The organism is Sutcliffiella tianshenii (assembly GCF_016908565.1).
In the GTDB taxonomy this organism is placed as follows: domain Bacteria; phylum Bacillota; class Bacilli; order Bacillales; family Bacillaceae_I; genus Sutcliffiella_A; species Sutcliffiella_A tianshenii.
Genome location: NZ_JAFBED010000003.1, coordinates 230,686 through 288,356, shown reverse-complemented (window position 1 = coordinate 288,356; position 57,671 = coordinate 230,686). Strand labels below are relative to the sequence as shown.

Here is a 57,671-nt window from a genome sequence, read left to right as displayed (position 1 = left end):
GATATTCCCCGATCGCAATGGTGTTGACGATCAGCTGCGCCACCCCGAGCACGAATTCCGCCTTCATGACCTGACGGGAGACCACCTGATGCAGGACAAGCGGCTTGAAGCTGCTTTTGGAATACAGGTTATTTGCGACCTCGATATTTTCCACCACAAATAAGCGGTCCCATGGGACGAGCACATTATCAAAGACAATGACGGAATCCATCTCCTCGAAACGGGAGCCGAGAGGATGGTTGAAAGGGGATGGATCGTAGGTAAAGGATTCCCGGCAGATGAATTTAAGCCCTTCCGTATTACTTGGGATGCTGAAGGCGTATGCGTAAGGCTCTTCAAACATCTTCAGGCCGGAGGAGGAAACGATAATCTCATCGGTTATCCCGCCCTGTGTCGCCAGCAGGCGGGCACCCTTGATCACAATTCCCTCCTTGTTTTTATCCACGATCCTTGCAGCGACGATATCATCCTCGGACTCATAGTGCATGGAGGACCGATTAACCTGTGGAGCGATGAAGGTGTGGGTAAAAGAAAGATCTTTCCGTCTGGCAGTCTCATAGAAACGGAGGAGATTCTTGGGGAACTGCGGACCTTGCTCCGCCAGGATATCAGATGCGGCGGCAAGCGCCATGATGTTGGTGTTCTTGTAGTCCGGAGACCTTCCCATCATGCCGAATGAGGCTTTTGCCCACACCTGGATCATCTTCCTCCGCTTTTCAAGATCTTCCTTTTTCACGGGACGGAGAAAGGAGGTGCCGATACGTTCCCCCGTTTTTTCGCACGTATAAGTCATCAAATCTATTCTTTTTTTATCATGCTGCATATCATACAGGGCGGCCTGGCTTTTCATCACGCCGGAAAAGGCAGGATGCTCGGAGATCTTTCCGGTTATCTTTTTGCCATTATGCCAAACATCGGATTGTAATCGGTTGATGCGGTCGATATATTGCTGTCCAGTGCTGATAGCCATCCTTTGTCCTCCTTGCCGGAAATTCTATCTATAATGTATGCAGGGGGCTCTGTCCTTTTGCAAGGAGAGGGCTGAAAAAATGGCATTGTGTGGTATATTGTAAAAAAAGCATCTGGGAAGGAGCATTTTATCCATGAATAGTTTCCATGAGGTGGACACGCCGTCCCTACTTTTAGACTTGCAAAAGTTAAAAACCAATATTAACAGGGTGAGCGGATTTGCGAAGGACCACGGTCTAAAGCTCCGTCCCCATATAAAAACCCATAAGTCGATTAAAATCGCCGAGCTGCAGCTTGAAAGTGGGGCAGTCGGCATTACGACCGCGAAAATCGAAGAAGCGGAAGTTATGGCAAGTGCAGGGATCAAGGATATTCTCATTGCCTATCCGATATCCAGCCCTGAAAAAATCAAGCGGGTCATCGGGCTGTTGAACAGGGGAGTGGATCTGAAGATTTCGGTGGACAGCCTTGAACAGATCAAGCTGCTTCAAAAAGGGCTTGAATCCACTCCCCATTCCTTGGAAGTGTGGATAAAGGTGAACAGTGGGCTGAACCGATGCGGAGTGGAGCCGGGCAAGTCGGCGCTCAAGCTTGCACAAGCCGTCCTTTTTTTATCAAAGCTTAGGGTTGGCGGCATTTTTACACACGCAGGACATGCTTATGGGGCCTCGACCAAAGAGAAGATTGAAGAGATCGCACTTGCTGAAGCAAAGGCGGTTGTGGAAAGCGCAGAAGAATGCGAGAAGGCAGGAATACCGATCCAGGTGAGAAGTGTCGGATCTACGCCAACCTACGAAATCTCCGGCAAAGTGGAAGGGATAACAGAAGTGCGGCCGGGCAATGCCGTCTTTTATGACGCCATTCAAGTAGGACTGGGTGTGGCGAGTCATGATGATTGTGCCCTGACTGTATTGGCGTCTGTTGTTGGTGTGTATGAGGATAGAATCGTGATCGATGCCGGAAGCAAAACACTCTGCCTCGACAAAGGAGCACATGGGCTGGATTCCGTAAAAGGGTACGGCTATATCCTCGGGCATCCAGGTCTGATAATCGAGCGGCTTTCCGAGGAGCACGGGGTGGTCGTTTTTGAAGAAAAGCCAACCTTGAAGTTGAACGATAAAGTCCGGATCATTCCGAACCATGCCTGCACGGTAGTGAACCAGTTTGATGAATATACGCTAGTGGATGGCGAGCGGGTTGTAGGCAACTGGAAGGTTGATGCGAGGGGTAAAAATAAATAAAGATAGAAGACGGGGATGCTAAATGGAATTAAAAGCTTTAGCGGAAAAAATGGCAAAGGTATATGAAGAAAATCCAAAGGTGGAAGCGATTATGATTGCTGGGTCCGTTTCAAGGGATTGGGAGGATTCCTATTCGGACATTGAGCTGCATCTCCTATGGCGTGAAGCACCGGATGACAGTGATAGAATGGGTCCGATTGAAAAGGTGGGAGGAAAGGTAATTGATTTTCATGAATATGAGGACGAGGAGTGGTCGGAAACATACTGGCATGATGGTGTGAAATTTGAGATTAGTAGCTTTTTATCTGAAACTATCACAAGTGTTGTTGGCAAAGTCGTGCTTCATCATGATACATGTCTGGACATGCAATGTTCAGTGGCTTCCTTTCAGGATGGTAAGCCTTTATTTGGGCATAGTCTGCTCTTGGATCTGAAAGAAAAAGTTAGTGTGTATCCAGATACTCTGAGGGAAAAGATGATTCTGGATAATCTCGACTTTGGTAGCCGCTGGGGGAACCGTGAAGCGCTCTTAAACCGTGAGGATTGGCTTATGCTCTATCAGGTGATGGTCAGTGTCCAATCGAAGCTTATGGGTGCAATGTTCGGTTTGAATAGGATGTATGTCCATCATCCAGCCTATAAATGGCAAAGGAAGAGCTTAGGGAGGATGTCTGTACTGCCGGATGGCTTTACAGAGAGGATGGAGGAAGTCTTGGTCCTGCACCCGGTTGAAGGGTTGCGTGTTCTAGAAGGGATTATCAGGGATGTTTTCGCCCTGCTGGAAAGAGAAATACCTTCTATGGAAATGGAAATTCGTACATATAAAGAAAAGAGTGTGTTTGTCAGGTCGATTTAATTTCTATTAATCTCACATTCACCCGCAAAAAAAAACTGTCCGAATGCCTGTAGCAAGGTGTATCGGACAGTTTTTTTCAACTAATAGATCATATCAAAGAACTCCTGCAAGCTCCTCCCAATAATGGCAGAGCGTAAGCAGACCTTTGTCAAAATTCTTCAGTTTGAAGTTCTCGTTTGGAGCATGGACGTTATCCGATGGCAAGCCGAAGCCCATCAGCACGATCGGCGCTTTCAGGATTTCATCCAGATTGGAGACGATTGGCAGGGAGCCTCCGCCGCGTGTGAAAGCGGTCGGTACATCGAATACTTTTTCAAAGGCACGGCTTGCCGCCTGGATGGCCGGGTGGTCAAATGGCGTGACAAATGGTGCGCCTTTATCGAACAGGCTGACAGTCACTTCAACCCCAGGTGGCGTGTTTTCCTTCACATGCTTTTGCAGAAGCTCGAGGATTTCATCCGGGTCCTGATCTGGTACCAGTCGGCACGTGATTTTGGCGTGTGCCTCGGAAGGCAGGACAGTCTTGATGCCTTCGCCCTTGAAGCCGCCATAGATCCCGTTCACTTCAAGTGTCGGGCGGACCCATGTTCTTTCCAAGTGGGTGTAGCCCTTCTCCCCGAACAGCTCTGTGACCCCGACCTCTTTCATGACGCTTTCCTCTGATGCATTCAATGCCTCAAAAGCAGCCTTTTCATCCTCGGTCAACGGTACGACCTTATCATAGAAGCCATCGACCGTAATGACACCATCCTTATCGTGAAAGGATTGCAGAAGCTCGACTACGGCATGGATCGGGTTCTGTACGCTACCTCCATAAAGCCCGGAATGCAGGTCTCGGCGGGGCCCCTTTACGTCAAGCTGAAATCCGCACATACCACGCAGGCCGTAGCAGATGGTAGGCTTGTCCTCTTCGATCATCGCCGTGTCTGAAACGACGATGACATCTGCAGCAAGCATGCTCTTCTTTTCCTCGATGAAAACAGGCAGGTTCGGGCTGCCGACTTCCTCTTCGCCTTCGATGCAAATTTTGAAATTGAATGGAAGGGTGCCGGTCGTCTTCAGGATCGCCTCGAGTGCCTTCAGGTGCATGAAGGTCTGTCCTTTGTCATCACTGGCACCGCGAGCGTATATGCTTTCATCACGGATGTCTGGCTGGAAAGGAGGGGTGTCCCATAAATGAAGCGGATCTACCGGTTGAACGTCGTAATGCCCATAGATGAGGACAGTTGGTTTATTTTTTGCCTTCAGCCATTCTCCATAAACAATCGGATGGCCCTTCGTCGGATACAGCTCGACATTGTCCATGCCAAGATTGCGGAGTGCCGAAGCGAACCATTCCGCTGCACGGTGGGTATCTTCCTTATGGTCGGGAAGGGCGCTGATGCTAGGGATGGAAAGAAGCTCGAAAAGCTCCTCCAAATGCTTGGTCCGCTGGTCTTGTAAATAGGTTTGAAAGGTCATGATTTTACCTCCTTTTTTTGTAGTACAGGTGCTTTTCTGTGTAAGGTTGCCTGCTCATATGCATAGCCGATTTGGATCAAGGTGCTTTCCTCATAAGCTCTGGCGGTGAAGGTCACACCGACCGGCTTGCCCTCTGGCGTGTACCCGCCTGGAACGGTGATGGAAGGGTATCCGGCCTTGGCTGGGAGACTCGCACCGAAATTATTAGGAGTGAGGATGGCATCGAGTTCATACCCGTCCATGCAGGCATCAATTCCGCCCTCCTGTGTGCGAAACAGGTCACGCTCCCTGCTGACGAGGTACTCCTCCTCGGTCAGGGACCCGCTCAGATTCTCGGATTCTATCAAAACGGTCTGGTCGTATTTGAGCATTTTGCCCGAGTCCTTTTTGTTGAAGGCGATCAGGTCCTTCAGGCTTTTGACCGGTACATGAGGGCCGGTCTTGCTTAGATAGGCGTTAAGGCTGGGTTTGAACTCATAGAAAAGGGTATGGTAGTCCCATTTCTCTTTTGAAAAAGGAATGTTGACGTTATCTACAACAATCGCTCCATTTTCCCTGAGACAGGCAATCGCTTCTTCCATGACAAGTGCCTCTTCATCGGACAGATACGTAAAGAATGGGTCTCGCGCAATTCCGATCCGCATGCCGTGCAATCCTTCTTTTAAAAGAAAAGAAGTATAAGATAGGCCTGGGTTTGGGTTGGAAAGGGTAGCGGAATCAGACTTATCTGTTGAAGTGAGAGCACTCAACAGGATCGCCGCGTCTTTTACAGTCCTTGTCATTGGCCCTGCAGTATCCTGGCTGTATGTAATCGGGATGATGCCCCTGCGGCTGATCAATCCTACTGTCGGCTTGATGCCAACGAGGGAATTCATACTCGCAGGACTAAGGATGGAGCCTGAAGTTTCCGTCCCTATTGCAGCAACGGCAAAGTTGGCAGCGATCGCGGCACCCGATCCGCTGCTTGAGCCCCCGACATCAAACTTACCGGGACCATACGGATTCAACACCTGTCCGCCTCGTGAGCTGTATCCGCTCGGCATATTCTTTGTCATGAAGTTGGCCCATTCCGTCATATTCGTTTTTCCGAGGATGATGGCACCGGCATCCCGAAGCTGTTTGGCAACGAAGGAGTCTTCAGCCGCGTTGTGTTCAGCCAAGGCGACCGATCCGGCGCTTGTGTGCATATGGTCTCCAGTATCGATATTATCCTTTACGAGGACAGGGATGCCGTGAAGAGGTCCCCGTGCACCTTTTCTCCATCTTTCCAGGTCAAGTGCTTCGGCAATGAAAACCGCATCAGGATTGATTTCCAGGATCGAATTAAGGGATATTCCCTTTTTATCGTGCTGCCCGATCCGATGGAGGTACATAAGTACCAGTTCCTTCGAGGTGATTTCCCCATTCTCAAGGGCCCCCTGCAATTGCTCGATTGTCGCTTCTGGCAACCACTCATTCACCAGGTCGGCAAGCTTTGGATGATACATAGCCGCTTCCTCCTTTGTTTTTCAACTTTGGTTTTATAAAATAAAAAAATATACCTTTATACTTCATAATAATAATTCAAACTATTTAAAAAACATAGTAAAAAAGGTATGATAGGAAGATAAAAGTAATAATTCAAGATATTCGTTTAGCTAAACGAAGTATTTAGTTGAATATAATATAGAAACATTAGATTCAACATAGACTAAACATAGCAAACAGTTTGGGGGATCAAGACACATGGGGAAAGTTTTTTCTTATTTAAAGCCATATAGGCTTGCGGTCGGCATAGCGTTGCTGCTTATGCTCACAGAGCTTGTCGTGGAGCTGCTGCATCCGCTCTTGATGGCAAAGATCATCGATGACGGCATACTGCAGGAGGACCTTGGAGTGGTCATGAAGTGGGGAGGGATCATGGTCGGAATGTCATTCCTTGCTTTCCTGGCCGGGGTCATCAACTCCTTTTTTGCCGCACATGTTTCACAAAACTTCGGCTATGATATCAGAAAGGGCTTGTATGGGAAAATACAATCCTTCTCCTTTGCAAACTTCAGCCTGTTCCCGACATCGTCGCTTATCACAAGGATGACCAATGACGTGACCCAGGTGCAAAATACTGTATTCATGAGCTTGCGCATCATGATGCGTGCACCGTTATTGATCATTGGCGGCGTAGTCATGGCACTGATCGTCAACTTTCAGCTCGCCCTGTTTTTGGTGGTGGGGGTGCCGATCCTTTTTGTCTTTTTGATGTGGCTGATGAAAAGAGGGGGCGCAATGTTCAAGGCGGTCCAGGAAAAGCTCGATGGCGTAAATAATGTCATGCGGGAAAATCTTGGGGGAATCCGCTTGATCAAGGCATTTTTACGAAAAAATCACGAAATCAAGCGCTTTGACCATGCAAGTGAGGACTTAAAAGACCAGACTGTTTCGGCGCTGCGATTGATGGAAATGACGATGCCGATACTACTGTTGATCATGAATCTTAGCATCCTTGCAGTCCTTTGGTTCGGAAGTGCAGGAGTGAACACGGGCAGCATCCAGGTGGGGGAAGTCGTGGCGATTGTGAACTACGCCACAAGAATTACAGGGGCCCTATCGATCATTAGCTTTATCATCATGGCATTTGCAAGGGCGAAAGCATCGGCACACCGAATTGCAGATGTATTTGAAGAGGAAGTAGACCTTGTCGACAAGCAGGGAATTGAAGAGAAGGGTGCGGTGCTGAAGGGCGAGGTAAGCTTCCGTAACGTTAATTTCCGTTATCCGAATACGGATACCCCCGTGCTCGAGGACATCACGTTTGATGCAGATGCGGGCTCGACCGTTGCCATCATGGGTGCTACCGGTGCTGGGAAGTCATCCCTGTTCCAGCTGCTGCCACGATTATATGATGTCAACGAGGGTGTCATAGCAGTTGATGGAAAGGATATCACCGACCTGCCTTTGAAAAATCTTCGAGGACAGATTGGCTATGTCCCGCAGGAAGCCCTTCTTTTCTCAGGCTCTGTAAAGGACAATCTTGCATGGGGCAAAGAGGATGCCTCCATGGAGGAGATCATCCAGGCGGCAAAGGATGCACAGATACATGAAACAATCGACAGGCTTCCTAATAAATACGATACAGTGCTCGGTCAAAAAGGTGTGAATCTTTCCGGGGGACAAAAGCAGCGTTTATCGATTGCACGCGCTTTGATCAGAAAACCGAAAATCCTGATGCTTGACGACAGTACGAGTGCACTTGATCTGAAAACGGAAGGAAAGCTATTGGCGGCCATGCGGAAGTATGAATGCACCACTTTCATCATCACGCAAAAGGTTAGTACCGCGATGGAAGCAGATAAGATCCTGTTGCTTGAGGATGGAAAGCTTCTTGAAGAAGGCAGTCATGATCATCTCCTGGCACATTCGACCCTCTATCAGAATATCTATCAATCACAGTTTGGAGCGGAGGTGGCTGAGCATGTCGAAGCGTATAAGTAGTAGTGCAGCCGTTCAGAATAAGGCCAATCCAAAGCCGAAAGCAAAGGATTGGAAGGGGACGATCAAACGGGTCTGGATGTATCTTGGCGAGCGGAAAGGCTTGCTGGCCATGGTGCTGTTGATGGTACTTGCAAGTTCCGCCCTCGGATTATTGGGGCCTTTCATTGTAGGAATGGCCATTGACAATTACATCGTGGAAAGAGACAGCTCCGGCCTTATCAATGTGCTGATCGGCCTTGTGTTCATCTATATCTTCTATTCCCTGTCCACTTGGCTGCAGAACTACTGGATGGTCGGTATCGCACAGGATACCGTATATAAAATGAGGACACAGCTTTTTCAGCATCTGCACAAGCTGCCGATTCCGTATTTTGATAAAAGGCAGCATGGGGAGCTCATGAGCAGGGTGACCAATGATATGGAAAATGTGAGCTCTACCTTGAACAGTTCGGTGATTCAGATCTTTTCGAGTATCCTGACATTGGTAGGGACAGTTTCAGTCATGCTCTATTTAAGTCCGATCCTCACGTTGATTACGTTGGTGATCGTGCCTGTCATGTTCTTTGGGTTGAAATGGATCACAAATCGCACAGGCCCACTTTTCAAACAGACACAACGCAACTTGGGTGAACTGAATGGCTATATCGAGGAGACGATTTCCGGTCAGCGCATCGTGAAGACCTTCTCCCAGGAGGATAAGGTCATGGCGGAGTTTCTCGAGAAGAGCGGACGCCTGAAAAAGAGCGCCTATTGGGCACAGACCTATTCCGGTTTCATCCCGAAACTGATGAATATGCTGAACAACCTGAGCTTTGCCGTGATTGCAGGTGTAGGGGGGATCATGGCATTGAATGGCATGGGGATCACCATCGGGGTCATCGTCATCTTCGCCGAGTATTCCCGTCAGTTTACAAGACCGTTGAATGATCTTGCCAATCAATTCAACACCCTGCTTTCGGCTGTTGCCGGAGCGGAGCGCGTATTCGACGTGCTCGATGAAGAGGAAGAGGCAAGTGATGAAAGAGAAGCGATCGAGCTGGAAACGGTCAAAGGGGAAATTGAGTTCATTGACGCTTCATTCTCCTATGACGATGATGATACTACGATAAAAAATATCAGCTTCCATGCATCCGTCGGGGAGACAATCGCGTTTGTCGGCCCAACCGGTGCAGGGAAAACGACGGTGATCAATTTGATATCGCGCTTTTATGACCTGGACAGCGGGACCATACTGCTTGATGGCCATCCGATCAATAGGATCAAGCGCTCGAGTCTGCGGAAGCATATGGCGTTTGTGTTGCAGGATTCCTTCCTTTTTGAAGGGACGATCCGCGAGAATATCCGCTATGGAAAACTGACAGCGACAGACGAGGAAGTGGAAGAGGCGGCAAAGCTTGCCAATGCCCATTCATTTATTAAAAAGCTTCCTGGTCAGTATGACTTTAAACTGAAGCAGGACGGCAGCGGAATCAGTCAAGGTCAGAAGCAGCTGCTTTCCATTGCAAGGGCGGTACTTGCCAACCCGACAATCCTGGTGCTCGATGAAGCGACGAGCAGCATAGACACCATCACGGAAATGAAGATCCAGGAAGCCCTGCAACGCTTGATGGAAGGACGAACAAGCTTTGTCATCGCCCACAGGCTGAACACTATTCAAAAAGCGGATCAAATCCTCGTCCTGAAAGAAGGCGAGATCATTGAAAAAGGTTCACATGAGGAACTCCTCGGTGAGCAAGGTTTTTACTATGAACTGTTCACAAGTCAGTTGAAGAAGGAAGTAGGATGAAAAGAAGTCCGGTATGTCGTCGGTTGGAGGCGAGGTGCTGGGCTTTTTTTTGTATGCTGGAAATGTAATTTTTTGTAAAGTGGATAGATTAATCGTAAGAGTGGATAGATTCAATTTAATTTTGGATAAATTGTTTAAACTTTTGGATAGATTACTTAGTAAAGTGGATAGATTCTCTGCAAAAGTGGATAGATTACTAGGATGTAAGATTAGGTACGCTTCCAGACCCTCTTAGAATCTGTAGTATTACACTGGAAAAAAGAACGAAAGTCCCGACATCGAATCCGAGTTCAACAAAATACTTCAAATTACCCAAAAAACTACAATTTATTTTCAAAATTAAGATTATTTTCGCGAAATTAAGGGAAAAGGACTATGAATAAATTAATAGATTATTCAAAAATCAACAAAAATTCCAGAGACAGGTGGTGAAGAGGTAACAAGTCTGGGAGGATTTGAGCATTGTGTATTAGTACAATTTGCTTTATAATCCAAAAACATAGAAAGAAAATTCTAAAAATTATATGTCGTGAGGGGGATGTCATTTGGATTGGTTTAACAGTTTCTTAGAAAACTGGCAAGAGTGGAAGGTTGAGATCCAAGGTGCAGTTGAAGGAGTGGCAGGGCTTCTCTGGAGCACACCGATGATTGTATTCTGTTTGGGTGTTGGACTTTTATTTACGATTCTTACTAGGGTGGTACAGGTTAGGCTATTCAAGGATATGATCAAGAATATCTTCTCCGGGGAAAAATCAAGCGCCGGGGTATCTTCCTTCCAGGCATTGGCCATCTCATTATCGGGCCGTGTCGGGACGGGTAATATTGCAGGGACTGCTACGGCAATTGCAATGGGTGGACCTGGAGCGGTGTTCTGGATGTGGACGATTGCGTTCATCGGGGCTTCGAGTGCTTTTATCGAATCAACATTGGCGCAGATCTATAAAGTGAAGCAAGACGGTGAATACCGGGGCGGCCCGGCATACTACATAGAAAAAGGAATCGGATGGAGATGGTATGGAATCCTTTTTGCCGGTTCTGCGATTCTAGCGATGAGTCTTCTGATGCCAGGTGTACAGGCCTTCGCTATCGGGGATGGACTGAGCAATGCGTTCGGTGCCAATAAAACATATGTTGGAATCGGATTGGTCTTGGTTATTGCGCTTATCATTTTTGGAGGCGTAAAGCGTATCGCAACGGTGGCACAGTATGTAGTACCGTTCATGGCAGTTGCGTATATACTTGTTTCGCTGTATATCATCGCGGTCAATTTTACAGAACTTCCTGCAGTATTCGGTTTGATTTTCAGAAGTGCATTTGCATTTGATTCCGCGTTCGGCGGGATTATCGGGATGGCTATTGCCTGGGGTGTAAAACGAGGCATCTATTCCAATGAGGCTGGTCAAGGGACAGGACCTCACGCTGCAGCGGCGGCAGAGGTGTCCCATCCGGCAAAGCAAGGACTCGTACAAGCGTTTTCCGTTTATATCGATACGTTGCTTGTATGTTCTGCTACTGCATTCATGATCCTTTTCACGGGTATGTACAATGTGGAAAACCCTGAAGGTGGCTTTATCGCGAATAATCTGGGAGCAAATGTAGAGGCTGGACCTGCCTATACTCAAGCGGCGATTGAATCTGCCATCCCTGGTTTCGGTGCAGGATTTGTTGGGATTGCCTTATTGTTTTTCGCCTTTACAACCATCATGGCATACTATTATATCGCAGAAACGAATGTGGCCTATCTTGTACGTGGACGGAAAAATGCCATACCGATGTTCCTGTTAAAGGTCGTTCTCTTGGCAAGCACATACTATGGTGTGGTTAATAACTCCAAGATTGCATGGGCTTTAGGTGATATCGGACTTGGCATCATGGTCTGGCTGAATCTGGTGGCCATCCTGATCCTTGCAAAACCTGCCTTAAGGGTACTAAAGGATTATGATGAACAGAAAAAGCAGGGACTTGATCCGGTCTTTAACCCAGATAAACTTGGCATCAAAAATGCTGAATTCTGGACAGAGGATTACCAAGAGGAAAAGAAAGAAAGAATATCTTAACGAAAAAACGGCAGGCCCTCATAAAAAAAGGGCCTGCCGTTTTTTGATTATACAGTTTCCAATTGTGGGACTACAGGCTCCGCACTTGGCTTTCCGATAAAATACCCTTGGGCGTAGTCGATTCCGATCGTTCTGCAGAATTCCAATTCCTCCGCCCTTTCAATTCCCTCTGCCAGGACTTTAATTCCAAGCTTCTTGGATATCTCGAGAACATTCTTTAAAAAGAGCTGGTTCCCATAGTTCGTATCGCAGAACGATACATAGGATCGATCCACCTTCACAAAGTCAGGCTGCAGCTTTTGAAGGACATCCAAAGTGGAGTATCCGGCACCTACATCATCCAATGCTACCTGCATCCCCGATTTTTTGTAGGTTGTAAAAATGGACTCAAGATGCTCGATATCGGAGATCTTTTCCGATTCCACCACTTCGAACACAAGCTGGTCGGGAGAAATCTTGTGTTTATTCACGATATGGAAGGTATGCTGCAGGCAATACTCCGGGTTATAGATGGAGGAAGGAAGAAAGTTTATAAAAAACTTCACTTCTGGCGGTACACCGAGCCTGCTGCTTGATATGATCGAGAGTTCCCTAGCTTTTTGATCCAGATAGTTATGCAAATTAGTCTCCCTGGCAAATTCAAAGAGCCTGAAAGGGGATATGGGTTTCCCGGCTGCTACAGGACGCAGCAGGCATTCATAGGCAAAAATTCGGTTCTCGTCTTGAAGGTCGATGATAGGCTGAAAATGGGTGGAAAAGGAATTGCCGGCAATCAGATCGACAAGTTCATGGTTTTGCACCATCAATTCAAAGGCAGAAAGAGAAATGAAGCCATTCATCGAGTCAGTTTTCACTTGTGGTTGTTCAGATGCCCCTTCTTTTTGAAGCATCAATATGTGGTCGGCCAATTCTTTATAGGAAGAATAAGGATACTGCCCATTCTCACCTGCTTGCTTTACTATCAATGTTCCGCTTTCCTCAATGGGACTTGGTACCCCGCAATCGATACAATGCATGGTGTAGATTACCTCCTAGAATAGTTATTAGGATAATTTTACTATTAATCTTGTAAAATAGAGAGATATTATTGCGAAAAGCAGGATTATTGGTCTGTTCAGTGGACTTGGGAGAAAAGTTATCGAAACCTAGAGAATAAACAAGGAATTTCACCAAACCTGTCGAACATAAAAGCTAGTAAGTTATGTTTATATGTTTAGGAATGGAGCCATCCCCATGCTTGCAGAAAAATTACTCTTACATGTATTGATCATTTTAGCACCGGTATTAATCTATTATGTCGTCTCCGAGAATAAAAGAATCAGCGGTTCTCCTTATTTTATCGGCATGCTTCAAGGGGCTTCGGCAAGTCTTTGCCTGCTCTTTGCGCACTATGATTATGGATTGTTCTGGGACTTGCGGTATATCCCGCTTGTTCTGGCTGTCTTGTATGGAGGTCCAAAGGCTGGGCTCATCGTCCTTGGTGCAATTCTTGGGACAAGGACCTATATGGGCGGGGATGCCCTCCTTTTTGGCTATATCAGTGCACTGTTGTCCGCCTTGGTGCCTTTCTTGATGGTGAGGAAATTCAATAAGCTTCGAACGAAAAAGAAACGGATCACCTTATCGGTCCTTGTCGGACTATGGCCGGACATCGTGATGCTCAGCATTCTACTTGCTTTCCTTTTTACTCAGCCTGAATTCAGTGGTGGGGCAAACTTGCTCCTGTATATCCTGCCGTTCGGTCTGATTCAGGTGATCGGGGTCGGATTTGCTTCCATGCTGCATGAAGCAATACTGGAGAGGGATCTAATGAAGCGCGAGATCATGAGGGCGGAAAAATTGAACACCCTCGGAGAGCTCGCAGCCTCCATTGCACATGAAGTCAGAAATCCCTTGACGGTGGTAAAGGGATTCCTCCAGCTTATGCAAAAAGAGGAACAAAAGTATCCTTATATCCCGCTTGTCCTCAGCGAATTGGGAAGGGCGGAATCCATCATCAATGACTATTTGAACTTCGCCAAGCCCGAATTCAAAAAGATAGAGCAGGTCAACCTGGCCGGATTGATCTCAGAGGTGATGATGCTGTTGAACCCCTTGGCGATCAAGAACGGTGTCTCCCTTGACAGCTATCTTGAAAAGAATGTCTATATGGAAACCGATAAAAATCAGCTGAAGCAGGTGCTCGTCAACATCATAAAAAATGCCATCGAGGCCACCCAGCAGGATGGAAGGGTATTTATCAAGCTCCTTGTCAGCAATGACGAAACGGTGATCATCGTCAAGGATAATGGAAAAGGCATGTCGAAGGAACAGCTCGCACGCATCGGGACTCTATTTTACAGTACGAAAGATAAGGGAACCGGACTCGGTACAACCGTCTCGCTCCGCATCATAGAGACGATGGACGGAAAAGTGTCATATGCAAGTGAACTGGGGAAAGGGACCGAGGTCAAGGTTGTGTTTCCAGATTTCACAAGAAGCAAGGAGAAAAAAATGGTGCAGTCCGTATAACCGGATTGCACCATTTTTCATCCTTAAAGTTTTTCAAGCGGCTTATCGGCAGGACCTTCAAGTACATCCCCATGAATCGAGAATCTCGAGCCGTGACAAGGGCAATCCCAGCTTCTGTCGCCGTGATTCCACTCCACCTCACAGCCCAAATGGGTACAGGTCGTATCCACGCAATGAAGTTCTCCTTTATCGTCCTTGTAAACACCGGCACGGCGGCCATTGAGAGAAACCACACCACCCTCGTCCAAGCCGAGTTCATCCGCAGTTTTCGTTGGACGGTCAAGCTTTCCTTCCACCAAGTGACTGGCCACATCCATATTGGTCGTAAAAAATTTCTTCAAGGACGGATCGGCCACAAAGCGGGAAGGGGTAAAAAGATCCTCATACTTATTCTCTTTTTCGTTAACAAGGTCCTGCAGGAGCAGTGCCGCTGCTGTACCATTGGTCATCCCCCATTTACGATATCCGGTTGCAATGAATATATTCGACTTTCCGGATGTGATCCGACCGATATACGGGATCTTATCAAGCGTATAAAGGTCTTGTGCGGACCAGCGATAGGGGATATCTTTTATGCCGAAGACCTCTTCTCCAAAACTTTTAAGCGCCTGATAATGTTTCAAAGTGTCCTGGCCCTGTCCGGTCTTATGTCCATCTCCGCCGATGAGGAGATACTTATCGCCGTTGATCGTGACGGAGCGCAAGGACCTCGTCGGCTGTCCTGCGCTAAGATACATGCCACCCTGTAATGCCTTATCCGTTTTAGCTGCCACGACATAGGAACGCTCGGCATGCATACGTGTAAAGAAAAAGCCTTTTCCATCGTAAAAAGGAAAGTGTGAACATGCAATCACATGCTTACACTTGATCTTGGAGCCGTTCTTTGTCACCACACGTAGCTCTGGGGATTCCTCCACATCTGTAGCAACCGAATGTTCGTAGATTCTTCCTCCTTTTTCTATGATAGTATCCACCAGGTACTTCAAGTATTGAAGAGGATGGTATTGTGCCTGGTTTTTCATTGCCAGCACACTTTTGGTCGGGATGGAAAAAGGGACCTTCTCGTTCAAATCTGCAGTGATACCAAGCTTATGATACGCATCCATCTCCAACAGGACTTTCTTGTTTTCCTGTTCGGTAGTGGCATAGATCATCGCATCCTGGTCGCTGAAGTCGCATTCCATATGCTTTTGGTTTACAAGATCTCGAATGTAATGCAGGGCATCATTGTTGGCTTCATAGTAGAGTTTCGCCTTTTCCTGTCCGATATGATGAATCAGCTCATCGTAGATCAATCCATGCTGAGCTGTCACTTTTGCAGTGGTATGCCCGGTCGTCCCGTTTAAAATTTGGCCGGCGTCAAGCAAGACGATACGATAGCCATCCTGTACAAGCTGATAAGCAGTGGTGATTCCCGTTATACCAGCCCCGACAATACAGACATCCGCCTCTGTATCTTCTTTTAATGTAGAGAAGGACGGAAGTGAAGTGGATTCCCTCCAGTATGGTTCGGGGCCTTTTGGCAACTTTACAAATTGATTTTGTTCAGACATCGTGTATATCCTCCTTGAAAACAAACATGTACATAATTTTTCCAAACACGAAGAAATTCATGTATGTATTCCTTTTTTTCTCTCAAGTAGGGTAGAATGAGAAATAAGATGTGAAAACCCCAATTGAGGGTTATAAAGGAGAAAAATATGTCTACAACTGCAATAACAGCCTTACAACCATTCATCCAGGAAAACTGGAATAAAAGTGAATTCAAGAGTCCGACTCCTATACAAGAAAAAGCCATCCCCGCAATTTTGGATGGCAGGGATGTACTGATAGAATCTCCTACAGGTACAGGAAAAACCTTGGCCTACCTGTTGCCGATCATCGAAAGAATAGAGCTAGGCAGGCAGCATCCGCAGGCCGTCATCATCGCTCCTTCCAAGGAACTTGCCATGCAGATCTTTGAACAAATCCAGAAATGGACAGAAGGAAGCGACATTATCGGAGCTTCCTTCATCGGCGGTGCCAATGTGAAACGTCAGATTGAAAAGCTGAAGAAGAAACCGCAGATCCTTGTCGGGACTCCTGGCAGACTGCAAGAGCTGATTCAGATGAAAAAGATAAAAATGCATGAAGTGACAACCATCGTGATGGATGAGGCGGATCAGCTGTTCATCCCAGAACACACAAAAACAATCCAAAATATCCTTAAGTCGACCATGCAGGAAAGACAGCTGTTGTTATGCTCCGCTACCTTAAAGGACGATACGGAAAAACAGGCCTTGCAGTTTATGAGAGATCCATTTGTAATGAAGGTAACAAAAGATGAAATGGCCCCATCAAAAGTGGACCACATCTATGTAATTGTCGATCAACGTGAAAAAGCGAACGTCCTTGCCAATATCCTGCGTGAGGAAAAGAATATCAAGGCACTCGGCTTTGTCCGGGACATCGGTAATCTCGCCGTACTGACCGAGAAGCTGCTATTCAAGAAATTCAATGTCGGATTCCTCCATTCCGAATCAACCAAACAGGAAAGGGAGACAGCATTGAAGAATTTCCGAAAGGATGAGTATCCTGTCCTGCTTGCAACGGACGTAGCCGCTAGAGGCCTCGACATCAAGGAGCTCAGCCATGTCATCCACTATGACCTGCCAGAAGAAGTGGAAAGCTATGTGCATCGCTCAGGTCGTACAGGAAGACAGGGAGCGGAAGGTACAGTAATCTCCATCGTCTCGGAAAGAGAAGAGCGGAAGCTGAAGCAATTTGCCAAAGACCTCGGCCTGACCCTCCATAAAAGAGTCATGTTCGGCGGCAAGCTGATCAAAGAAGAAGACATGAAGCCCGTCAAAAAAGGCCCATTCAAAAAGAAGCCCTCAGCCGGCAAAACAAAAGTAAAAAGAAAGTAAGAAAAGGAAAAACTGTCTCATCTGAGGCAGTTTTTTGTCATTTAACCAGCTGGTAAATTCCGACATGTTTCATGTGAAACCCCCATTTCCCGAGAAATAATGACAATCCATCATTCGTATATTTGAAGAAAATAATGGGTTTTACAAGCCAATGTTAGATACATAAGTCTTAGGTACATACGGAATGCGACTGGAAGCTGAGTGGTGACACTATATTTTATAGGCCGCCCCTGTTGGTTGAAGTGCAAGGGGTGAGAATCCTGCGGAAGCAGCGTGTCGAGGGAGACCCCACAGGCGCTTTAGCGCCGAGGAGGCTCCCGAGGCCGCCCGCGGAAAGCGAACCCCTGGAACGGAAACCAACAGGGTGTTTAATGAACCAACTCCATTCTCAGAGGTCCACCCTCAATAAAACTTCATAAATGCTACCCCCTATTATTTAACATTTGCCGAAAAATGACGTATGATGGGGAAGAAAACACATACAAGGAAAATGTTACTACTAGAAAGAGAGCCACTTTAAAGGCGAGTTTTCACATTTAGACAAGAAACTATTGTAAAATGGTGAAAGAATAGTAGTTATGGAGGCTAGGTCGACATGTTCTGTCACAACTGTGGATTGAAAGTTTCTTCTGATGCCAAGTTTTGCTCCAATTGCGGCGCAAACCTGAGAGAAGAAGATATACATAAAAATGACAATGAAATAATAGAAGGCAGAGGGATGGATCGAAACAGGAAAAAAAGCGGAGTGATTTTACCCCTTTTGATTCCTGTTCTTGCTTTTTCCCTTCTCGTAGGGGGCCTTGGCTGGTTCTACTTCCATGAAACGAAAGTGAATGGAAAAGTCATTGCACTAAAGGACTCTGCAGAAGAACTCGCGTTAGAAGGGAAATATGAACAATCAAAGTCCAAGCTGTCCTCGGCGATCGATTTGAGGCCGAGGTATTATGTACTTCAGAATAACCTGGAAGTCGTCATGATTGCAGAGGAACTGCAGGCTGAAATGCAAGATACCAACGCTCTGATCAAAGATAAAAAGTTTGAAGACGCGGAAAAGGAACTTAGCCGTCTGAACGAAAAGATTGCCAAACTGAACGGGCCATTGTTTCAGCCAATCAAAAAAGAGCTTGCAGAAAAAGATACGATGATAAAGGTCGGTAAAATCAACAGTGAACTCGATCAACTGAAAACGGTGGATGAATTGGCAAGAAAGCTGGCTGTGTTATCAGCCATTCCTTCAGAGGAAGGTAAAGCGGTGAAAGAACAGATCCTGAACCGGATTGTCCAAATCACGACAACCAATGCGGAAACAGAGCTTGAGCAGAAACAATTTACAAAAGCCATTTCTTTAACGGATAAAGGGCTGCAATATGCGATCAATGACAAACGGCTTTTATCGTTAAAGGAAAAAATTGAACAGACCCGTACAGAGTTTGAGCTGGCGGAACAGGAAAGAATCGAAAAGGCGATGGAAGCTGCAGCGAAAGAGGATCTGAAGAACCGGAACGCTGCACTGGAAGTGGTAGGTCTAAAATATGTAGAAGATGATGCGGGTGGGATGACAATCACCGGTGAAGTGAAGAACATTGTCTCAAAGACCGTTTCCTCCATCACTGTCTATTACAATATATTGAGTAAGGATAAGACTGTACTCGATACAGGATTTACGACCGTATATCCATACAAATTGCCTCCTGGGGAAAAAGCTAAATTCGAAGATTACTATTATGGTGTTTTTGAAGATGTAACAGTCGAGATAGAGAATATGACATGGCTTGTCGAAGAGTAAAGTAGGTGCAGGGATGAACAAAAGATGGATAGTTAGTGTCATTGCAACCTTGGTTCTCCTTGGAGCAGGGACATATGGGTACTTTTTTATCAAACAAGGAGTTCCAAAGCAACTGACAGCACAGTCGAGCTTATATATTGAAACAAAACCAGAAGAAAAAGAGCTGGTGCCTCAGGAATTGAAAGAAATAATATTTGAGTCTCAAAAGCTCGTGGTGAAAATCGAGCTGCCTGACGGTTCCTTTGGCTCCGGCTTCCTTTATAACAACAAAGGGGATGTCATCACGAATGCCCATGTTGTACCGAATGCGAAGGAAGTTAAAGTCGTTACAGCCGACTCCAAAGAGTTGACTGGACAAGTAATCGGAGTCAGTGTTGATACAGATGTTGCCGTCGTCCGGGTCCCGGAACTAGAAGGAACAGAGCCCTTAAGGCTTGCGAGAACGAAGAAAGCGGAGCTTGGTGATGAGGTCATCGCCCTTGGAAGCCCGCTTGGATTTCAAAATACGGTCACGACCGGCATCATCAGTGGTGTTGGACGGAGCTTCGAGATAGATTCCTTCAAATATGAGGATGTCTTCCAGATTTCGGCGCCAATCGCACCTGGAAACAGTGGGGGACCCCTTATCAATACGACTACAGGGGAAGTCGTGGGGATCAACTCTGCTACGATGGATAAGGGAGTCATCGGCTTCAGTATCCCCCTCAGCAACGTGATCACCCTACTGGAGAGCTGGTCGGAATCCCCGATGGAGTCATTGCCGCGGATTGGTGCAGATGCTCCAGGAAACAATAGCGGAACGGAATCTACGAACGAGGATGTCGCGACATATCTTGTAAACTATTTTTATGAAAGCTTGAACTACAGGGACTATGTAACAGCCTACTCTCTGCTTGGAAGCAGCTGGCAGTCCGAAACAGCCTACGAGAAATTCAGGGAAGGGTATCTTGATTTCCTCACCATTGAAACAGAGGATCTCTTAACCAAAAAGGTGGGGGATCAAGTCGAGGTTGTCACCATCATTACCGTGCAGCAGCGTTCGGAAAGAGGCGTAACCTATAAAAAGTATAAGGTGAAATTTGTATTGGGGCTTGAAAACGATCAGATGAAAATCCTTTCCGAAGAGCGGGAAGAAGTGGAATAGGATTTGAGGGACGCATGACTGCATTGACAGCTTGCGTCCATTTTTATGTGATGACTCTCCTCGCACCAACGATCATATGCTCCAAATATGGGGAAAGGATAGTGATGCTCACCTTCCTATCGCTTTGCGAGGTATGCAGGATGGTGTGGTTCCCGAGGTAGATTGCAACATGGCCGATCCGCTCGTGCCACTTTTTCTTTCTCCGCATGGGTGTGGTAAAAAATAGAAGGTCGCCCTCCCTTATGCAGGATAGGGGGATCGGTCGCCCGACCTGGAACTGCTTGCGCGAACTTCGCGGGAGTTTGATACCGTGTTGTCCATAGACGCGCTGGACAAACGAGCTGCAATCAAATATATCCTTTCGATTGGAGGGAGCTCCAAATACATAAGGAGTACCTAAATATTCTTTGCCAGTCTGGATGATTTTATCTGCTAACATACCTTAGCTCCTTTCAGTTTTTTCTCTACTAACTAGTAAATGATGAGAGAGAGGAATTGCTTGGACAAAATGAATCCAATTTAGAAAAGGATTTGATTTCATGGTGGAGAATTCTATTAACAGGAGGAGAGGCTGTTGAATCAGGATACAAAACTAGTAAAGTTTTTGGACTTTTTAGAGGTTGGTGTGGAAGCCCCGACATTAGCTTATCTTAATAAGCTTGTGGAGGCACATCAGAAGAAGGTGAGATGGGAGACCATCACAAAATTCATTGATTTTGAGGAAGGTAAGAGGGAGGACTACTATTTGCCTTCGATCGATTCCTATTTTGATAGAGTGGTGGACCAAGGAACGGGCGGCACCTGCTGGACGTTGGCGCAGGGGTTCCGTTATGTACTGGATGCACTAGGATTTCAGGTTGAATATCTGTATATGGACCCGGGGCATTTATGCTTGCAGGTGATGCTCGATCAACCTTATTACGTAGACATCGGATATTGCGCACCGTTATATAGGGCTTACCCTTTGCTTCATTCATTTACTGCGGAAAATGAATTGGAGGTATTCCGCTATGAGGTCCGTGAAGACGATATTCTCGTGACACGGGAACCTGGACCGACCAAAATCCTTGGGAAGAATCCGGTCCCGTTTGAAGAGTTGATTCCGCATATCCTCAACTCCCACGATTGGCAGGATGGCTTTGCCTTAAGAAGTTTGAAGGTCTTTGGATACATAGATGACAAGCCGTACCAAGTAAAAGAGAATAAGCTCATCACGTTTCATGAAAAGACGACAATCGAAAAAGAGTTGAGTGCTGAAGAGGTCCGCTACTGGATTGAAGAGAAGTTCGGGATCGACTTTAGTCTCTATGAGCGGGCGAAGGAAATCTATGATAAAAGGAAAGGCTGAGGCGCACTGGTGAGTGCTGCCTCAGCCTTTTATTATAATAGGCATTCAGCTTGCCTTTCTTCAGGCTGGGCTGGAAGAGTGATTCTGTCCACTTTGGGGCATATTCTAGCGAAAAGCTCCATTATTCTGTCCACTTCTTGTAGTTTTCTGTCCGGACTGAGCCGTAATCTATCCAAATGTCCCGTTATTCTATCGACTATACAAAATATGGGAAAATCTTCATCTCCACCATGCGCTAAAAGCCGCTTACATTACTTCTTCCCTTTAAACAGTAACGTCATCACGAATATCACTGCTGCCAAGCTAAATGCTACATAAGCGACGTTGGTGTATGCCTCCATATTTTTCACACCGATACCGATGAACGCCCAGACAAATACCAACGGATAGACACGGTCCCGGTTGGCCATATTGAACCAGATTGCGAGAAGGGTCGCCACAACGAGCATGATGATCGTCCAGGTGACATCAGAAAGGCCAAAGCCGTCCCACTCGAGATACACGAGCACATAACTGATATTGGCGATGGTTGCGACACTGACCCAGCCAAGGTATATTGAAAACGGCAGGCGGTCAAACAATCCGGGATCTGATACCTGCACTTTTTTATATAGTGCAATCAACGTGAGCAGTAAACTTAGCATGACGGCGATTGTTGTGACGAAAAATTCGTAATGCCACAACACTACCCAGGTACTATTGAGGATGCAGCTCAGTATGAATAAACCGCTGGTGTTCTGATAGATAGGAAGATTTCGGCGATTCTTAGGGAACTGCCGGATAACCCAGACTCCCAGAAGCAAATAAATAAGACCCCAAATAGAAAATACATATCCTGCAGGGGTAAACAGGACATTCAGTCTATCGGATATTTCGCCAGCTGTCTGGCCATTCAGAGGAAGTGCATTTGATAGATAATTTACAAGGACGACTAATAGAAAAGCAATCACATTAAGCCAAATTCTCATTAGCTGAACACTCCTTTCATCTCTCTTTCTATACTATTCCTTAATAGAGGAAGACATAACCATCGGGATGTTCTAAGCGTTTATTTAAAAGAATAATTCCTCTGAAATCATGTGGCAATATTTATGGACTTGTCTCATATGATGGAGAATGGGTCACATCGGATAAGCCTTTTCCATGAAGAGAGGGGGACGTTCATGAATAAGTTTTTCAAAGCTGTGCTGCTGCTTGCGATTGCTGCTTTCTTAGGGGAAAGCCTAGAATTTGTCGTGAATATGGTATTGGCCAAGGAACTCGGGGAAGTGGGGCTTGGTTTATATATGTCGTTATTGCCGGTTGTATTCCTGGTGGTGGTGATTGCAAGCCTTGAGCTGCCGATCTCGATATCCAAGTTCGTCGCGGCAAAAGAGGAAAAATACCATAAAAGTATGCTGATGCATGCAATGAGGCTGACGATTGTGTTTATGTTTTGTGTCATCGGCTTGTCGGTTGTAGTACTTCCATTCATCCCGGTATTTGATCATTATCATCCGATTGTACGATGGCTAATCATCTTGATGATCCCCATCATCTCTTTCTCTTCCATTGCACGAGGTTACTTTATGGGACTTCATCATATGGGGAAAATCGCGATATCAAACTTTTTAAGAAAAGCGGTGCAGTTGGTGCTGCTTGTCCTTGTTTATCATTTTTTCCATTTTTCGATGGAGCTTGCGATACTCATTGCGATCTGCACACTCGTATTCACCGAGCTGATTGTCTGCTTCTATTTAATGTACATGTACATACTCCAGTTCCGTGAATTGAAAAGAAAACCGGGTGCAGCCCTGAGTGCACAGTCCGTTCGGAAAAGCCTTCTGGAAGTATCGATCCCTACGACAGGAATGCGGATCTTCCATGCGATCACCAGTGCAATCCAGCCTTTTCTCATCAAAATGGCGCTGTTAAAGGCAGGTCTCAGTGAAACGATTGCCTTGGAAGAGTTCGGACTTCTTGCGGGAGTGGCTTTGACCATCGGATTTTTCCCGGGATTCATAGCCCACTCGTTTCTGATTGTCCTGATCCCGACTGTTTCAGCCTCATACGAGAATAGGGATTATCCAAAATTGCAAAAGCTGCTGCAACAGGTGATGGGGCTCACTTTCCTTTACGGGATCCCAGTAGTGCTGGTGTTCTATCATTTTGCGGTGCCGTTGACGAATATCTTTTATGAGTACTCCAAAGCTTCGTCTTATCTCCAGCTCTTATGGCCTTACTTTCTTTTTCATCTGTTTGTAATTCCACTTCAGGCCTATCTAATCGGCCTTGGACTGATCAAGGATGCCTTTTTACATTCCATGTGGTCGACCCTTGTTGCCTTTGCTTTGATTTTCATTCTGGGATCGATGGAATCACTGCGCATGACAGGAGTCATCCTGGGCATGAATACTGGCATTGTGCTGCTGACGATGATGCATTATTTGACGGTCTGTCACAAAATAAAGGTCACCTTATGGTTGAAGCATGCCGGACCGCAGAAAATTGGATAGTTTCGCAGAATAGGAATTTTTAAACGAACGTTGGTTTAAAGAGGATGTAAAATCCTTATGTGCCAAGGCGGAAAAGCTTTTTGGGAAAATTAACTTTTAAAAAAGGATTTCCACAATAATTTACGAAAAAGGGGAGTAATGCCGTGTTTTCGGACGAAACCTCTCTTTTTCTTTTAGTGGAATAGGAATTTTTAAACGAGCGTTTGTTTAAGGAGATTGCAAAACCCTTATGTACCAAGGTGGAAAATTTATAAAAAGAAATTAACTTTTAAAAAAGGTATTTTATTAAAATGATTGAATCAGGTAGCTGGAAATAAAATCGCTTTCAATTGTGCAACTTCTCTTGCAGGTGTTTACAATGCCTAAGAAGGTCTTTATACTCTCCCGTAGACTATCATTGAAAACAGTTGAAGGAGGGTGACCGTTTTGAACAAAAACTTGAAAACATTTTTATTTCTCCATATTGGTCCTCTATTCGTTGCCATACATGTACATTTCTTCCTATCCCCGAACAGCTTGGCTACCGGTGGGGTCAGTGGGCTATCCATCATCCTGAATGACGTTTTTCCAGGCCTTTCTATAGGTGTCCTGATGCTGATTGTGAATGCAGTTCTTTTTGTCGTGGGTTTTATTTTGCTTGGTTTTGCATTTGGGGCAAAAACCATCTATGCGAGCATCATGCTGTCTGTGATGGTATGGCTGTTGGAGTGGCTGTTCCCGATCTCCAATCCGCTTAGTGAGGACATATTGATCCAGTTGATTATCGGGCAGTGCATCGCCGCGCTTGGGATAGCACTTGTATTCAATCAACGCGCTTCCACAGGGGGGACGGACATCATTGCCTTGATACTGAATAAATACCTCTCGATTGATATGGGGCGTGGAGTTTTATTGGCCGATATCTTCATCGCGCTTTCATCCATTCTTGTGTTCGGTCCGGAGGTTGGCATGTATGCGGTGTTCGGTGTCATCCTGAATGGACTTGTGATCGACTATACGTTGCAGCAGGTTAATGAAATGCGCGAAGTGGTGATCATCAGCAGTGAGAGTGCACAGATCCGTTCCTATATCGTCGGGCAGCTTGGTCGCGGTGCCACGATCCATTATGCCAAAGGCGCTTTTACATCTGACGAAAAGGAAGTTATTACAACCGTCTTGAGCCGTAAGGATTTTACACGCTTGAAAAAGTACATCGGTGCAACGGACAAGCAGGCATTCATTACGGTGCATAATATGAAAGAGATCTTGGGTCAGAATTTTAAACAATTGGCTTGAAGTGATGGACAGGCGGGTCGCATGTAGCGGCTCGCTTTTTCAATTGGTGGATTTTGTAAAGTTGTCAGAATGTAGGATCTTTTGGACAGAAAAAGGCGTAAAGTGGACAGAATATGCCTCCATCTCGACAGAATGCCGCAAAAAGTGGACAGAATACCGCTGATTCCCGACAGAATACGAACCTCAGCCGCAAAAATCAAGTCCATAAACACTGAAAAAACTTACCACATACCTAATATTTCTTTTCCAAAACAAATCAGTATACAATAGGGGGCAAGGAATTCAATTTTGAGGTGGACATCTTGACAGAAAAAGAGCAAACTCTCCTTCAGAAGGCAGAGGAATTTATCAGACAGTGCTATTCAGAGCTCGGAAAACCAGCAGAAGAGCTTGCATTCAGGCTGCAGGAAGTAAAAGATGATATACAGTTTTATGGTACATATGAGCATACATATGAAGAGTTGGAGCATGGGGCGAAAATGGCTTGGCGCAACAGCAACCGCTGTATCGGCCGGCTTTTTTGGAATGCGCTTCATGTAATGGATAGAAGAAATTTGGACAGCGAAGATGAGATTGCAAAAGCACTTTTTCATCATATCGATTTTGCCACAAATAAAGGGAAGATCAGGCCGACAATCACTATTTTCAGAGAAAAGAAGGAAGAAAGCGAAATAAGGATCTGGAACCACCAGCTGCTCAGGTATGCGGGCTATGAAACAGAACACGGGACAATCGGTGATCCCGCATCGATTCTCTTCACTAAGGTATGTGAGGAGCTTGGCTGGGAAGGGCAGCGAACGCATTTTGATATTCTGCCGCTCGTCATACAAATCGATGGTGCAGAACCTAAGCTGTATCCGATCCCGGATGACATTGTGTTGGAGGTGCCGATTCATCACCCGGAAATCCCGCAGTTTCAAGACCTCCAACTGAAATGGTATGGAACGCCCCTTATTTCCGATATGAAGCTTGAAATCGGAGGAATACACTATACAGCAGCCCCATTCAATGGTTGGTATATGGAAACGGAGATTGGTGCGCGGAATTTTGCCGATAAAGACAGATACAATATGATTCCAAAGGTCGCAAGCATCATGGGGCTAGACACGACAACGAACGCAACGCTATGGAGGGATAAGGCCTTGATCGAACTGAATGTAGCAGTTCTGCACTCTTTTAAGGAGATGGGGGTCAGTATCGTCGACCATCATACGGCCGCGATGCAATTCCAGCATTTTGAACAGCAGGAAGAGAAGAGCTGCCGTCATGTGACAGGAGAATGGGCGTGGCTGATCCCGCCTGTTTCACCTGCCGCGACCCATATTTTCCACCATTCGTACGAGGATAAGATAGTCTCCCCGAATTACTTTTATCAAAAGAAGCTCTATTAAAGGAGGAACAGGATGAAAATAATCGTGGCACCAGATTCGTTTAAAGGGTCCATGACAAGTGTGGAGGCTGGAAGGCAAATCAAGCGTGCGATTCTCGATGTCATCCCGGCAACGGAAATTGTCGAGCTTCCCATGGCAGATGGCGGGGAAGGGACAGTCGAGGCTGTTCTGCAGGCGGTTAAAGGGGAAATGGTCCTTACACAAGTCCTGGACCCCATTGGACGTGAGATACAGGCAGGCTATGGCTGGCTGCCAGAGCAACATCTGGCTGTCATAGAAACTGCCGCAGCTTCGGGACTGACTTTGTTAAAAGGAAATGAGCTTGATCCTCACTCAGCCTCTACTTTTGGCACAGGGCAACTTATCGGACATGCGCTTTTGATTGGCGCTAAAACGATCATTCTTGGCCTAGGGGGAAGCGCTACGGTCGATGGTGGTGTAGGTATTCTGCAGGCACTTGGCATGAAGGTTTTCGATACACTGGGTAATGAGTTGGACCGAGTAGGCGGAGAACTTTGGAAAATAGGACAGTTGGACTTTACGGGGCTTGATGCGAGATTGGCAGGTGTGAATCTGATCATTGCCTCTGATGTGACAAATCCTTTGCTCGGTGACGAAGGGGCCATCAGGATCTTTGGTCCTCAAAAAGGTGTGCATGCTGAAGAACTTGATCGATTTGAAGCTGGGATGGCTCATTTTGCAAGGTTGGTAGAAGAGGCTACCTGGAGGAATAAAATGTCGGAGCTTCCGGGAAGTGGAGCGGCAGGGGGCATAGGCTTCCTGCTGAGATCTGTCATGAATGCAGAATTCAGAAGTGGATTGGAACTCGTATTGGATCTAGCCAATTTTGAGCGGCATCTTACTGGAACCGACTTGATCATTACAGGGGAAGGCAAGATTGATGCGCAGTCTGCCTATGGGAAAGTGCCTGTTGGCATTGCACGGATCGCTCGGGGGCATCACATACCTGTCATCGCATTTGCGGGAATCGTGGATGAGGGTGCAGACAAACTGGAGCAGGATGGAGTCACTCTGGCACTTCCTATTATTGAAGGTCCGATGACATTGGAAGAGGCGATGGCTGCAGGTCCCGGGCTTTTATATAAAGCGGTAAGACGGTTTCTTCAAATCTATCGATTAGGAAGCTAGCAGAGGGGCATCCAACCGTATGCTACTATTTTAATATTTCTCCCCAAAAAAATCTGATATAATGGATAGTGGAATTAGAGGATTCAAAGTCAGGAAAGAGAGTGAAATATATGGGTCGTAAATGGAATAATATCAAAGAAAAGAAAGCGGCGAAGGATGCCAATACAAGCCGTGTCTATTCAAAATTCGCTTTGGAAATCTACGTAGCGGCAAAGCAGGGCGAGCCGGATCCGGAGTCCAATATGGCGCTGAAATTTGTACTTGAACGTGCGAAAACCTACAACGTACCGAAGAACATCATCGACCGTGCGATTGATAAGGCCAAGGGCGGCGGCGAGGAAAGCTATGATGAGCTTCGCTACGAAGGGTTCGGTCCTAACGGCTCCATGATCATCGTGGATGCTTTGACAAACAACGTGAACCGTACAGCCTCAGAAGTGCGAGCTGCGTTCGGGAAAAACGGCGGAAACATGGGCGTGAGTGGATCCGTTTCCTACATGTTCGATAATACAGCAGTGTTTGGTATCGAAGGTAAAACAGAAGACGACATCATGGAAATCCTGATGGAAGCGGATCTTGATGCACGTGACATTTTTGAAGAGGAAGAGTCTGTCATCATCTACGCGGAGCCGGACCAATTCCATGCCATCCAGGCAGCACTGAAGGAAGCGGGAATCACCGAATTCACCGTTGCGGAATTGACGATGCTTGCCCAGAACGAAGTGGAAATCCCGGAAGATTCCATTGCGCAATTCGAGAAGCTGATTGATGCATTGGAAGACCTCGAGGATGTTCAACGCGTTTATCATAATGTTGATTTAGGCGAATGAAAATAAACGAGTATGTAACCTTACGAGGTTCGTACTCGTTTTTTTGTTGCGATTTAATCAAAAAAGAGCCTATCCCCTCGCAGTCTAAACAACTGACACATGGGATGGGCTCTTTCAATTAAATGATTATGTCGCAGCCTTCTGAAGCTTATGAAGGAACGTCAAGGACTTTCCTGTTCCGATCGCTACGGATTCCAAAGGATTTGGAGCTACATACACAGGAACAACAATCTCGTTGCTCAACCATTCCTGCATGCCATTCAGCAATGCTCCGCCACCAGTGATGATGACACCTCTGTCAACGATGTCTCCACTCAGTTCAGGTGGGCAATCCTCTAATGTTGCACGGATGGCTTCCAGAATGTGCAGAAGGGATTCCCTGATGGATTTTTGAATTTCTGTAGAATGCAATTCAATCGTCTTCGGCAAACCTGTTACAAGGTCACGGCCGCGGATTTCCATTGTCAATTCTTCATGCTCGACAAGTGCATAGCCGATTGTCATCTTGATGTTCTCAGCTGTACGCTCCCCAATTAGAAGGTTGTAGTTCTTACGTACGTGATGAACGATATCTTCGTCAAACTGGTCCCCACCTACACGGATGGAATTACAGGAAACGACGCCACCGTAAGAGATGATCGCTACTTCCGTTGTACCTCCGCCGATATCGACAACCACGTTTGCAACTGGCTCGTCAACAGGAAGATCTGCACCGATTGCAGCTGCTACCGGCTCTTCAATCAGATGTACATGCTTCGCTCCGCAATTTTTCACGGCATCCTGGATCGCTCTGCGTTCCACGGATGTAGAACCGGATGGTGTACAAACCACGACGCTTGGTTTGCGGATGGAGAAGCCCATCGCTTTACCAGCTTGTTTCATGATTTGTTTAAGCATGCTTGTGGTGATATCGAAGTCTGCGATGACACCATCTTTTAAAGGTCGAACGGCAACGATTCTGCCAGGTGTTTTACCAATCATATTCTTTGCTTCTGTTCCTACTGCAAGAACAGCCTTAGTTTCTAGATCAATTGCCACTACGGACGGTTCATTGAACACGATCCCTTTAGATTTACTGTATACCAGCGTATTCGCTGTACCTAAGTCAATACCAATTTCCGTTGTTGAAAACATAGTCACTTCACCCAATCATTCTTTTAGTTTAGGTCTCTTATATACGTTCTAAGAAAAATGTCGTTTTGTGGGGGTAAAAGTAATAGTATAATATGGTAATAAACTACTTGTAAAAATTAAGAAGTTTACTAGGCTTTTCTGTTTACTTGTATCATCTTTAATCCCACTTAGATGTATACCCTTTAGTGGAAAATATAGTCATTTTATGATATGTTGGAAAAAAATCAACGGGGAATCGTGCCTATGTCCAGTAAAAGAAAGATAGAGGAAAATAACGAGGAAGAGTCCTTTTCCTTGGATCGAATGATCACCTACTTCCTAATTGCCTGTACCATCATCATAGGAGTATTAACCTTGCTATTATTTTATGATGGGATTTCTGTAAATAAGGAAAAAAGGATCAGTGATTATATCTCGGCTTCGGATAAGATTCTGAAGGATGCCGAACAGCTAACTGAACCCTTCAAGTTGTACGCGAATGGGGAAAATGACAATTTTACCTTAGCGGAGAAAGATCTCGAAACCATGAAGCAGAAAGTGGCAGAAGCCAAAGCGCTCGATGCGCCGCGGGAATTTCTTGAACATAAGGACAAGGTGAATGCCATATTGACTGAAAGATATGCGGCAGTTTATGGCTACTCTCTTGGAAACCGATCTCGTCAGGTTGCGGGGGAAAAGTTTGAGCAAATTGCTAAACTGGAGGAAGAAGAGAAAGATAGTCTGATAACAGCGATGGATAGAGCCAACATCGACTATGAACAATTAGAGGACGGAACCATCCGTTTTTATTTTAAAACATACTAAAAGCACCCAAAACGCAATAAGTGTTGGGTGCTTTTAGCTTTCTTTAAGCTCTGTGTAGACAACAAGCCGCTCCTCATGGTTTTGGGTGGAACGGTTGTACAAGCCTGTACACGTTATCAGGTTCAACCTGTTATTGTTGCTTGGTCCAAATATTTCTCTTATCGGCGCTTGGTCATAAGGGTACGCCTGTTTATCTTTTACCACAAATGTCAGGGTCTCCCCATTCTCTCCATCAACCAGGATTTCATCCCCGACCTCAAGCTTTTTTAGATTAAAAAAGATGGCGGGTCCTGTGTAATCATCAACATGGCCTACCAGCACGGCGTTGCCCATTCCTCCAGGTTTCGTCCCTGGTTCATACCATCCAATGGTTTCTCCATCATCCGGGACTTCCATTTCCCCGTTTTCCATCAGTCCCTGAGGCTCTATGGGAGCGTCCACGTTTATTGAAGGTATGCGTAATTGAATGGGGGTGACGGCTATATATGCAGGTTTTGGCGTTTTAGAGGAAGTGCCCTCTGAGCTTTTGATTTCTACCTCATGATTTTTTGTGCCTGCCTCAACCTTCTCTACCACCGGAGCCGGCGAAGGTTGCTCCGGCTCCGGTGTAGGGGCACTGGAATTTCCGCTCGGTTGACACCCGATGAGAATTGCCAGTGCAAAGAAGGGAAGAATCAGCTTATTTATGTGCCGCAAAGCGACGGATCCCAATGATGGCAGCTCCCACTAACGCAAGAGCACCGATTGCTGCCCAAGTATTGATGCCTTCAGAAGCAGGAGAGGAAGCTCCACCCATTCCAGTCTGCGGCATTTCGCTTGGCATCATTGTGTTGTCCACCAATACTAATACTTCAATGCTATCCACTGTGTTGATGGCATATACGGAATATACTTTATTGGCTTCAAGTGCAGTTCCGGATAGGTCCAATACTTGTTGTCCGCCTTCTGCAGTGCGGACTTCCAAGTCATAGGAACCGGCATCCAATGCCATATAGTCTGTCACAGCCTTAAATTCAGCTCCAGAGAATACATCATCCCCACCGATCAGACCTACATTCACCGCAGGGGCATCAGGGGAGAAGTGACCAACACGGATCTTGGCCTTTCCTTCCTCTACCATGTTGTTATCCGTTGTAACGGAAAGTTCCAAGTTTGCCACAGTGTTGATCGCAGCCACTGTGTAGGACATCCCTGCATCAACAGTCAAGTCGGTTGCAATGACAGGATCTGCTTCTCCCATTGTCCCAGTCGCATAAATCTCAACTTTGTGAGTACCTGCCGGAAGTTTCATATAATCTGTAGCAGCTTTAAAAGAAGCATTTTCCACGACAGCCTCACCATTTACAAATACGTCTACCGCCGGTGCATCAGGAGAAGCATGGATGATACGTACCATTGCATGATCATCTGCACTTGCAAAACTACTTAACACTGAAAATGCAAAAATACTGGCAATGCTTGCAATCAACAAACGAAACTTTTTCAATAGAATCTCTCCTTTTAAATGTTTTTGTACAGCTTATGTTCATTAACTGTATAACTAATGTATATCATGTAACTGTTTTGAATTCAAACTATTAATGTGTTTGAATGTGCTCGTAGGAGATCTAGTCCCGGAAATTGTTTTATTTCTTAAGGGCAGGGGTAGATATATCGTATAAAGCTTAGGAGGCGATATTCATGGGAAGATTATTTCGTAGAGTGTTCATTGCAGTGTTGCCGATACTGGCAAAGGAAGGCTATAAATATTTCAAAGAAAGAAAAAAGACCCCAAGAACGCAATAACCGATATTCGGAATTGGAATCTGGAGGGAACCAATTATGGAGAAGTATCTATACTATGTCACGATGGAAACCGGTAAGATACACCGTGAACCTTTCGATGACAGGGTGAAATATTATGAGGTCCTTGCAACGAATGATGAAATACGGGAACTCGAAGTGCTGTTTGAAGAGCTGAACCGTTCCGAATATAGCTTTGATGGCTTTCGGGAGCCGATGAATGAGAAAAGCACCCAGGAGCACCGGAACAAGCAACAGCTTATTCTGGACAAAATATTCGTGACCATCTATGAGCTGGGCACTGAAACCACCAAAGAGGAAATCAAAACGATGAACGGGTTGAACCAGCGAGTGTAATGGACACGCTGGTTTTTCCTTTGTTTATAATCGATTATCAGCTCCGTGTTTTATGGGGGTACATATTAAAATGGGGAAGTTTTGACCAGTTAAATGCATATTTTGGAATGTTTCACCTGTCTATATGAACTATTTTTCATCATGGCAAGTAGTTTCCGTTGAAAGTAGAAGGGGACCGCGATAGACTATTGTAAAAACGTTGTGTTAGGAGTATTCCTATGAATAAGCAAAAACCAATCAGTATGTATCCTGCTGTGGCAGTGATAATTTTCGATAAACAAAAGAGAATATTGCTTCAAAAAAGAGCGGATGTCGGCTTATGGACAATCCCTGCCGGACATGTCATGCCTGGTGAAACGGTCGAGGAGGCAGCAGTGCGTGAGGTCTATCAGGACACGGGCCTGATTGTCGATCCATATCGCCTTATCGGGGTATATTCCGATCCCGAATCCCAGACATTCGAGTATCCCGATGGAAGACTCGTGCAATTCGTCACCTCCTACTTCGAAGCGGAAATAACAGGCGGAACGACAGAAAAGAAAAACAAAGCCCTGATCGAAATCGACTACTTTGCACCGAACAGGCTCCCTCACGACCTACTGCCAATGCACCCAAGATGGCTCGTCGACGCATTCTCCGACAGAAGAGAAGCATTCGTGAGATAAGGGGTCTGCATGTGATTATGCAGGTGCTTCGACATAAACGAAAAAATCCCTGCCGGGGTCTGGCCCCTGGCAGGGATTTTTTTCACATATTTAAACGAACAATCTATCATTAGTGCACATTTGTGAGGAATGTCAGGAAGAACAGCGCCGCGATGATATAGAGCGGTGTGGATACTTCTTTTGCTTTGCCTAGTGCCAGTTTAACCAGTGGGTAGGCAATGAATCCGAATGCAATTCCGTCAGCAATAGAGTAAGAGAATGGGATCATTACAATTACAAGAAATGCTGGGAAACCTTCCGTTAGATCTTGGAAGTCGATCTGTTTGACGCTTTGCAGCATAAGCACCCCGATGATGATCAGGATTGGTGCAATCGCGCTTCCAGGTATGATCTTGATGAAAGGAATCGCAAAGATCGAAAGCAAAAATAAGCTTCCTGTCACAATGGCTGTCACACCAGTCCGTCCCCCAGCAGCAATGCCGGCAGCACTTTCCACTGTAGAAACAGTAGGACTTGTGCCGAAGAGTCCGCTCGTAAGAACGGAAATCCCGTTTGCCTGGAAGGAACGCTTGAACTTTTCCGGACGCTTGATCATACTCAGGTGACCATTTATCAGCCCGATGTTCTCAAACAGGAGAACCATCGTTAAAGAGAAGACAGCTACTAAAAAAGTAAACTCTCCAATCTTGGCAAATGAAACGGCACCGAATAAGGAAGCATAAGTATCCAATGGCAACGCATTTCCCCCTACATCGGAAAAGCTCACCACTCCTAAAGCCGCAGCAATACCCGTTCCGACAATCATGCTGATCAAAAAGTTGGCCGGCACATTGCGCATGAACAGAATAACAGCAAGGATGACAGAAAGGATGGTAGCGATCACATATGGACTCGTTACCTCACCGAGTGCCAACAGCGAATTATCGCCCTTGATCACAAGGCCGCCTTTTTCCAATCCGATCAAGGTTAAAAATAATCCCAGACCGACTGTTATTGCGTGCTTCAAAGAGTTTGGAATTGCTTCTAGCAGTAATTGAGAGAGCTTCGTAAACGAAATGACGGTTACGATCACCCCAGAAATCACTACTACGCCCAACGCTTCCTGCCAGGATAATCCCATGGAATGAACCAATGTATAAGTGAACATTGCGTTGATTCCCATCCCTGGAACGAGGATGATCGGGGCATTCGCCCAGAATCCCATCAGCCAGCAACCCACTACACATGTGAGGATCGTGGCGATTATTCCAGCTTCGATCGGGATTCCAGCTTCTGCAAGAATCGTTCCGTTGACAGCAATAATGTACACAATGGTAAAGAATGATATCATGCCTGCCATCATTTCACGCTTAAGCGTCGTTTCATGGCCAGGCAAATCAAAAGAAGACTTTATCCATTGAAGCATAGTTAAAACACCTTATTCAGTTTCCCTCTCCCACCCGGTCTCAGAGGACCCACAAACTAGTATTATAAGTCTATAAGAAGAAAACGACAATAGTAAAGTTTGAAAACATTATGTTTGAATGTTCAGAAAACATTCACAATCAAACTGTAATTCTTCGGGTATACTAGAAGTAACAAGAAGGAAAAGGGTGATGGGATGGACTTTTTTCGAATAACGGAAGAGAAAATTCGCAAAGCTTATGAAGACGGTGAATTTGAAAATTTGCCTGGCCTAGGGAAGCCTTTGGAATTGGAGGACATGTCGCACGTTCCGCCTGAAATGAGAATGGCATATAAAATCATGAAAAACTCAGGCATGATGGAGGAGCAACAATTGAAAACAGAGATTGAATATCTCGAGGACTTGATCAAAGGGGCGCATGATGACCTTGAGGAGTCCCGCCTGAAGGTAAGATTGAATGAAAAGCAGCTCCGCTTCAACCAGCTTATGCAAAAAAAGAAAAAGGACCTGAACTCGGCAGTGTTCAAGAATTATCAAAACAGGATCGATGAAAGGTTAAAGTAAGGACCTGATGCAAATATGTCGGGTCTTTTTTTATGTCCCACCGCATTCTTTTCAGGAAAATTACAATCATTACATTTTTAATTCTCATCAAATTCTCATCCCGTCCTCCCGTGTTTTTAGGTACTATAATTATATAGGAGTTTTGCGATTGAATTTTAAGGTAATAGATTAAACTGTAAGCAAGGTGCCACTTATACTAGGAGGTGGAGAGATGTGTAAAGTACTTATAATAGAAGATGAAAAGAATCTGGCGCGCTTTATTGAGCTGGAACTACAATATGAAGGCTTCACGATCGCCACTGCGTATGATGGAAGAGCGGGCCTTGACTTAGCGATAAATGAAGAATGGGATGTCATCCTTCTGGATTTGATGTTGCCGGGCTTGAGCGGGATGGAAGTGTGCCGCAGGATCCGTGCGGCAAAAGATACGCCGATCATCATGCTGACCGCCAGGGATAGTGTGATGGACAAAGTTTCAGGACTTGATAGCGGGGCTGACGATTATATGTCCAAGCCTTTTGCGATTGAGGAGCTGCTTGCAAGAATACGTGCACTGCTAAGGAGACTCGAAGGGAAAAAATCTGTATCCAATACGAAAAACCTAACCTTTCAGGAGCTGGAAGTGGATCTTGATGCCAGGACGGTACACCGGGACAAGGAGTTGATCGAACTGACGAAAAGGGAGTTCGATCTATTGGTCGTCTTCATGACCAACGTCAACCGGGTCCTGACCAGGGAGCTCCTGCTTGAAAAGGTATGGGAGCTCGGAACGTATGCAGAAACGAATGTGGTGGATGTATATGTGAGATATCTACGGAACAAGATTGATAAACCTGACGGTGAAAGCTATATCCAGACGGTACGCGGGACGGGTTATGTGATGAGAAAATGACTAGAATGACAAACTTCTTTTATCAGCTGCCGATCCGATGGAAAATCACCCTCTGGTCGTCTTTGGTGCTTTTCATCTTATTTGTGACCTATAATTCCATCCAATACTATGTGATGAGATCGTGGATGATCGACCAGGAGGAGCGGAATATACAGGACAAAATGAACGAAGTCCAAGCCTACCTGGCAGACAAGCCTTTTCTGGTCGATCGCACAGAAATCATCTATAGCAGTGGTTTTTTGGAAAAAGTGAATGAAGCCAATGAACTTATCCGGATCATTGACCGTGATGGGAACCTCGTGCTGGCGGTTGCGACAAACCTTCCACAAGAGCTGCTTGTGACCCCGGTTGAAAGCGATAATCTGGAACATGTGAAAGTAAGCGGGAAGCATTATCTCATTCATCGCCAGCCGGTCATTACGAACGGATTCATCGGATACATAGAAATCATCAGGGATCTAAAAAATTACGAGCGGCTCAGGAAACTCATTTTCCTCGTTACCTGGTCGGCTGGAGCCGGAGCCATCCTTTTAAGTGGTGTAGGCGGTATGCTAATAGCACGTAAGCTCCTCAAACCGATTGCAGCGCTGACGGATACGATGAAGCGCATCAAAAAGCGGGGGTTCAAGGAGCGTGTGCCACAAGATAGCAATGAGAAGGATGAGATTGCGGACATCTCCAATATGTTCAATGAGATGATGACTGATGTAGAAACATCCTTTCAAAAGCAGAAGCAATTTGTGGAGGATGCGTCCCACGAGCTGAGAACGCCGATATCTATACTCGAAGGCCACTTGTCGATGCTCAATCGCTGGGGGAAAAATGACCCCGAGGTACTTGAGGAATCATTGAAAGCCTCCCAGCAAGAGGTGGAGCGCCTGAAAATGCTCGTGTTTGAATTGCTGGAGCTGACAAGGCTTGAGTCCGACCGATTCGAGATCGGCGATGATGTCATAAGTCCGGTCCCGGTCATAGAAGAACTCCTAAAGAAATTCACCCTGCTGCATCCTGAGTTTTCATTTGAGTTTGAAAACCGATTAAAAGACGATATAAAGATACAAATGGCAGACCGACACTTAGAACAGTTATTGATCATCCTCCTTGACAATGCCGTGAAATATTCCATGGAATCCAGGAAGGTGGAAATGATGGCAGAGCGAAAAGCGGACAAATTCATCTTTCATATCATGGACTATGGCATCGGCATACCGAAGGAGGACCTGGAAAAAATCTTTAACCGCTTCTACCGGGTGGATAAAGCCCGGAGCAGGGAAAAAGGCGGCCAAGGTTTGGGATTATCAATCGCCAAGCGTATTGTCCACAACTATAACGGGTTGATAGAAGCCGACAGTAAAGAAGGGGAATGGACCCTCATCCACCTGCAATTTGATATTGAAAAACATTCCGAATAATTTCTCATCAAAATCTAATTTTTCTTTAAGGTTGTTTTCATCACAATGCGGTTAAATATAAGTATAGAATATTTCATTGATGATTCTGAAAAATACAAGATGAGGTGAAAAGGAATGGGATATTACGATGAACATGTAAACCAGACACGTTCAAGAAAAGACAAATCTTTCGGTAAAGTGGTAGTCGCTTCCGTATCAGGAGGGATTGTCGGGGCACTTGGGGTCGTTTCCATGCTGCCGGTCCTGATGGATTGGGGATTTTATATCGATAACGAAAGTCAGGGGTCCGAAACTCCTCCATCTGTGGAAACTGCCACATCCAACATTCAGACCGAGCAGGTGGATTTTAAACAGATCCAGACAAATGTAACAAGTTCAGTGGAAAAAGTTTCTGATGCGGTAGTTGGGGTAGTAAATATACAAGAAGGAAGAAATTCACTATTTGATCCCCGTCCTTCCCAATCTTCCAAAGAAGCGGGAACCGGATCGGGTGTCGTATATAAAAAAGAGAACGGTAAAGCATACATTGTCACAAACGCACACGTAATAGACGGAGCCTCTAAAGTGGAGGTCAGCATGGCAGACGGCAGCAGATTGGAAGCAAACGTGGTCGGCAGTGATGCACTGACAGATCTTGCCGTACTCACTGTGGATGGTTCTAAGGTCAGCAAGGTTGCAACCTTCGGAAGTTCAGATTCCATCACTCTCGGTGAACCTGTCATTGCAATCGGTAATCCGCTTGGACTTGAATTCTTCGGATCAGTCACACAGGGCATCATCAGCGGAAAAGAACGGATCATCCCCGTTGACATAAATCAGGACGGCCAGGCAGATTGGGAAGCGGATGTCATCCAGACAGATGCAGCAATCAACCCTGGGAATAGTGGTGGTGCCTTGATCAATCTTCGCGGCGAGGTCATCGGAATCAATTCGATGAAGATTGCGCAGTCTTCGATTGAGGGTCTTGGATTTGCCATTCCGATCTCAGCGGTCAAACCGATCATCGAGGATCTTGAGCAACATGCAGAAGTGCAGCGACCATTTATGGGTGTCGGTCTTGCATCCCTTTCAGACGTACCACTTGAACAGCAGCGTTCCACATTGAAGCTTCCTGAAGAAGTCGAAAACGGAATCGTTGTCACTGGCGTAGAGAAAATGTCTCCGGCTGAGAAGGCAGGACTCAAGGAATACGATGTCATCGTAAAGCTGGATGGCCAGGAAATCAAGGATGCATTAGGGCTTCGCAAATTCCTGTACAATGAAAAGCAAATTGGAGACAAAATGAAAGTATCGTTCTATCGAAATGGTCAATTGCAGGAAGCTGAAATGACGTTAGTAAAACAAATGTTTTAAATTCGACGAATAGAGGCGATCTAAACGATGCAAAAAACGACTGGGAAAGAGAAAAAAGGTATCGATGTACGTAAAATAGTAGAAAAATACAAGAAAAAAGGCATCAAAGTGGAAGTTTGCAAGCCAAGGCTTGACCTGATTAAAGGGTTGAGCCCCCAATAAATTTATGTTTCCTCCCCCCTTAACATAAATGAAAAAAGCGCCAAATCCTCCTTTCCATAAGGAAGATTTGGCGCTTTTGTTTTATCTAAAAAATTTATTATTTGGTGATGAGCTGGTCCACCATGATCTTTTGATATATATGAATAATTTCCTCATCGTCTAAGTTAAGTAAGTTCTGACGCAGGTGACCTTTATCCATTAGCGTTTGCTCTACACTTTCACGTTCCATATCAGTTAAAAAATATCGTTTTGCTACTAGCATGTTCAGCACCTCGTTTAATTTTTTTTGTATTTTCTATAGTAATTCCCAGTTTGCTAGATTTATATACATAAAAAAACTATTTTTCTAAGAAAATTTTTATTTTTTTATAGATTGTATAAAAAAGCTTCCTCAGGTTTCAGCACAACACATCTGCTGAAACCTGAGGAAGCCTTGTGAAATTACACCTTGAAATGCTAAAAAAACAACACATCATTCTTTTTCCAAAAACTCAAACAGAAACGATTGCCCATCCCGGTAAAACCTTGGATCATAGATGCCGAGTCGTTCGTCATCATCCACAATCACGACAAATGGCGACCACTCATACAGGGTTTTCGCTTCCGGTACTTCTGCAAACAACGCTTCGAGGTCTGCATCTTCCGCAGATTCGAGGGAATATTGCAAGGTTGGCTTTGTGAACAGGCTGTCATCGAAAATCATGACAGTATCATCGATCTTACCTATAACTGAGTAATGCCAAGGGATGAAGCTCGCAGAAAGTGCAACCTGATCGTATTTATCCTCATAGCTTTTATAGAGGAGATAGCCTTGGAATGTCTGGATGGTGACGTGGAATAGGATGAGCAGCCACACCACACGATATAGCAGATGGCGCTCCTTTTTCCATAATCGCCGTGCAAAGAATCCTACTGCAATGATGAACCAAATCATAAAATCGACGATCGAAATGGTACCAAAAGTGATTCGCATCGAGGAAAAGGGCTCAAGATAACCGGTACCCCATGCGTTGAATAAATCACTCGTATTATGTATGAAAACAGCGATAAGCGGGACCCATAAAAAACGCCAATCCCTTTTCTTTAAAATAATTATACTCAGCAAAAAAAGCAGGATCGCCCAAACTGGGACCATAAACAAGGAGTGCGTGATGCCGCGGTGCCACATCTGGTACATGCCCTCGGTGTCCCAGAGCTGTGAAATCACATCGCTGTCAGGAATTTGACTTGCGATAATGGATGAGGCAAATAAAGCTATTTTTGTTTTTTTATCATCTTCTCTTTTATCCACCGCTCCATAGATGGTCATACCAAAGAGCGTGTGTGTAATTGTATCCATCTTACTGATTCCCCCTAAAAAAGCACTTACTTTAACAGTTTACCTCAAAAAGGGGGTGCAAACAAAAAAACAACCTGCAATAGGTTGTCCTGAAAAGTTGCTTAATCATCTTTGTGAAGATTATCATCCAAGTCATCCTTATCACGCAATTCTGGAGGTAGAGGATCAATTTCGATGGAATCTTTTTTGTTCAATCCGCTTCTAACCGAATAAATGAAAACACCCATTAATAAGAAAAGTAGAATGGTCAAGCCAATCGTAGTACCATAATAACCAAGCATCGCTATCCCTCCTCTGTAAACATATATGCAGGAGGTGGTAGGTTCATTACTTACGGAGTGAAAAGTTTGTCCATGACAATCAGAAAAAAGAAAAAACCGCCCATGAGTCAATATGTTGACTTTTCGGACGGCTCTTTCTTGCATTATTTATTTTTGCGAAGATTTCCAAGCTCTTCGGCAATTGCCTGCATTTCATTTGGGCTGAAGGAAGGCTTTCTCATGACTAGGTCATATATATCCTTTAGCTCTTCGTACATTTCTTCGTCAAAATGGGACGGCTTGATGGCGCCAAGGTTCAGCACTTTCAGTTTGCCTTTGATTGCTTCGATCATATATTCCACGTTTTCGGTGGACTTTTCTGTTAGATTCATTCGGAACATTCCTTTCGAACAAGCTTGAGTTTTGTTTATTTTAGCATGAAAATCAAAATAAAAGTACCATTCTCGGTAGAAGAGGGTATATCAAAAGTATAGGAATGGGGTAGAGCCCTGAATTATTCGAAGAAACTGTCAAAGATGTATATAATGAAAAGAAGAATGAATGGAAAGGGGTTAGGCATTTGGTACGTGTATTGTTTGTTTGTCTCGGTAACATCTGCCGTTCTCCGATGGCGGAAGCGGTATTTAAGCAGCTCGTGGAAAAAGATGGCCTCGGCGACAGGGTGGAGGTCGATTCTGCAGGAACGGGCGATTGGCATATCGGCCATCCTCCGCATGAAGGCACAAGAAAGCTTTTGGATGAGAAAAAAATCAGCTATCAAGGAATGAAAGCAAGGCAGGTTGTGAAAGAGGACTTGTCGAATTATGATTATATCATTGCCATGGATTCAGAGAATCTTGGGAATCTTAGGAAGATGGCTGGGTATGACAAAACCGGCTATGTCGGAAGGCTCTTGGATTTTGTCCCGGCAAGCAAGATAAATGACGTGCCGGACCCGTATTTCACGGGGAACTTCGATGAGGTATATCAATTGGTCACAGAAGGCTGCGAGAACCTGCTTGAAAAGATCAAAGAAGAGAATTTTTAATAGAAAAAGGAGTGGAGAGAATGGAGAAGAGAAATAAAATGGTGGAAGGAATGCTGATTGGAGCATTAGTCGGAGCTGCGATTTCATTACTCGATAAAGAAACAAGAACGAATTTCATACATAATGGCAAGCAGGTTGGTGGAAAATTAAAGTATGTCATCCAGCATCCTCAGGAGATAGCGGATTCTGTCCGTCAACAGATTGAATCAGTGAAAACTGCCGTTGATGATGTTACAGAAGACCTGGAATATTTAAGAACAAAGGTAAATCAGTTGAAAGAAACAACTCCTCAAGTATTGGAGATTGTAAAAGATACAAAGGAAGTCATTTCTAAACATCTGGATACCAATAAAGGGAAATAAAAACTTGTCCTAGAACAGGATAGGCGTCAATAGAATAAAGAGTAAATGATAAGTGCTGGAGGAAAAAGGATGGAAATCATCATGTTTTTTAAGCATCTATTGCACCGTTTTGAGCGCGATGAGGTATTGGGAAGAGCCGCAGAGTTGGCATACTTTTTCCTATTGTCCTTGTTTCCCTTTCTTATTTTTCTACTTACTTTGATTGCCTATGTCCCTGTTTCGCAGGAAGATGTCCTGGGTGTGATCAGACAATACGCACCAGGTGATACGATGCATATCATCGAAACCAATGTACTAAGGATATTAAGTGAGCAGCGCGGCGAATTGCTTTCCTTTGGTATCATCGCGACAATCTGGTTTGCATCCAATGGGATCAATGCGATTGTCCGTGCTTTCAATCGCGCCTATGATGTATATGAAAACAGATCTTTTTTCATGGCTCGCGGTGTGGCGATCCTACTTACACTTGCCATGGTCTTTGTCATTATCGTGGCTCTGCTGCTGCCTGTTTTCGGAAGGGAGATCGGCTTGTTCATTTTCGCTTCCTACGGCCTGTCGGATGAATTTTTGGATATCTGGAATGCCATCCGCTGGGGTGTCAGCTTTGTCATCCTGTTTTTCGTGTTCAGCTGCCTGTACCTGGCCGCACCGAACATTCGTCTCCGCATACGGGACATCCTTGCAGGATCGCTTTTTGCAACGGTGGGCTGGATAACGGTTTCTTCCCTTTTTTCATATTATGTGAGTAATTTCGGAAACTACACAGCGATGTATGGAAGCTTGGGAGGGATCATTGTACTTTTGGTCTGGTTTTATTTATCTGGCCTCATGATCATCATCGGAGGAGAAATAAATGCCATTGTCCTGCAATCGGGCAAGAATTATGTTTCGTAAAAATTCCCAGTGAAGTTTGCCGGGATTGTGGAGATTCTAATCATGAAAGATACTTCAACTTATCTGGAGGGATTTTTCATGACCAAGCACACGAAAAAAGATGGCGGTACAAAACAAAACGCAAAGCACAAGCCAAAGAACAAGACTTCAGGCAGTGCGAACGGGCAGAACGGTTATCACTAACCGACCCGCATGATCAATGGTCTTTTCACAAAAAAGCAGTGGACCCAAACCGGGATTCCACTGCTTTTCCTTTTATCTTAATAAACGCAAACCATTTAATATCACCAAAATAGTGCTTCCTTCATGACCAATCACACCGAAAGGCAAGTCGATTACTTGAAAGAAGTTGGAACTGATCAAGAGCATGATGACTGTGATGGAAAAGATGACGTTCTGCTTGATTATCTTATTCATGCGCTTGGATAGCTCGATCGCTTCTGAAATTTTCAGCAAATCGTTTTTCATGAGGACGACATCCGCGGTTTCCAACGCAACATCCGTTCCTTCTCCCATTGCGATGCCGACATTGGCCGTTGCGAGGGCAGGAGCATCGTTGATCCCGTCACCGACCATGGCAACCGCACTGTACTCATCTTTTAGTTCTTTGACCGATTCCACCTTCTCTTCAGGCAGGCATTCGGCAATGAATCGATCTATGGCAGCTTCACCAGCGATCGCTTCTGCAGTACTTTGACTGTCACCGGTCAGCATGATCGCCTGGACGTCCAGTGCCTGCAATCGTTTAATCGCTTCAACAGTTTCTTTTCGAATAACATCCTTCAGTGCGATCAAACCGACAATGCCATTTTCGTCCTTCACATATACAACTGTTTTTCCTTCACGTGCGAGAGCTTCCGCAGCACCATTTGAAAAGGAGAGTGCGGCATCTTTCCCGACAAAATCGGCCTTTCCGACCATCCACTTTTTCTGATCGATCGTTCCGGTCACGCCCCAGCCAGCTTTATCATCGAGCTGCTCGGGACGCTGCAATGGCTGTTCGCTATTCTTTCTGGCGTATGCGGTGATGGCTTGTGCCAGCGGGTGATTGGAATAGCTTTCAATCGACCCGACAGAAAAGAGGAAGTCCTTCTTTTCGATATCCTCTCGAACCAGTACGTCTGTCACTTCAGGCTTTCCTTTTGTCAGCGTTCCAGTTTTATCAAACGCAATCGCCTTCAGGTGGGAAAGGTTCTCCAAGTGGACCCCACCCTTGAAAAGGATCCCTTTTCTGGCACCATTTGAGATGGCAGATAGGGTAGCCGGCATGATGGAAGCAACCAGCGCACAAGGAGATGCAACTACAAGTAATATCATGGCACGGTAGAAAGTTTCATTCCAGCTCCATCCGAGTAGGAAGTGAGGCAGTATCATCATCAGCCCCACAACAATCAGGACGATTTTTACATATGGACCTTCAAAACGCTCCATAAACTGCTGGGAAGGGGACTTTTCACTTTGTGCATTTTGGACAAGGTTGATGATTTTCTGAAACAGGGTTTCACTTGCCGGCTTCGTCACCTCAAGCACGATGGAGCCATTCACGTTCATCGTACCGGCGTAGACGGTGTCACCTATATGCTTTTCAAGCGGGATGGATTCGCCTGTGATCGCTGCTTCATCAATGGCTGATTCCCCTTTGACGATGTTTCCGTCGGAAGGGATGCGTTCGCCAGGCTTGACTAACAGATGGTCACCGATCTCAACCTTTGAAATGTGGATGCGTTCCTCGTTGTCTCCTTGTATGCGAACCGCTTCTTCAGGCTGGATTCCCATGAGTGCCGAAATTTCCTTTTGGCTCCGGTTCATCGTGTACGTTTCAAGGGCACCGCTTAGCGCGAAAATGAAGATCAATATGGCGCCCTCCATCCAATAGCCGATGATGGCAGCCCCGATTGCGGCAATGATCATGAGCATTTCCACATTAAGCTCTTTTTCGGCTATCGTATCCTCAAGCCCCTCTTTGGCTTTAAAATAACCGCCGATCAAATAGGCGAGGACGAAGATCGGTGCGGCGATGGTGGTTTCATCAAACTTCAGCAAGAGCCAGCCTGCGAAGATCAATACTCCTGAAAAAATGGCAAAGACCAGTTCGATATGTGTTTTAATCAGCGATACTAAGCTGGTCTCTTTTGGGCTTTCCAGATTCCTTGGTTGTTTTTGTGCTAGTTCAGTCATATCAATACCTCCTAATTGAGAAAAAGAATCAGAATCACTACTTCCATAAAAATGACGAAAGCTGCCATCTCGTTGATAGCAGCAAGGTTTTTACCCTTTTTAAAAAGAAATATTAATTTATCAGTTAATTATATTTATTATTAATTAATTTTTATTATAGTTTATTTCCGCTGTTTTGGCTAGTATTATTTTTCGACGGAATATAAAGTATGTAACTTCAAGAAAATCTGTGTATAATGTAGCTTGGAAAGAAAGAAGGTGAACGGCACTTTGACAGCCGAGAAATTTTTCAAAAGTAAATTTGGCGTGATAACAGCAGCTTTGATAGCAACGTTTTTATGGGGAAGCGCATTCCCTGCAATCAAGCTGAGCTATACAGAATTAAACATCGGGGCGGACGATTATGACAAGCAACTGCTCTTTGCGGGCTACCGTTTTTTGCTGGCAGGAATCATGATCTTTCTATTTTTTACCCTTTTTAAGCAATCATTAAAACTAAGGAAAGAAACCTTGGTGCCATTATTTCAACTTGGGTTTGTCCAAACCTTTCTTCAGTATCTCCTTTTCTATATCGGGCTAAGCTATTCCACCGGGATGCAAGGTGCGGTAATTGCTGGGACTGCTTCGTTCTTTCAGATCCTATTTGCGCATTTCCTGTATGCCGATGATGGATTGACGATTCGTAAGTGGATGGGGATCGCCCTTGGTTTTGGCGGCGTCCTTGTAGTGAATCTGCCCAAAGTGGGAGGGGATTTTCAATTTGGGATCGGGGAGGTCCTGCTCCTGATTGCGATGATGGCTTCCGCCTACGGGAACATCATGGCACGTGAAAGGTCGGGGAAAATGGACGTTTCCTATCTGACCGCCTATCAGATGCTGTTCGGCTCAGTCGGATTGATCATTGCAGGAGGCGTGTCGGCTGGATTCGTCCCATTTGATTTTGATTGGTATACAACCTTCCTTCTATTGTATCTGGCCTTTTTATCTGCAGCAGGATTTGTACTGTGGAACAATGTCATGAAATATAATAAGGTTGGAAAAGTCTCCATGTACTTGTTCTTGGTCCCGGTCTTCGGTGTCATATTGTCAGCCATGCTCCTCGATGAAGTGATGCATTACACGATATTGATCGGACTGGTGCTTGTAACAGTGGGAATCATCATAGTGAACAGGCAAAAGGAAAATAACAAAGAAGAGAAAAAACTGCAGCCCACCGGATGAAGGTGAGCTGCAGTTTTTCGTTTATATGGGGGATGCCTTGGTATTAAAGGCCTTCCTGGATAACCATTTGCTGATAAACATGATTGTATAAGTGCTCGATGTCTGCATCCGTCATATAAACCAGGGAATCGCGATCCGCCTTCTTCATAACCTCGATAAACCTAATCATGTTTTTCCGTTCCTGTCTGCTCATGATTCTTTCTCCTCCTTTGTATTAGTACAGTAAGTATGTGTTTGTATTATTATATAACAGAATATTTAAAATTGGAACAACTTTTTGAAAGTTTTTTGCGCCCGAATTTTTTAGATGGAATTAGGTATGGTAGGGGGAGAGGTTGGTGACCTGGTGTTGTTTTGTTTTGGATTTGCGTTGGGGGATTGAGACCATGATTTACTGAAATCCGAGAGGGAATCAACGCTTTTGAATGGTGAATGATACCTTCACTCAATGAAATCCATTCGAGAGAGGGAATCAAAAGACTAGAATGATACCTTCACTCAATGAAATCCATCCGGGAGAGGGAATCAAAAGGCTAGAATGATACCTTCAGTCATTGAAATCCATTCGAGAGAGGGAATCAAAAGGGTAGAATGGTACCTTCACTTAATGAAATCCATTCGAGAGAGGGAATCAAAAGGGTAGAATGATACCTTCACTCAATGAAATCCATTCGAGAGAGGGAATCAAAAGGCTAGAATGATGCCTTCAGTCAATGGAATCCATTCGAGAGAGGGAATCAAAAGACTAGAAAGATGCCTTCAGTCAATGGAATCCATTCGAGAAAGGGAATCAAAAGGCAAGAATGATGCCTTCGGTCAATGGAATCCATTCAAGAGAGGGAATCAAAAGGCAAGAATGATACCTTCAGTCAATGGAATCCCTTTAGGAGAGGCAATCAGGTAAATGGCGGTCCCAAAACGGGTAATGAAACCACGACCTCCATCGATTCTACTACATCACAGCCCCCAATCCCCCAAAAACAAAAACAGACAAGCCCCTCCATCTAATGGGCTTGTCTGTTTTAATTTCACTGTTGCTTCGCCACCACAACCTTCCTCCTGTTTCCATAAGAAAACGTCAAAAAGAAAATGATGAACAGCAGGAAGCTGATGATGTGGAAAAAGCTGATGTCTTGAAAATACTGAATGAAAAGGCCGCCGAAAAATGGACCGCCAAGACTGCCGAGACTGAATGCGATGCCACATAGCAGATTACCGGTCGGCAAAAGATTCTTCGGCATGAGATCGGTCATATAGCTGATGCCAAGCGAGAAGGTGGATCCCACCAGCATTCCCGCGATGAAGATGCATAAGGCTAGTCCCATAAAGTGATTCTCCAAAAAGCTTGCTGTAATAAAACTGATGCATCCAAGCGATAAAATCACGAGCAGGACATTTCGCCGGCCCCATTTATCGCTCATGACCCCAAGCGGAATCTGAAATACGATTCCCCCGATGGCAAAGGAAGCAAGTAAAACGGACACATTCGTCAAATCCATCCCGGTCCTTAAAGCATATATAGGAAAGCTTCCATTCAAGGAGGATTCCAGGAATCCGTATCCAAGCGGTGGAAGGAAAGCGATCCACGCGTACTTCCAGGCTTTTTTAAAACGCTTGACGGTTTCAAAAAAGGAGTTCACTCCGATTTCCTGTTCAGGATGCTCATTTTTCAAGAAGAACAGGAATACCCATCCGACCAGGCATAGAAGGGATGAAGCGATGAAAGGCAATGACGGATTGATATCTACTAGAGGTGTCATTAAAGGGCCGGTGGCAAATCCGATCCCGAAGAAAACGCCATATAATGAGATATTCCGTCCGCGTTTATCCTCTGGTGAAAAGGAGGTGATCCATGTCTGTGTGGCAAAATGTAAGGCGTGGTCCCCGATACCGATCAGCAAGCGAAGGAAGAACCAGAACCAGAATGTCTGCCATAATGGAAACAGGGCAAGGGAGATGACAACGAGAAATCCCCCTACCAGGATGACCGGTTTATAGCCATACTTCCTGAGTGGCTGTTCCATAAAAGGGGATGCCAGCAATATCCCGATATAAAGGGCTGTTGCATTCAATCCGTTCAAGGAGGAAGACAGCCCGCTATTTTCAAATATGACGGCAATCAGCGGCAGGAGCATTCCTTGGCTGAAGCCGGAAATGGCTACGATGGATACCAATATCCAAAAACGAAAACGATTCATGACATTAACCTCAAAATAATGAATTTTAAAACACATCCTCTATGATACATAAAACAGATAAGGATTGGAATGTATAAAATCCAGGAACTTTTTAGTAGCGATACCTTTTCCCATTCTGCTAAAGTAAATGAAAAAGGAGATGACAGCATGATGAAATTTAATATGAGAGAAGTAGGGTTTTCAACCGAATTGGAATATGGGGAATTGCACGTATCGGGAAATGAGCAGTACGGATTCCGCCCGTATCAATTGATGGTGTCCTCCATTGCCGTATGCAGCGGCGGCGTTTTGCGCACGATTCTACAGAAGAAACGCATGCTAGTGGAGGATATTTCCCTCACCGCTGAAGTGACGAGAAATGAAAAGGAAGCAAACCGCATCGAGAAGATCCAGATCCATTATGTGATCAAGGGTAAGGATCTGGCACATGACAAGGTCGAGCAGGCTGTGGAGCTTGCGAAAAAGAATTGTCCGATGGTGCAATCCGTGAAAGATAGCATTGAAGTGACAGAGACTTTTGAAATTGTGGAGTAAAATTTCAAGATAGGGGCCGTGGTGCTAAATCACGGCCTTTTCATATGTACATGCAAAAAGAAATATGCCTGTTCTGAAATTAAATTTCAGAAAATAAAAATATTATTGACACTGAATATCACCGGTACTATACTTAGTACAAGAGCAATTTGTCAGATTAAGGGGCGCTAGAGCATGATCATTGGATTGGATGGCGGGGGCACGAAAACAACAGGAATGGTCGTGGATGAACAAGGGAGAATCCTTGCAGAAGCTACCGTTGGCCCTACAAACCCCAACAGTTCCGATTATGAAACAGTCAAGAAGGAACTGAAAAAGCTTTTTTATTTTTTCACACTCAAGAAACCGCTTACAAAAGAGGATGTTGTCTTTGCAGGAATATCAGGTGTGGAAAGCGGCGGAAAGAAGGAATGGTTTTTGTCCCTGCTCAGGGAGATAACAGGTGAGGAACCGACCATTGTCATCGATAACGACGCAATCACGGCACTTTACTCCGAGACGAAGGGGAAGCCGGGAATTGTCTGTATATCCGGTACCGGATCGATCAGCTTTGGCATCAATGACAAAGAGGAACGGGCACGGGTCGGTGGATGGGGCTATCTCATCCAGGACGGCAGCAGCGGCTTTTCCATCGGCAAGCGACTCCTTGACTATGTCTTTGAAAGATATGACAAAGGGGATGCACCTTGTAAACTGACTAAAGCGGTTCTCACACACTTTGGCGTGACTGCCATGAGCGAAATTGTCTCCCTGGTCTACGAACTGCGGAAAACAAGGGACAGGGTCGCGTCGCTCGGAAGCATCGTTATTTCTTTTTCAAACAAAGGAAATCAGGTATGTGTGGACATCCAAAAAGAAGCTGCAGCCTGCATGCTGAAGGAGATCCATACGCTTTATGAAAAGCTGCACCGTGAAAATTCGGGAGACGAGAAGTTTCCGATTGTACTGACAGGCGGCATCATTCAGCATTCACGCGTGATGCAATCCTATCTTGTGGAGGAAGCCGCAAAGCAAAAGCATCCTTTTGCTTTTACGCTTCCATCCTTGCCGCCGATTGCAGGTGCCATCTATGCGGCGATCAAGATCGGAAAGCATGATGTAGCACCAACCTTCACTGAGGTGTTTGAAAAAGAAGTAAGAGAAAGAAGCAAGTAAAGGGTGGTCAATGATGAATGGTGGATTGTTACGTCTGCGTCAGGCACTGTCTGCAATTAATCCGGCAGAACGAAATGCAGCAACATTTATTTTAGAAAATCCAAGAGAAGTGGTCACTCTTTCGGTCAAGGAACTCGCGGAGAAAAGTGATTCGAGCCAGGCAGCCATCATTCGCCTCTGTAAAAAGATCGGCTTGGATGGCTATAAAGAACTGAAGCTCCGGATAGCCGGGGATATGACATCGTTTGAGAAGGAACAGGAAGAATACCACGAGTTCAAGGACAACGATGACATCCCCACTTTTATGAAGACGATTACGGAAAACAACGTGCTTTCTTTAAGGGATACACTTCATCTATTGGATAAAGATGAGGTGGAAGCGGCGGTACATTATTTACATACCTCCAATCGCATCGACTTCTATGGTGTGGGCGCCTCCCAGTTGATAGCTCAGGATGCCCAGCAGAAGTTCATGAGAATAAATAAGCTTTGTACGGCATATGCCGATACCCATATCCAGCTGACATCTGCAGCAACGCTGACCAATACGGATGTTGCAGTGGGGATATCGTATTCGGGCGAAACGAGCCACACGCTTGCGGCAATCAGGCAGGCGAAGGAAACGGGAGCGAAGACGATTGCGATCACAAAATATGGTTCGAATTCATTAAAGGAGCTTGCAGACATAACCTTATGCATTTCTTCCATGGAATCTTCCATCCGGAGTGCGGCAACCTCTTCAAGGATTTCGCAGCTGAATGTGATCGATATCCTGTTTACTGCAGTGGCAGCAAGAGACTTTGATCAATCGGTAGCTTATTTGAAACGTTCACGGGAAGCGGTTCAGAAAGCCTATCGCTCAGAATGAATACACACTAAAAAGGTGATGTGATAAATGGGATTAGAAAACTTACAGAATCTGGTGACAGAGCAGCAAAACGGAAAAACAACCCAGATTGATAGAAAAGCAACAGAAGAGATACTCTCGATCATCAATGAAGAAGACCAATCAGTACCGATGCATATCCAAAAGGAAATCCCGAGCATCGCAAAAGTCGTCGACCAGGTGGTGCAATCCTTTGAATCAGGCGGTCGCCTATTCTATGTAGGAGCGGGCACATCCGGAAGAATCGGGATTCTTGATGCTTCAGAATGCCCTCCGACCTATGGCACCCCGCCTGAAATGGTGAAGGCGATCATCGCTGGCGGCGAGCCTGCCATCTTTAAAGCGGTGGAAGGTGCAGAGGACAGTGAGGAATTAGGGGCGAATGACATCAAGCAGCATGGTGTCAGATTGCACGATGTTGTCATCGGCATCACCGCAAGCGGCCGTGCACCATATGTCATCGGCGCATTGAAACAGGCAAAAGAGCTAGGAGCCAAAACGGTATCCTTCACTTGTACAAAGGATGCTACACTCAATGCTGTAGCAGATTACAAGATTAATATAGAAGTAGGGCCGGAAGTGATTACCGGTTCAACCAGAATGAAAGCGGGTACTACACAGAAGCTTGTGTTGAATATGATCACCACCACTTCCATGGTGAAGATAGGCAAGGTGTTCAATAACCTGATGGTCGATGTCCAGCCTTTGAATAAAAAGCTTGTGGACAGGGCAAAACGCATCATCCAGCAGGTGACGGGATGTTCCTTGGAGGAAGCGACAACATTGTTTGACCTTTCAGAAGGAAACCCGAAAGTGGCCATCATCATGCATACGTGTCAGGTGGATGCCGTGAAAGCGGCAGAACTGCTAAGTGACGCGAAGGGATTCGTTTATAAGGCTATAAAGGCTTATAATAAATAATAATTTTCAAGGGGGAATTGGAAATGAAAAGGGGTTTAAGTTTAGCAATGGTCATGTTGCTCGTTGCTTCCATTATCCTTGGTTGTTCCAACAGTTCTTCATCCGATAAAAAGGATGTTGTAAAGGTTTGGACCTATCCGGTGCATGGTGAGTACGAAGCAGAACTGAAAGAACTAGTTGAATCTTTCAAAAAGGAAAACGAAAACATCGAAATCGAGTATGAAGTACTTAGCTGGGCTGAAGGTCCGCAAAAATTCGATATCGCATTGAACTCCGGTAATCCACCGGATATCTACTTCGGTAAGCCACAAGGTAAATATGTGGATTCAGGATTGCTAGTACCACTAGACGACAAATTGAATGTATCAAAAGATGACTACAACCAAGTTGCGTTGGACTACATGAAAATCGAAGACAAACTTTACGGTCTTCCAATCTACATGTTCTTGCATGTATGGGGTGGAAATAAACAGCTTCTAGATGAGGCTGGCATTGATTATGAAAAAATCCAACAAGAAGGCTGGACTTGGAAGGAATTCCAAGAACTGGCTAAGAAAGGCGTTGGAAAGACTGAAAACGGTGATGACAGATATGGCTTCGTATTCCAAGGAAACAACGAAGAGCTATTGGTTCACCTTGCAATGAACAATGGATTGCCAAACCGTTACACAGAAGATGGCATCACATGGAACGACGATAAGATCCTTGAAACGATGGAATACATCAAGAGCCTTGTAGACTCTGGAATCATGCCTAAGGAAACTGCAGCAGTAGATCCTGCGAAACGTATGGAGCTTTTCTATAACTACCAAGCAATGTTCTTCGGACGTGCGATCCCTTACTTTGACCCTGTTGTAGAACTTCACAACCAGGAAATCAAAGATGGTAAAATCGAAGGGAAAGAAGTGAACTTTGTTCTTCTTCCAATCCCTCATAACGAAGGTGAAGAGCAAGTATCATTCGGTGGTTCTGAAGGTTACATGATGTTCACTCAGAAGAATGCCAAGGAAGATCACATGAAAAACAGTGTGAAGGTACTTGAGCACCTAACAAGTGCAGAAGCTGGAAAAGCAGCGGCAGCACTTGCATTACCACAGGTTCATAAGGATGCGGAAGGCAAGTTTGAAATGCCGCTTGCACCTTACAATAAAGTTGCAGCAGAAGTGTTGGCTTCTCACGTTTTACCACCAAGCAATGCATCTGCAGCGGCAGCAGCAAAAGATGACCGCTTCCGTACTGAAGTCGTCATCCCTACATTCCAAGGTCTATTAAGCGGAGAACTTACTCCTGAAGAGGCGGCGGAAGAATTCAAAACTAAGGGCGAAGCTATTTTCTCCCAGTAAGCCATAAGGAAGAGGAGGGAGCGTAACTGCTCTTCCTCTTTTATTTTAAAGGTCTTGTTTCCTTTCTTATCTACAGAAGCGAAAACAGCCACCTTATATCTGGAGGTGTAAGTGTAGACAATGCCAAACCAATCAGCGGTCTCCGTATCGAAAAAATTCAATTTCTCCCAATTTATAAAAGATTATGGCTGGTGCTACGCATTTATCGCAGTCCCAATCATCCTGTTTCTCATGTTTACGCTATTCCCTGTCGGCTATGCCCTTGTCATGAGTTTTCAAAAATACCATGTACTCGGCTCCACCTGGGTAGGCTTAGACAACTATAAAACGATGGTAAACGACGATATCTTCTGGAAAGCAATGTGGAACACTTTCGTTTTCACAGTAGGTACAGTTCCGGTGAACGTCGCAATCACTTTATTCCTGGCAGTATTGATTTTTCCGCGTGCAAAAAAGGCGCAGACATTTTTCAAAGCGGCACTTTACTTGCCAACGGTAGCATCAGGAGTGACGGTAGCGCTTGTATGGTTCTGGATTTATGATCCAACAAAAGCGGGACTTTTCAATATGTTCCTTGAGATGCTCGGGTTCGACAATATCATGTGGCTTGGGCAAAGCTCTACAGCATTGCTTTCTATTATGCTAATGTCCTATCTGACTGGACACGGCGCCGGTATTATCCTTTACTTGGCTGCAATGGGCGGCATACCGAAATCCCTTTATGAAGCAGCAGACATCGACCATGCTTCTGAATGGTCGAAATTCCGTAATATTACATGGCCATTATTGAAACCTACTACGCTCTACCTATTGGTAACTGGAATCATCATGAGCTTCCAGGTGTTCATGAGCATCTACCTCATGACCCAGGGTGGTCCGAACTTTGCAACGACCACCATCGCCTACCTCATCTATACACATGCATTCCAGTACTACCAGTTCGGTCTGGCAGCAGCAGAATCATTTGTGCTTGGAGCGGTCATTATCCTGGCATCCGTCATTCAATTCAAAGTCATGTCATCTGACGTGGAGTTCTAGGAAAGGAGGAACATCTTTATGCAACCAGCAACCAATACAAACAATGCACAATATGCAGAGCTTGCCATCAAAAGAGAGAAGGCAAGAAATCAGCGCAAAAAGGTCTACAGTGTACTAAGTTGGGCGATCCTTTTGTTCTGGGTGGTGCTGACCATCATCCCGCTCTATTGGATGGTGATTTCCTCCTTCCGGGATACTACGGTGTCAGCATCCTTTAAGCCTGAATGGTTCCCTTCCAAGGTGACCCTGGCAACCTATATCCGTTTCTTGACGGAAACAGACGCAGTCCGCTGGCTGATGAACAGCTTGTTCGTTTCTAGTGTACTGACTTTATCCAACGTCGTGTTCTCATCACTCGCAGGATATGCTTTTGCGAAACTGAGCTTCCCGGGCAGAAAAACGATTTTCTGGCTCTTGCTTGGTACGATGATGATCCCGGCTCAAGTTACCTTGATCCCGGTGTACATCATGGTCGTGAACATCTTCGGCTTGGTGGATACATATCTTGCAATCATGCTACCAATGTTCACAGTGGTCGGGAATATCTTCCTGATGAAGCAATACATGTCGACCTTGCCGACGACACTTATCCAGGCAGCGCGAATCGATGGCTGCAGCGAGTTCGGCATCTTCCGAAAAGTCATTCTTCCCATCTCAAAGCCTGGGGTCGCGGTACTTGCAATCTTTACGTTCGTATCGACTTGGAATGAATTCTTCTGGCCATTCCTTGTGACGCAATCAAGCTCCATGAGGACGATCCAGGTCGGACTTGCAAGCTTCAAGTTCCAGGACGCAACAGATTACGGGGCGATGATGGCAGGATCGGTACTCGCGGCATTGCCAATGTTTATATTATTCTTTGCCCTACAGCGTTACTTCCTACAGGGTATTACAATCGGTGCAGTGAAAGGATAGGTGTTTAAGGTATGGCAAGTATAAAAATAGAAAACGTAACGAAAACATTCGTGGACGATAAACGTGGCGGCACATTCACTGCTGTCAACGACGCAACCTTTGAAATAAAAGATAAGGAGTTTCTTGTTTTCGTAGGCCCGTCCGGCTGCGGTAAAACGACCTCCCTTCGCATGATCGCGGGCCTTGAGCGCCAAACATCAGGCAACATCTACATCGGCGACAAAGTGGTCAACAATATGCATCCAAAAGACCGCGACATCGCGATGGTATTCCAGGACTATGCCTTGTATCCGCATATGACGATCGAGCAGAATCTTGCATTCGGATTGAAAAATATGAAAACATCCAAAGAGGAAATCAAGGAAAAGATCGAGTATGCATCAAAAATCCTTGGACTAGATGAACTCTTGGACCGCAAGCCGAAGGAGCTTAGCGGAGGACAGCGTCAAAGGGTGGCAGTGGGACGTGCAATCGTACGTAACCCGAAGGTATTCCTTTTCGATGAGCCGCTTTCAAACCTCGATGCCAAACTGCGCGTACAGATGCGAATCGAGCTTGCCGAGCTGCACCAGCGCCTCGGGGCAACCATCGTGTATGTAACGCATGACCAGGTCGAGGCCATGACACTTGGCGAAAGGATTGTCGTCATGAACAAAGGGGAAATCCAGCAGATCGCTTCACCAAGAGACCTGTACCGCAACCCGGCAAATATGTTCGTCGCGGGATTCATTGGGTCTCCACCAATGAACTTCTTTGATGCTATACTAGAGTCAGAGAACAAGCTTCGTGTGGGAGAATTGACATTCACCATTCCTGAAGCCCTTGTAAAACAATACAAAGGCTATGTCGGCAAAAACGTCGTGCTTGGCTTGCGTCCGGAAGACATCTATGATGAAGAATTCGCCTTTACCGTCCCGACAGACAACAAAGCGAACATCAAAGTAAAGGCAATAGAACACCTAGGCGGGGAAAACCTCGTATACTTCACAATGGGAGAACGCATGATCACCGCCAAAGTAAGCGGCGAAAGCTTCATCCGCCCACTGGAGGAAAAATCATTCGTTTTCAACCTGGATAAAATGCACCTGTTTGACCGAGAGACTGAGTTGAGGATTTTTTAGAAATTATGTAAAAGTAGTGTTTTGAATTTTAAAACGTCTCTAGCTGGTGATTGGAGCGCAAGTCGAAGACTCCTGCGGGAAAAGCGGAGTCGGGGAGACCCCACAGGCGTAAGCCGAGGAGGCTCCCCACCCGCCCGCGGAAAGCGAAGACTTGCACGGAAATCAACAGCGGTGCCTCAAAGAGATAATCTAAAGGAGAGAATGCAGATGGATGGATTGACACATATTTTACGCGTAACAGGAAGAGAGTACTACAAACACATAGTAGCGATGGTATTCATCAGCTTTTTGGTCGTAACGGTGCTAAGTCCGTCCTTCTTTCTCATCCAATTGCCATACTCTATTTTTTACGTAATGCTCGTAAGCGGACCGATTTTCGTGGGGGCGGCATGGGCTGTCCAGCAGCTTCTACTCGATAAAAGCCAATCCGTGATCGTCATGTTTTTCACAGGCATGAAAAAATACTTCCTGGCAAGCGTAGGCTACAGCCTGTTCCTATCCTTCTTTGTCGTGATTGTCGCTGCATCATGGTGGCACTACACACAAGTCGGCGGAACATTCGCATTCGCACTGGCATGTTTCCAGTCTTACTTTTGCGGGATGATTTTCCTGAGCCAGATCTACACGATCCCATTATTGGTGAAATTCCAGTACTCCTTAAAGGACAGCATCTTCACCAGCGTCAAGCTGCTCGTGAAAAATCCGCTGTATACGATACTATCATTCCTGCAGATCACATCGATTTTCTGTCTATTGCTACTATCCGTAGTAGGATTGTTTTTCCTGTTTCCAAGTCTGTCCACGCTCTTCTGCAATATTGTCACAAGCAATGTCATCGCAACGGAAGAAGAGGATACAGATTGGAACCCAGTTAGTGCCTAAATGGAGGAGGGATCTTTTGAAAAAGGTGACATATGGCATTGATCGCTTTTTGCAAAACGGCTTGGAAGCCTGGGCTGGCAAGAACATTGCCCTCGTAACCAATCAGACTGGAATGACCTCAAGCTTCCAATCCACGATCGATGCACTTAATGAAGCAGATTCTATCAGACTGA

General features: G+C 45.4%; 57 protein-coding genes (2 of these 57 only partly in view). 39 read left to right on the top strand and 18 right to left on the bottom strand.

The genetic code is table 11. The features are described 5' to 3' along the window. A protein-coding gene (hpaB, locus tag JOC95_RS08390) for a 4-hydroxyphenylacetate 3-monooxygenase, oxygenase component (protein WP_204415122.1) crosses the window boundary here: on the bottom strand, window positions 1–970 show its 5' portion. Its footprint begins 470 nt before the window's first position; 970 of the gene's 1,440 nt are visible here — the first part of the coding sequence; its start codon is at window positions 968–970; its stop codon lies off the left edge, out of view. A 133-nt stretch (window positions 971–1,103) separates the two neighbouring features. Between hpaB and JOC95_RS08385 the strand changes: the two genes are divergently transcribed. Together JOC95_RS08385 and JOC95_RS08380 are read left to right on the top strand one after the other, a co-directional pair. Then, a complete protein-coding gene (locus JOC95_RS08385) occupies window positions 1,104–2,210 on the top strand; it encodes a D-TA family PLP-dependent enzyme (protein ID WP_204415121.1) in 1,107 nt (368 codons plus the stop codon). A 22-nt stretch (window positions 2,211–2,232) separates the two neighbouring features. Beyond that, the gene (locus JOC95_RS08380; protein WP_204415120.1) at window positions 2,233–3,066 is read left to right on the top strand and encodes a DUF4037 domain-containing protein; all 834 of its coding nucleotides are present in this window, start codon (window positions 2,233–2,235) and stop codon (window positions 3,064–3,066) included. A 93-nt stretch (window positions 3,067–3,159) separates the two neighbouring features. Here JOC95_RS08380 and JOC95_RS08375 read toward each other — a convergent pair whose 3' ends face one another. Both JOC95_RS08375 and JOC95_RS08370 read right to left on the bottom strand, forming a co-directional pair. Then, window positions 3,160–4,527, bottom strand: coding sequence for a dipeptidase (locus JOC95_RS08375; protein WP_204415119.1), 1,368 nt, complete (start codon window positions 4,525–4,527; stop codon window positions 3,160–3,162). Next, on the bottom strand, window positions 4,524–6,014 hold the full coding sequence (locus JOC95_RS08370; RefSeq protein ID WP_204415118.1) for an amidase family protein: 1,491 nt from the start codon (window positions 6,012–6,014) through the stop codon (window positions 4,524–4,526). The genes JOC95_RS08375 and JOC95_RS08370 overlap by 4 nt, the downstream gene beginning before the upstream one ends. A 238-nt stretch (window positions 6,015–6,252) precedes the next feature. On the opposite strand from JOC95_RS08370, the gene JOC95_RS08365 reads away from it, so the two are divergent. The 3 genes from JOC95_RS08365 (at window position 6,253) to JOC95_RS08355 (ending at window position 11,838) form a co-directional block, all read left to right on the top strand. Next, entirely contained in the window at window positions 6,253–7,995 is a 1,743-nt protein-coding gene (locus JOC95_RS08365; RefSeq protein WP_204415116.1) for an ABC transporter ATP-binding protein, read from the top strand. Further along, window positions 7,976–9,781, top strand: coding sequence for an ABC transporter ATP-binding protein (locus JOC95_RS08360; protein ID WP_204415114.1), 1,806 nt, complete (start codon window positions 7,976–7,978; stop codon window positions 9,779–9,781). The genes JOC95_RS08365 and JOC95_RS08360 overlap by 20 nt, the downstream gene beginning before the upstream one ends. A 644-nt stretch (window positions 9,782–10,425) precedes the next feature. Further along, window positions 10,426–11,838 (top strand): alanine/glycine:cation symporter family protein, encoded by a 1,413-nt coding sequence (locus tag JOC95_RS08355; protein ID WP_204415530.1) that lies wholly within the window; start codon window positions 10,426–10,428, stop codon window positions 11,836–11,838. 47 nt (window positions 11,839–11,885) lie between these two features. Here the strand turns inward: JOC95_RS08355 and JOC95_RS08350 are convergent, their stop codons facing one another. Further along, on the bottom strand, window positions 11,886–12,854 hold the full coding sequence (locus tag JOC95_RS08350) for an EAL domain-containing protein (RefSeq protein WP_204415113.1): 969 nt from the start codon (window positions 12,852–12,854) through the stop codon (window positions 11,886–11,888). A 217-nt stretch (window positions 12,855–13,071) separates the two neighbouring features. Between JOC95_RS08350 and JOC95_RS08345 the strand changes: the two genes are divergently transcribed. Next, window positions 13,072–14,349, top strand: coding sequence for an ATP-binding protein (locus JOC95_RS08345; protein WP_204415112.1), 1,278 nt, complete (start codon window positions 13,072–13,074; stop codon window positions 14,347–14,349). 23 nt (window positions 14,350–14,372) lie between these two features. Here the strand turns inward: JOC95_RS08345 and JOC95_RS08340 are convergent, their stop codons facing one another. Next, window positions 14,373–15,902 carry an FAD-dependent oxidoreductase gene (locus JOC95_RS08340; RefSeq protein WP_204415111.1) on the bottom strand — a complete coding sequence of 510 codons (1,530 nt, stop codon included), beginning with the start codon at window positions 15,900–15,902 and terminating at the stop codon, window positions 14,373–14,375. Between the two features lie 147 nt (window positions 15,903–16,049). Here JOC95_RS08340 and JOC95_RS08335 point away from each other — a divergent pair, with 147 nt between their 5' ends. The 3 genes from JOC95_RS08335 to JOC95_RS08325 all read left to right on the top strand — a co-directional run bounded on the left by JOC95_RS08335 (window position 16,050) and on the right by JOC95_RS08325 (window position 20,185). Next, window positions 16,050–17,255, top strand: coding sequence for a DEAD/DEAH box helicase (locus JOC95_RS08335; protein ID WP_204415110.1), 1,206 nt, complete (start codon window positions 16,050–16,052; stop codon window positions 17,253–17,255). A gap of 595 nt (window positions 17,256–17,850) precedes the next feature. Beyond that, window positions 17,851–19,041 (top strand): zinc-ribbon domain-containing protein, encoded by a 1,191-nt coding sequence (locus tag JOC95_RS08330; protein WP_204415109.1) that lies wholly within the window; start codon window positions 17,851–17,853, stop codon window positions 19,039–19,041. Window positions 19,042–19,054: 13 nt separating this feature from the next. Further along, a complete protein-coding gene (locus JOC95_RS08325) occupies window positions 19,055–20,185 on the top strand; it encodes a S1C family serine protease (protein WP_204415108.1) in 1,131 nt (376 codons plus the stop codon). A gap of 43 nt (window positions 20,186–20,228) precedes the next feature. On the opposite strand, the gene JOC95_RS08320 is transcribed toward JOC95_RS08325, so the two are convergent. After that, window positions 20,229–20,624, bottom strand: coding sequence for a C40 family peptidase (locus JOC95_RS08320; protein ID WP_204415106.1), 396 nt, complete (start codon window positions 20,622–20,624; stop codon window positions 20,229–20,231). Between the two features lie 135 nt (window positions 20,625–20,759). On the opposite strand from JOC95_RS08320, the gene JOC95_RS08315 reads away from it, so the two are divergent. Beyond that, window positions 20,760–21,533, top strand: coding sequence for an arylamine N-acetyltransferase (locus tag JOC95_RS08315; protein ID WP_204415104.1), 774 nt, complete (start codon window positions 20,760–20,762; stop codon window positions 21,531–21,533). A gap of 251 nt (window positions 21,534–21,784) precedes the next feature. Here JOC95_RS08315 and JOC95_RS08310 read toward each other — a convergent pair whose 3' ends face one another. Beyond that, window positions 21,785–22,501, bottom strand: coding sequence for a tryptophan-rich sensory protein (locus JOC95_RS08310; RefSeq protein ID WP_204415103.1), 717 nt, complete (start codon window positions 22,499–22,501; stop codon window positions 21,785–21,787). A gap of 195 nt (window positions 22,502–22,696) precedes the next feature. On the opposite strand from JOC95_RS08310, the gene JOC95_RS08305 reads away from it, so the two are divergent. From JOC95_RS08305 to JOC95_RS08285, 5 genes are all read left to right on the top strand, one after another. Next, the gene (locus JOC95_RS08305) at window positions 22,697–24,028 is read left to right on the top strand and encodes an oligosaccharide flippase family protein (protein WP_204415102.1); all 1,332 of its coding nucleotides are present in this window, start codon (window positions 22,697–22,699) and stop codon (window positions 24,026–24,028) included. Between the two features lie 426 nt (window positions 24,029–24,454). Then, window positions 24,455–25,303, top strand: coding sequence for a YitT family protein (locus tag JOC95_RS08300; protein WP_204415101.1), 849 nt, complete (start codon window positions 24,455–24,457; stop codon window positions 25,301–25,303). Window positions 25,304–25,605: 302 nt separating this feature from the next. Further along, complete coding sequence (locus JOC95_RS08295) at window positions 25,606–26,694, top strand: nitric oxide synthase oxygenase (RefSeq protein ID WP_204415100.1); 1,089 nt, start codon at window positions 25,606–25,608, stop codon at window positions 26,692–26,694. A gap of 12 nt (window positions 26,695–26,706) precedes the next feature. Further along, entirely contained in the window at window positions 26,707–27,843 is a 1,137-nt protein-coding gene (locus JOC95_RS08290; RefSeq protein ID WP_204415099.1) for a glycerate kinase, read from the top strand. Between the two features lie 110 nt (window positions 27,844–27,953). Next, window positions 27,954–28,673 (top strand): YebC/PmpR family DNA-binding transcriptional regulator, encoded by a 720-nt coding sequence (locus JOC95_RS08285; protein WP_204415097.1) that lies wholly within the window; start codon window positions 27,954–27,956, stop codon window positions 28,671–28,673. 126 nt (window positions 28,674–28,799) lie between these two features. On the opposite strand, the gene mreBH is transcribed toward JOC95_RS08285, so the two are convergent. Next, a complete protein-coding gene (mreBH, locus tag JOC95_RS08280) occupies window positions 28,800–29,807 on the bottom strand; it encodes a rod-share determining protein MreBH (RefSeq protein ID WP_204415095.1) in 1,008 nt (335 codons plus the stop codon). A 243-nt stretch (window positions 29,808–30,050) separates the two neighbouring features. On the opposite strand from mreBH, the gene JOC95_RS08275 reads away from it, so the two are divergent. Then, window positions 30,051–30,611, top strand: coding sequence for a hypothetical protein (locus JOC95_RS08275; protein ID WP_204415094.1), 561 nt, complete (start codon window positions 30,051–30,053; stop codon window positions 30,609–30,611). A gap of 33 nt (window positions 30,612–30,644) precedes the next feature. Here JOC95_RS08275 and JOC95_RS08270 read toward each other — a convergent pair whose 3' ends face one another. Continuing rightward, the gene (locus tag JOC95_RS08270) at window positions 30,645–31,307 is read right to left on the bottom strand and encodes a class F sortase (RefSeq protein WP_239582781.1); all 663 of its coding nucleotides are present in this window, start codon (window positions 31,305–31,307) and stop codon (window positions 30,645–30,647) included. Next, window positions 31,291–32,097 (bottom strand): DUF4397 domain-containing protein, encoded by an 807-nt coding sequence (locus tag JOC95_RS08265; RefSeq protein WP_204415093.1) that lies wholly within the window; start codon window positions 32,095–32,097, stop codon window positions 31,291–31,293. The genes JOC95_RS08270 and JOC95_RS08265 overlap by 17 nt, the downstream gene beginning before the upstream one ends. A 335-nt stretch (window positions 32,098–32,432) precedes the next feature. Between JOC95_RS08265 and JOC95_RS08260 the strand changes: the two genes are divergently transcribed. Together JOC95_RS08260 and JOC95_RS08255 are read left to right on the top strand one after the other, a co-directional pair. After that, window positions 32,433–32,750, top strand: coding sequence for a hypothetical protein (locus tag JOC95_RS08260; protein ID WP_204415092.1), 318 nt, complete (start codon window positions 32,433–32,435; stop codon window positions 32,748–32,750). A gap of 218 nt (window positions 32,751–32,968) precedes the next feature. Continuing rightward, complete coding sequence (locus JOC95_RS08255) at window positions 32,969–33,415, top strand: NUDIX domain-containing protein (RefSeq protein WP_204415091.1); 447 nt, start codon at window positions 32,969–32,971, stop codon at window positions 33,413–33,415. 109 nt (window positions 33,416–33,524) lie between these two features. Here JOC95_RS08255 and JOC95_RS08250 read toward each other — a convergent pair whose 3' ends face one another. Then, window positions 33,525–34,820, bottom strand: coding sequence for an NCS2 family permease (locus tag JOC95_RS08250; protein WP_204415090.1), 1,296 nt, complete (start codon window positions 34,818–34,820; stop codon window positions 33,525–33,527). Window positions 34,821–35,015: 195 nt separating this feature from the next. Between JOC95_RS08250 and JOC95_RS08245 the strand changes: the two genes are divergently transcribed. From JOC95_RS08245 to JOC95_RS21520, 5 genes are all read left to right on the top strand, one after another. Then, window positions 35,016–35,384, top strand: coding sequence for a DnaJ family domain-containing protein (locus tag JOC95_RS08245; RefSeq protein ID WP_204415089.1), 369 nt, complete (start codon window positions 35,016–35,018; stop codon window positions 35,382–35,384). Window positions 35,385–35,595: 211 nt separating this feature from the next. Continuing rightward, window positions 35,596–36,276 (top strand): response regulator transcription factor, encoded by a 681-nt coding sequence (locus JOC95_RS08240; protein WP_204415088.1) that lies wholly within the window; start codon window positions 35,596–35,598, stop codon window positions 36,274–36,276. After that, window positions 36,273–37,688 carry a HAMP domain-containing sensor histidine kinase gene (locus JOC95_RS08235; protein ID WP_204415086.1) on the top strand — a complete coding sequence of 472 codons (1,416 nt, stop codon included), beginning with the start codon at window positions 36,273–36,275 and terminating at the stop codon, window positions 37,686–37,688. Before JOC95_RS08240 ends, JOC95_RS08235 begins: the two co-directional genes overlap by 4 nt. A gap of 114 nt (window positions 37,689–37,802) precedes the next feature. Further along, a complete protein-coding gene (locus JOC95_RS08230; protein ID WP_204415085.1) occupies window positions 37,803–39,041 on the top strand; it encodes a S1C family serine protease in 1,239 nt (412 codons plus the stop codon). Window positions 39,042–39,068: 27 nt separating this feature from the next. After that, window positions 39,069–39,203 carry a hypothetical protein gene (locus JOC95_RS21520; RefSeq protein ID WP_275580530.1) on the top strand — a complete coding sequence of 45 codons (135 nt, stop codon included), beginning with the start codon at window positions 39,069–39,071 and terminating at the stop codon, window positions 39,201–39,203. A gap of 97 nt (window positions 39,204–39,300) precedes the next feature. Here JOC95_RS21520 and JOC95_RS08225 read toward each other — a convergent pair whose 3' ends face one another. The 4 genes from JOC95_RS08225 to JOC95_RS08210 form a co-directional block, all read right to left on the bottom strand. After that, window positions 39,301–39,465, bottom strand: a complete 165-nt coding sequence (locus JOC95_RS08225; RefSeq protein ID WP_204415084.1) for a hypothetical protein — start codon at window positions 39,463–39,465, stop codon at window positions 39,301–39,303. 210 nt (window positions 39,466–39,675) lie between these two features. Further along, window positions 39,676–40,542: a metal-dependent hydrolase gene (locus tag JOC95_RS08220; RefSeq protein WP_204415083.1), complete on the bottom strand. Its 867-nt coding sequence runs from the start codon at window positions 40,540–40,542 to the stop codon at window positions 39,676–39,678. A 101-nt stretch (window positions 40,543–40,643) separates the two neighbouring features. Beyond that, window positions 40,644–40,823: a hypothetical protein gene (locus tag JOC95_RS08215; protein ID WP_204415082.1), complete on the bottom strand. Its 180-nt coding sequence runs from the start codon at window positions 40,821–40,823 to the stop codon at window positions 40,644–40,646. Window positions 40,824–40,966: 143 nt separating this feature from the next. Beyond that, window positions 40,967–41,194 carry a DUF1128 domain-containing protein gene (locus JOC95_RS08210; protein WP_204415081.1) on the bottom strand — a complete coding sequence of 76 codons (228 nt, stop codon included), beginning with the start codon at window positions 41,192–41,194 and terminating at the stop codon, window positions 40,967–40,969. Window positions 41,195–41,382: 188 nt separating this feature from the next. Between JOC95_RS08210 and JOC95_RS08205 the strand changes: the two genes are divergently transcribed. From JOC95_RS08205 to JOC95_RS08190, 4 genes are all read left to right on the top strand, one after another. After that, window positions 41,383–41,850 (top strand): low molecular weight protein-tyrosine-phosphatase, encoded by a 468-nt coding sequence (locus tag JOC95_RS08205; protein ID WP_204415079.1) that lies wholly within the window; start codon window positions 41,383–41,385, stop codon window positions 41,848–41,850. Between the two features lie 20 nt (window positions 41,851–41,870). Further along, window positions 41,871–42,212, top strand: a complete 342-nt coding sequence (locus JOC95_RS08200; protein WP_204415078.1) for a YtxH domain-containing protein — start codon at window positions 41,871–41,873, stop codon at window positions 42,210–42,212. Window positions 42,213–42,281: 69 nt separating this feature from the next. Next, window positions 42,282–43,106 (top strand): YihY/virulence factor BrkB family protein, encoded by an 825-nt coding sequence (locus JOC95_RS08195; protein WP_204415077.1) that lies wholly within the window; start codon window positions 42,282–42,284, stop codon window positions 43,104–43,106. Between the two features lie 42 nt (window positions 43,107–43,148). After that, window positions 43,149–43,289, top strand: a complete 141-nt coding sequence (locus JOC95_RS08190; RefSeq protein ID WP_204415567.1) for a hypothetical protein — start codon at window positions 43,149–43,151, stop codon at window positions 43,287–43,289. A gap of 72 nt (window positions 43,290–43,361) precedes the next feature. Here the strand turns inward: JOC95_RS08190 and JOC95_RS08185 are convergent, their stop codons facing one another. Beyond that, window positions 43,362–45,284, bottom strand: coding sequence for a heavy metal translocating P-type ATPase (locus tag JOC95_RS08185; RefSeq protein WP_204415076.1), 1,923 nt, complete (start codon window positions 45,282–45,284; stop codon window positions 43,362–43,364). Window positions 45,285–45,554: 270 nt separating this feature from the next. Here JOC95_RS08185 and JOC95_RS08180 point away from each other — a divergent pair, with 270 nt between their 5' ends. Beyond that, window positions 45,555–46,505 carry a DMT family transporter gene (locus JOC95_RS08180; protein WP_204415075.1) on the top strand — a complete coding sequence of 317 codons (951 nt, stop codon included), beginning with the start codon at window positions 45,555–45,557 and terminating at the stop codon, window positions 46,503–46,505. A 43-nt stretch (window positions 46,506–46,548) separates the two neighbouring features. On the opposite strand, the gene JOC95_RS08175 is transcribed toward JOC95_RS08180, so the two are convergent. After that, window positions 46,549–46,698, bottom strand: a complete 150-nt coding sequence (locus tag JOC95_RS08175) for a BH0509 family protein (protein WP_204415074.1) — start codon at window positions 46,696–46,698, stop codon at window positions 46,549–46,551. Window positions 46,699–47,202: 504 nt separating this feature from the next. Between JOC95_RS08175 and JOC95_RS08170 the strand changes: the two genes are divergently transcribed. Next, window positions 47,203–47,409 (top strand): hypothetical protein, encoded by a 207-nt coding sequence (locus JOC95_RS08170; RefSeq protein ID WP_204415072.1) that lies wholly within the window; start codon window positions 47,203–47,205, stop codon window positions 47,407–47,409. A gap of 124 nt (window positions 47,410–47,533) precedes the next feature. On the opposite strand, the gene JOC95_RS08165 is transcribed toward JOC95_RS08170, so the two are convergent. After that, on the bottom strand, window positions 47,534–48,703 hold the full coding sequence (locus tag JOC95_RS08165; protein ID WP_204415070.1) for an MFS transporter: 1,170 nt from the start codon (window positions 48,701–48,703) through the stop codon (window positions 47,534–47,536). 150 nt (window positions 48,704–48,853) lie between these two features. Here JOC95_RS08165 and JOC95_RS08160 point away from each other — a divergent pair, with 150 nt between their 5' ends. From JOC95_RS08160 to JOC95_RS08115, 10 genes are all read left to right on the top strand, one after another. Continuing rightward, window positions 48,854–49,237, top strand: a complete 384-nt coding sequence (locus JOC95_RS08160; RefSeq protein WP_204415528.1) for an OsmC family protein — start codon at window positions 48,854–48,856, stop codon at window positions 49,235–49,237. A 174-nt stretch (window positions 49,238–49,411) separates the two neighbouring features. Then, window positions 49,412–50,392, top strand: coding sequence for an N-acetylglucosamine kinase (locus JOC95_RS08155; protein ID WP_204415068.1), 981 nt, complete (start codon window positions 49,412–49,414; stop codon window positions 50,390–50,392). A 10-nt stretch (window positions 50,393–50,402) separates the two neighbouring features. Then, on the top strand, window positions 50,403–51,260 hold the full coding sequence (locus tag JOC95_RS08150) for a MurR/RpiR family transcriptional regulator (protein WP_338083069.1): 858 nt from the start codon (window positions 50,403–50,405) through the stop codon (window positions 51,258–51,260). Between the two features lie 27 nt (window positions 51,261–51,287). Beyond that, window positions 51,288–52,199, top strand: a complete 912-nt coding sequence (gene murQ / locus JOC95_RS08145; RefSeq protein WP_204415067.1) for an N-acetylmuramic acid 6-phosphate etherase — start codon at window positions 51,288–51,290, stop codon at window positions 52,197–52,199. A 23-nt stretch (window positions 52,200–52,222) separates the two neighbouring features. Continuing rightward, the gene (locus tag JOC95_RS08140; RefSeq protein WP_204415066.1) at window positions 52,223–53,542 is read left to right on the top strand and encodes an ABC transporter substrate-binding protein; all 1,320 of its coding nucleotides are present in this window, start codon (window positions 52,223–52,225) and stop codon (window positions 53,540–53,542) included. A 120-nt stretch (window positions 53,543–53,662) separates the two neighbouring features. After that, on the top strand, window positions 53,663–54,580 hold the full coding sequence (locus JOC95_RS08135) for a carbohydrate ABC transporter permease (RefSeq protein ID WP_204415064.1): 918 nt from the start codon (window positions 53,663–53,665) through the stop codon (window positions 54,578–54,580). Between the two features lie 171 nt (window positions 54,581–54,751). Next, on the top strand, window positions 54,752–55,495 hold the full coding sequence (locus JOC95_RS08130) for a carbohydrate ABC transporter permease (RefSeq protein ID WP_404802014.1): 744 nt from the start codon (window positions 54,752–54,754) through the stop codon (window positions 55,493–55,495). Window positions 55,496–55,506: 11 nt separating this feature from the next. Further along, entirely contained in the window at window positions 55,507–56,616 is a 1,110-nt protein-coding gene (locus JOC95_RS08125; RefSeq protein WP_204415063.1) for an ABC transporter ATP-binding protein, read from the top strand. 207 nt (window positions 56,617–56,823) lie between these two features. Then, window positions 56,824–57,498, top strand: coding sequence for a YesL family protein (locus JOC95_RS08120; protein WP_204415061.1), 675 nt, complete (start codon window positions 56,824–56,826; stop codon window positions 57,496–57,498). A gap of 25 nt (window positions 57,499–57,523) precedes the next feature. Continuing rightward, window positions 57,524–57,671, top strand: the 5' portion of a protein-coding gene (locus JOC95_RS08115; protein WP_338083080.1) for an exo-beta-N-acetylmuramidase NamZ family protein. Its footprint extends 1,007 nt past the window's final position; only the first 148 of its 1,155 coding nucleotides appear in the window; it begins with the start codon at window positions 57,524–57,526; the stop codon falls past the right edge of the window.

Excerpts from the sequence above, each read along its gene's own strand:
- JOC95_RS08385 (WP_204415121.1), top strand. The coding sequence starts at position 1,104 with ATGAATAGTTTCCATGAGGTGGACACGCCGTCCCTACTTTTAGACTTG.
- JOC95_RS08380 (WP_204415120.1), top strand. The coding sequence starts at position 2,233 with ATGGAATTAAAAGCTTTAGCGGAAAAAATGGCAAAGGTATATGAAGAA.
- JOC95_RS08375 (WP_204415119.1), bottom strand. The coding sequence starts at position 4,527 with ATGACCTTTCAAACCTATTTACAAGACCAGCGGACCAAGCATTTGGAG.
- JOC95_RS08370 (WP_204415118.1), bottom strand. The coding sequence starts at position 6,014 with ATGTATCATCCAAAGCTTGCCGACCTGGTGAATGAGTGGTTGCCAGAA.
- JOC95_RS08365 (WP_204415116.1), top strand. The coding sequence starts at position 6,253 with ATGGGGAAAGTTTTTTCTTATTTAAAGCCATATAGGCTTGCGGTCGGC.
- JOC95_RS08360 (WP_204415114.1), top strand. The coding sequence starts at position 7,976 with ATGTCGAAGCGTATAAGTAGTAGTGCAGCCGTTCAGAATAAGGCCAAT.
- JOC95_RS08355 (WP_204415530.1), top strand. The coding sequence starts at position 10,426 with ATGATTGTATTCTGTTTGGGTGTTGGACTTTTATTTACGATTCTTACT.
- JOC95_RS08350 (WP_204415113.1), bottom strand. The coding sequence starts at position 12,854 with ATGCATTGTATCGATTGCGGGGTACCAAGTCCCATTGAGGAAAGCGGA.
- JOC95_RS08345 (WP_204415112.1), top strand. The coding sequence starts at position 13,072 with ATGCTTGCAGAAAAATTACTCTTACATGTATTGATCATTTTAGCACCG.
- JOC95_RS08340 (WP_204415111.1), bottom strand. The coding sequence starts at position 15,902 with ATGTCTGAACAAAATCAATTTGTAAAGTTGCCAAAAGGCCCCGAACCA.
- JOC95_RS08335 (WP_204415110.1), top strand. The coding sequence starts at position 16,050 with ATGTCTACAACTGCAATAACAGCCTTACAACCATTCATCCAGGAAAAC.
- JOC95_RS08330 (WP_204415109.1), top strand. The coding sequence starts at position 17,851 with ATGTTCTGTCACAACTGTGGATTGAAAGTTTCTTCTGATGCCAAGTTT.
- JOC95_RS08325 (WP_204415108.1), top strand. The coding sequence starts at position 19,055 with ATGAACAAAAGATGGATAGTTAGTGTCATTGCAACCTTGGTTCTCCTT.
- JOC95_RS08320 (WP_204415106.1), bottom strand. The coding sequence starts at position 20,624 with ATGTTAGCAGATAAAATCATCCAGACTGGCAAAGAATATTTAGGTACT.
- JOC95_RS08310 (WP_204415103.1), bottom strand. The coding sequence starts at position 22,501 with ATGAGAATTTGGCTTAATGTGATTGCTTTTCTATTAGTCGTCCTTGTA.
- JOC95_RS08305 (WP_204415102.1), top strand. The coding sequence starts at position 22,697 with ATGAATAAGTTTTTCAAAGCTGTGCTGCTGCTTGCGATTGCTGCTTTC.
- JOC95_RS08290 (WP_204415099.1), top strand. The coding sequence starts at position 26,707 with ATGAAAATAATCGTGGCACCAGATTCGTTTAAAGGGTCCATGACAAGT.
- JOC95_RS08285 (WP_204415097.1), top strand. The coding sequence starts at position 27,954 with ATGGGTCGTAAATGGAATAATATCAAAGAAAAGAAAGCGGCGAAGGAT.
- mreBH (WP_204415095.1), bottom strand. The coding sequence starts at position 29,807 with ATGTTTTCAACAACGGAAATTGGTATTGACTTAGGTACAGCGAATACG.
- JOC95_RS08275 (WP_204415094.1), top strand. The coding sequence starts at position 30,051 with ATGTCCAGTAAAAGAAAGATAGAGGAAAATAACGAGGAAGAGTCCTTT.
- JOC95_RS08260 (WP_204415092.1), top strand. The coding sequence starts at position 32,433 with ATGGAGAAGTATCTATACTATGTCACGATGGAAACCGGTAAGATACAC.
- JOC95_RS08255 (WP_204415091.1), top strand. The coding sequence starts at position 32,969 with ATGAATAAGCAAAAACCAATCAGTATGTATCCTGCTGTGGCAGTGATA.
- JOC95_RS08250 (WP_204415090.1), bottom strand. The coding sequence starts at position 34,820 with ATGCTTCAATGGATAAAGTCTTCTTTTGATTTGCCTGGCCATGAAACG.
- JOC95_RS08245 (WP_204415089.1), top strand. The coding sequence starts at position 35,016 with ATGGACTTTTTTCGAATAACGGAAGAGAAAATTCGCAAAGCTTATGAA.
- JOC95_RS08240 (WP_204415088.1), top strand. The coding sequence starts at position 35,596 with ATGTGTAAAGTACTTATAATAGAAGATGAAAAGAATCTGGCGCGCTTT.
- JOC95_RS08235 (WP_204415086.1), top strand. The coding sequence starts at position 36,273 with ATGACTAGAATGACAAACTTCTTTTATCAGCTGCCGATCCGATGGAAA.
- JOC95_RS08230 (WP_204415085.1), top strand. The coding sequence starts at position 37,803 with ATGGGATATTACGATGAACATGTAAACCAGACACGTTCAAGAAAAGAC.
- JOC95_RS21520 (WP_275580530.1), top strand. The coding sequence starts at position 39,069 with ATGCAAAAAACGACTGGGAAAGAGAAAAAAGGTATCGATGTACGTAAA.
- JOC95_RS08225 (WP_204415084.1), bottom strand. The coding sequence starts at position 39,465 with ATGCTAGTAGCAAAACGATATTTTTTAACTGATATGGAACGTGAAAGT.
- JOC95_RS08220 (WP_204415083.1), bottom strand. The coding sequence starts at position 40,542 with ATGGATACAATTACACACACGCTCTTTGGTATGACCATCTATGGAGCG.
- JOC95_RS08215 (WP_204415082.1), bottom strand. The coding sequence starts at position 40,823 with ATGCTTGGTTATTATGGTACTACGATTGGCTTGACCATTCTACTTTTC.
- JOC95_RS08210 (WP_204415081.1), bottom strand. The coding sequence starts at position 41,194 with ATGAATCTAACAGAAAAGTCCACCGAAAACGTGGAATATATGATCGAA.
- JOC95_RS08200 (WP_204415078.1), top strand. The coding sequence starts at position 41,871 with ATGGAGAAGAGAAATAAAATGGTGGAAGGAATGCTGATTGGAGCATTA.
- JOC95_RS08195 (WP_204415077.1), top strand. The coding sequence starts at position 42,282 with ATGGAAATCATCATGTTTTTTAAGCATCTATTGCACCGTTTTGAGCGC.
- JOC95_RS08190 (WP_204415567.1), top strand. The coding sequence starts at position 43,149 with ATGAAAGATACTTCAACTTATCTGGAGGGATTTTTCATGACCAAGCAC.
- JOC95_RS08185 (WP_204415076.1), bottom strand. The coding sequence starts at position 45,284 with ATGACTGAACTAGCACAAAAACAACCAAGGAATCTGGAAAGCCCAAAA.
- JOC95_RS08175 (WP_204415074.1), bottom strand. The coding sequence starts at position 46,698 with ATGAGCAGACAGGAACGGAAAAACATGATTAGGTTTATCGAGGTTATG.
- JOC95_RS08170 (WP_204415072.1), top strand. The coding sequence starts at position 47,203 with ATGATGCCTTCAGTCAATGGAATCCATTCGAGAGAGGGAATCAAAAGA.
- JOC95_RS08165 (WP_204415070.1), bottom strand. The coding sequence starts at position 48,703 with ATGAATCGTTTTCGTTTTTGGATATTGGTATCCATCGTAGCCATTTCC.
- JOC95_RS08160 (WP_204415528.1), top strand. The coding sequence starts at position 48,854 with ATGAAATTTAATATGAGAGAAGTAGGGTTTTCAACCGAATTGGAATAT.
- JOC95_RS08155 (WP_204415068.1), top strand. The coding sequence starts at position 49,412 with ATGATCATTGGATTGGATGGCGGGGGCACGAAAACAACAGGAATGGTC.
- JOC95_RS08150 (WP_338083069.1), top strand. The coding sequence starts at position 50,403 with ATGATGAATGGTGGATTGTTACGTCTGCGTCAGGCACTGTCTGCAATT.
- murQ (WP_204415067.1), top strand. The coding sequence starts at position 51,288 with ATGGGATTAGAAAACTTACAGAATCTGGTGACAGAGCAGCAAAACGGA.
- JOC95_RS08140 (WP_204415066.1), top strand. The coding sequence starts at position 52,223 with ATGAAAAGGGGTTTAAGTTTAGCAATGGTCATGTTGCTCGTTGCTTCC.
- JOC95_RS08135 (WP_204415064.1), top strand. The coding sequence starts at position 53,663 with ATGCCAAACCAATCAGCGGTCTCCGTATCGAAAAAATTCAATTTCTCC.
- JOC95_RS08130 (WP_404802014.1), top strand. The coding sequence starts at position 54,752 with ATGGTGATTTCCTCCTTCCGGGATACTACGGTGTCAGCATCCTTTAAG.
- JOC95_RS08125 (WP_204415063.1), top strand. The coding sequence starts at position 55,507 with ATGGCAAGTATAAAAATAGAAAACGTAACGAAAACATTCGTGGACGAT.
- JOC95_RS08120 (WP_204415061.1), top strand. The coding sequence starts at position 56,824 with ATGGATGGATTGACACATATTTTACGCGTAACAGGAAGAGAGTACTAC.